Source organism: Thioalkalivibrio sp. ALE31, assembly GCF_000377405.1.
Classification (GTDB): Bacteria; Pseudomonadota; Gammaproteobacteria; order Ectothiorhodospirales; family Ectothiorhodospiraceae; genus Thioalkalivibrio.
Genome location: NZ_KB905023.1, coordinates 166013 through 222613, shown reverse-complemented (window position 1 = coordinate 222613; position 56601 = coordinate 166013). Strand labels below are relative to the sequence as shown.

At 67.5% G+C, this 56601-nt stretch carries 52 protein-coding genes, 1 tRNA gene and 1 pseudogene (2 of these 54 only partly in view); 18 read left to right on the top strand and 36 right to left on the bottom strand.

Features of this window, described 5'->3' with window-relative positions:
• The 6 genes from D103_RS0108945 to D103_RS0108920 all read right to left on the bottom strand — a co-directional run.
• Nucleotides 1–168, bottom strand: partial view of an SPOR domain-containing protein gene (locus tag D103_RS0108945; RefSeq protein ID WP_018876546.1) — the 5' end (the start) only. It extends 423 nt beyond the left edge of the window; only the first 168 of its 591 coding nucleotides appear in the window; the start codon lies at nt 166–168; its stop codon lies off the left edge, out of view.
• Between the two features lie 3 nt (nt 169–171).
• The gene (gene argS / locus D103_RS0108940; RefSeq protein WP_018865544.1) at nt 172–1935 is read right to left on the bottom strand and encodes an arginine--tRNA ligase; all 1764 of its coding nucleotides are present in this window, start codon (nt 1933–1935) and stop codon (nt 172–174) included.
• Nucleotides 1936–2022: 87 nt separating this feature from the next.
• A complete protein-coding gene (locus D103_RS0108935) occupies nt 2023–4227 on the bottom strand; it encodes a primosomal protein N' (RefSeq protein WP_018876545.1) in 2205 nt (734 codons plus the stop codon).
• Between the two features lie 480 nt (nt 4228–4707).
• Nucleotides 4708–6096, bottom strand: coding sequence for an NAD(P)(+) transhydrogenase (Re/Si-specific) subunit beta (locus D103_RS0108930; RefSeq protein WP_018865546.1), 1389 nt, complete (start codon nt 6094–6096; stop codon nt 4708–4710).
• The gene (locus D103_RS0108925; RefSeq protein WP_017942675.1) at nt 6093–6404 is read right to left on the bottom strand and encodes an NAD(P) transhydrogenase subunit alpha; all 312 of its coding nucleotides are present in this window, start codon (nt 6402–6404) and stop codon (nt 6093–6095) included. The genes D103_RS0108930 and D103_RS0108925 overlap by 4 nt, the downstream gene beginning before the upstream one ends.
• On the bottom strand, nt 6401–7534 hold the full coding sequence (locus tag D103_RS0108920) for an NAD(P) transhydrogenase subunit alpha (RefSeq protein ID WP_038028584.1): 1134 nt from the start codon (nt 7532–7534) through the stop codon (nt 6401–6403). The genes D103_RS0108925 and D103_RS0108920 overlap by 4 nt, the downstream gene beginning before the upstream one ends.
• A 377-nt stretch (nt 7535–7911) precedes the next feature.
• Here D103_RS0108920 and D103_RS0108915 point away from each other — a divergent pair, with 377 nt between their 5' ends.
• From D103_RS0108915 to D103_RS0108885, 7 genes are all read left to right on the top strand, one after another.
• Nucleotides 7912–8493, top strand: coding sequence for an HNH endonuclease (locus D103_RS0108915; protein ID WP_018876543.1), 582 nt, complete (start codon nt 7912–7914; stop codon nt 8491–8493).
• A gap of 113 nt (nt 8494–8606) precedes the next feature.
• On the top strand, nt 8607–9701 hold the full coding sequence (hemH, locus tag D103_RS0108910) for a ferrochelatase (protein WP_018876542.1): 1095 nt from the start codon (nt 8607–8609) through the stop codon (nt 9699–9701).
• A 34-nt stretch (nt 9702–9735) separates the two neighbouring features.
• The gene (locus tag D103_RS0108905) at nt 9736–10494 is read left to right on the top strand and encodes a molybdopterin-binding protein (RefSeq protein ID WP_019583672.1); all 759 of its coding nucleotides are present in this window, start codon (nt 9736–9738) and stop codon (nt 10492–10494) included.
• Between the two features lie 118 nt (nt 10495–10612).
• Nucleotides 10613–11332 (top strand): 2OG-Fe(II) oxygenase, encoded by a 720-nt coding sequence (locus D103_RS0108900; protein WP_018876540.1) that lies wholly within the window; start codon nt 10613–10615, stop codon nt 11330–11332.
• Between the two features lie 98 nt (nt 11333–11430).
• Nucleotides 11431–13572, top strand: coding sequence for an adenosylcobalamin-dependent ribonucleoside-diphosphate reductase (locus tag D103_RS0108895; protein WP_038028581.1), 2142 nt, complete (start codon nt 11431–11433; stop codon nt 13570–13572).
• 19 nt (nt 13573–13591) lie between these two features.
• A complete protein-coding gene (locus D103_RS0108890) occupies nt 13592–14293 on the top strand; it encodes a hypothetical protein (protein WP_018876538.1) in 702 nt (233 codons plus the stop codon).
• Nucleotides 14294–14504: 211 nt separating this feature from the next.
• Complete coding sequence (locus D103_RS0108885) at nt 14505–14933, top strand: hypothetical protein (protein ID WP_018876537.1); 429 nt, start codon at nt 14505–14507, stop codon at nt 14931–14933.
• A 333-nt stretch (nt 14934–15266) separates the two neighbouring features.
• On the opposite strand, the gene D103_RS0108880 is transcribed toward D103_RS0108885, so the two are convergent.
• The 11 genes from D103_RS0108880 to aroB all read right to left on the bottom strand — a co-directional run bounded on the left by D103_RS0108880 (nt 15267) and on the right by aroB (nt 31124).
• Nucleotides 15267–15950, bottom strand: a complete 684-nt coding sequence (locus tag D103_RS0108880) for a hypothetical protein (protein ID WP_018876536.1) — start codon at nt 15948–15950, stop codon at nt 15267–15269.
• A 3-nt stretch (nt 15951–15953) separates the two neighbouring features.
• A complete protein-coding gene (locus tag D103_RS0108875) occupies nt 15954–16820 on the bottom strand; it encodes a hypothetical protein (RefSeq protein ID WP_155984780.1) in 867 nt (288 codons plus the stop codon).
• A gap of 179 nt (nt 16821–16999) precedes the next feature.
• Nucleotides 17000–17076, bottom strand: a tRNA-Ile gene (locus D103_RS0108870).
• 104 nt (nt 17077–17180) lie between these two features.
• Nucleotides 17181–19091, bottom strand: coding sequence for an RNA polymerase sigma factor RpoD (rpoD, locus tag D103_RS0108865; RefSeq protein ID WP_018876534.1), 1911 nt, complete (start codon nt 19089–19091; stop codon nt 17181–17183).
• Between the two features lie 215 nt (nt 19092–19306).
• Nucleotides 19307–21088 carry a DNA primase gene (gene dnaG, locus D103_RS0108860; RefSeq protein WP_018876533.1) on the bottom strand — a complete coding sequence of 594 codons (1782 nt, stop codon included), beginning with the start codon at nt 21086–21088 and terminating at the stop codon, nt 19307–19309.
• A gap of 66 nt (nt 21089–21154) precedes the next feature.
• Entirely contained in the window at nt 21155–21565 is a 411-nt protein-coding gene (locus tag D103_RS0108855) for a DUF86 domain-containing protein (RefSeq protein ID WP_018876532.1), read from the bottom strand.
• Complete coding sequence (locus D103_RS0108850) at nt 21550–21948, bottom strand: nucleotidyltransferase family protein (RefSeq protein ID WP_018876531.1); 399 nt, start codon at nt 21946–21948, stop codon at nt 21550–21552. Before D103_RS0108850 ends, D103_RS0108855 begins: the two co-directional genes overlap by 16 nt.
• Nucleotides 21949–22076: 128 nt before the next feature.
• Nucleotides 22077–26540: a glutamate synthase large subunit gene (gene gltB, locus D103_RS0108845; RefSeq protein ID WP_018876530.1), complete on the bottom strand. Its 4464-nt coding sequence runs from the start codon at nt 26538–26540 to the stop codon at nt 22077–22079.
• Between the two features lie 426 nt (nt 26541–26966).
• Nucleotides 26967–28829 (bottom strand): SPOR domain-containing protein, encoded by a 1863-nt coding sequence (locus D103_RS0108840; protein WP_026280322.1) that lies wholly within the window; start codon nt 28827–28829, stop codon nt 26967–26969.
• An 11-nt stretch (nt 28830–28840) separates the two neighbouring features.
• Complete coding sequence (locus D103_RS0108835) at nt 28841–30010, bottom strand: deoxyguanosinetriphosphate triphosphohydrolase (RefSeq protein WP_018876529.1); 1170 nt, start codon at nt 30008–30010, stop codon at nt 28841–28843.
• Between the two features lie 4 nt (nt 30011–30014).
• The gene (gene aroB, locus D103_RS0108830) at nt 30015–31124 is read right to left on the bottom strand and encodes a 3-dehydroquinate synthase (protein WP_018876528.1); all 1110 of its coding nucleotides are present in this window, start codon (nt 31122–31124) and stop codon (nt 30015–30017) included.
• 179 nt (nt 31125–31303) lie between these two features.
• On the opposite strand from aroB, the gene rpsU reads away from it, so the two are divergent.
• The 4 genes from rpsU to hemE all read left to right on the top strand — a co-directional run bounded on the left by rpsU (nt 31304) and on the right by hemE (nt 34578).
• Complete coding sequence (rpsU, locus tag D103_RS0108825) at nt 31304–31519, top strand: 30S ribosomal protein S21 (protein WP_012981683.1); 216 nt, start codon at nt 31304–31306, stop codon at nt 31517–31519.
• Between the two features lie 40 nt (nt 31520–31559).
• The gene (locus D103_RS0108820) at nt 31560–32009 is read left to right on the top strand and encodes a GatB/YqeY domain-containing protein (protein ID WP_018876527.1); all 450 of its coding nucleotides are present in this window, start codon (nt 31560–31562) and stop codon (nt 32007–32009) included.
• A 98-nt stretch (nt 32010–32107) separates the two neighbouring features.
• Nucleotides 32108–33514 (top strand): FAD-dependent oxidoreductase, encoded by a 1407-nt coding sequence (locus D103_RS0108815; protein ID WP_018865582.1) that lies wholly within the window; start codon nt 32108–32110, stop codon nt 33512–33514.
• Nucleotides 33515–33522: 8 nt separating this feature from the next.
• Nucleotides 33523–34578, top strand: coding sequence for a uroporphyrinogen decarboxylase (hemE, locus tag D103_RS0108810; protein ID WP_018876526.1), 1056 nt, complete (start codon nt 33523–33525; stop codon nt 34576–34578).
• Between the two features lie 278 nt (nt 34579–34856).
• Here the strand turns inward: hemE and D103_RS0108805 are convergent, their stop codons facing one another.
• Together D103_RS0108805 and D103_RS0108800 are read right to left on the bottom strand one after the other, a co-directional pair.
• Nucleotides 34857–35462: a hypothetical protein gene (locus tag D103_RS0108805; RefSeq protein WP_018865584.1), complete on the bottom strand. Its 606-nt coding sequence runs from the start codon at nt 35460–35462 to the stop codon at nt 34857–34859.
• Nucleotides 35462–37840: a penicillin-binding protein 1A gene (locus tag D103_RS0108800; protein ID WP_026280321.1), complete on the bottom strand. Its 2379-nt coding sequence runs from the start codon at nt 37838–37840 to the stop codon at nt 35462–35464. The genes D103_RS0108805 and D103_RS0108800 overlap by 1 nt, the downstream gene beginning before the upstream one ends.
• Before the next feature lie 143 nt (nt 37841–37983).
• On the opposite strand from D103_RS0108800, the gene D103_RS0108795 reads away from it, so the two are divergent.
• The 6 genes from D103_RS0108795 (at nt 37984) to D103_RS0108770 (ending at nt 43541) form a co-directional block, all read left to right on the top strand.
• Nucleotides 37984–39051 carry a pilus assembly protein PilM gene (locus D103_RS0108795; RefSeq protein WP_018876524.1) on the top strand — a complete coding sequence of 356 codons (1068 nt, stop codon included), beginning with the start codon at nt 37984–37986 and terminating at the stop codon, nt 39049–39051.
• Nucleotides 39048–39611 carry a PilN domain-containing protein gene (locus D103_RS0108790; protein ID WP_018865587.1) on the top strand — a complete coding sequence of 188 codons (564 nt, stop codon included), beginning with the start codon at nt 39048–39050 and terminating at the stop codon, nt 39609–39611. The genes D103_RS0108795 and D103_RS0108790 overlap by 4 nt, the downstream gene beginning before the upstream one ends.
• Nucleotides 39611–40192, top strand: a complete 582-nt coding sequence (locus tag D103_RS0108785; protein WP_018865588.1) for a type 4a pilus biogenesis protein PilO — start codon at nt 39611–39613, stop codon at nt 40190–40192. The genes D103_RS0108790 and D103_RS0108785 overlap by 1 nt, the downstream gene beginning before the upstream one ends.
• Nucleotides 40192–40734, top strand: coding sequence for a pilus assembly protein PilP (locus D103_RS0108780; protein WP_018865589.1), 543 nt, complete (start codon nt 40192–40194; stop codon nt 40732–40734). Before D103_RS0108785 ends, D103_RS0108780 begins: the two co-directional genes overlap by 1 nt.
• A gap of 18 nt (nt 40735–40752) precedes the next feature.
• Nucleotides 40753–42885 carry a type IV pilus secretin PilQ gene (gene pilQ, locus D103_RS0108775; protein ID WP_196800207.1) on the top strand — a complete coding sequence of 711 codons (2133 nt, stop codon included), beginning with the start codon at nt 40753–40755 and terminating at the stop codon, nt 42883–42885.
• A 104-nt stretch (nt 42886–42989) separates the two neighbouring features.
• Nucleotides 42990–43541: a shikimate kinase gene (locus D103_RS0108770; protein WP_026280320.1), complete on the top strand. Its 552-nt coding sequence runs from the start codon at nt 42990–42992 to the stop codon at nt 43539–43541.
• A 293-nt stretch (nt 43542–43834) separates the two neighbouring features.
• Here D103_RS0108770 and D103_RS0108765 read toward each other — a convergent pair whose 3' ends face one another.
• A complete protein-coding gene (locus D103_RS0108765; protein ID WP_018876521.1) occupies nt 43835–44296 on the bottom strand; it encodes a nuclear transport factor 2 family protein in 462 nt (153 codons plus the stop codon).
• Nucleotides 44272–44682, bottom strand: coding sequence for a nuclear transport factor 2 family protein (locus tag D103_RS0108760; protein WP_018865593.1), 411 nt, complete (start codon nt 44680–44682; stop codon nt 44272–44274). The genes D103_RS0108765 and D103_RS0108760 overlap by 25 nt, the downstream gene beginning before the upstream one ends.
• Before the next feature lie 137 nt (nt 44683–44819).
• On the opposite strand from D103_RS0108760, the gene D103_RS0108755 reads away from it, so the two are divergent.
• The gene (locus D103_RS0108755) at nt 44820–45710 is read left to right on the top strand and encodes a PfkB family carbohydrate kinase (protein WP_018876520.1); all 891 of its coding nucleotides are present in this window, start codon (nt 44820–44822) and stop codon (nt 45708–45710) included.
• 54 nt (nt 45711–45764) lie between these two features.
• Here D103_RS0108755 and D103_RS0108750 read toward each other — a convergent pair whose 3' ends face one another.
• The 15 genes and pseudogenes from D103_RS0108750 to D103_RS0108680 all read right to left on the bottom strand — a co-directional run.
• Nucleotides 45765–46034, bottom strand: a complete 270-nt coding sequence (locus tag D103_RS0108750; RefSeq protein WP_018865595.1) for an HPr family phosphocarrier protein — start codon at nt 46032–46034, stop codon at nt 45765–45767.
• Nucleotides 46006–46431: a PTS sugar transporter subunit IIA gene (locus D103_RS0108745; RefSeq protein ID WP_018865596.1), complete on the bottom strand. Its 426-nt coding sequence runs from the start codon at nt 46429–46431 to the stop codon at nt 46006–46008. Before D103_RS0108745 ends, D103_RS0108750 begins: the two co-directional genes overlap by 29 nt.
• A 51-nt stretch (nt 46432–46482) precedes the next feature.
• Nucleotides 46483–47355 carry an RNase adapter RapZ gene (rapZ, locus tag D103_RS0108740; RefSeq protein WP_018876519.1) on the bottom strand — a complete coding sequence of 291 codons (873 nt, stop codon included), beginning with the start codon at nt 47353–47355 and terminating at the stop codon, nt 46483–46485.
• A 7-nt stretch (nt 47356–47362) separates the two neighbouring features.
• Nucleotides 47363–48383: pseudogene (gene hprK, locus D103_RS13445) on the bottom strand (HPr(Ser) kinase/phosphatase).
• Between the two features lie 51 nt (nt 48384–48434).
• Nucleotides 48435–48902 (bottom strand): PTS sugar transporter subunit IIA, encoded by a 468-nt coding sequence (locus D103_RS0108730; RefSeq protein ID WP_018865599.1) that lies wholly within the window; start codon nt 48900–48902, stop codon nt 48435–48437.
• Between the two features lie 3 nt (nt 48903–48905).
• Nucleotides 48906–49244 (bottom strand): ribosome hibernation-promoting factor, HPF/YfiA family, encoded by a 339-nt coding sequence (gene hpf / locus D103_RS0108725; protein ID WP_018865600.1) that lies wholly within the window; start codon nt 49242–49244, stop codon nt 48906–48908.
• Between the two features lie 16 nt (nt 49245–49260).
• Nucleotides 49261–50742: an RNA polymerase factor sigma-54 gene (locus tag D103_RS0108720; RefSeq protein WP_018876518.1), complete on the bottom strand. Its 1482-nt coding sequence runs from the start codon at nt 50740–50742 to the stop codon at nt 49261–49263.
• Between the two features lie 89 nt (nt 50743–50831).
• Entirely contained in the window at nt 50832–51602 is a 771-nt protein-coding gene (lptB, locus tag D103_RS0108715; RefSeq protein WP_018865602.1) for an LPS export ABC transporter ATP-binding protein, read from the bottom strand.
• The gene (gene lptA, locus D103_RS0108710) at nt 51599–52126 is read right to left on the bottom strand and encodes a lipopolysaccharide transport periplasmic protein LptA (protein WP_018865603.1); all 528 of its coding nucleotides are present in this window, start codon (nt 52124–52126) and stop codon (nt 51599–51601) included. The genes lptB and lptA overlap by 4 nt, the downstream gene beginning before the upstream one ends.
• Entirely contained in the window at nt 52107–52652 is a 546-nt protein-coding gene (gene lptC, locus D103_RS0108705) for an LPS export ABC transporter periplasmic protein LptC (RefSeq protein ID WP_018876517.1), read from the bottom strand. Before lptC ends, lptA begins: the two co-directional genes overlap by 20 nt.
• Before the next feature lie 38 nt (nt 52653–52690).
• Nucleotides 52691–53230, bottom strand: a complete 540-nt coding sequence (locus D103_RS0108700) for an HAD family hydrolase (protein ID WP_018865605.1) — start codon at nt 53228–53230, stop codon at nt 52691–52693.
• Nucleotides 53230–54207: a KpsF/GutQ family sugar-phosphate isomerase gene (locus D103_RS0108695; protein WP_018865606.1), complete on the bottom strand. Its 978-nt coding sequence runs from the start codon at nt 54205–54207 to the stop codon at nt 53230–53232. Before D103_RS0108695 ends, D103_RS0108700 begins: the two co-directional genes overlap by 1 nt.
• Nucleotides 54204–55181: a calcium/sodium antiporter gene (locus tag D103_RS0108690; RefSeq protein WP_018876516.1), complete on the bottom strand. Its 978-nt coding sequence runs from the start codon at nt 55179–55181 to the stop codon at nt 54204–54206. Before D103_RS0108690 ends, D103_RS0108695 begins: the two co-directional genes overlap by 4 nt.
• A gap of 56 nt (nt 55182–55237) precedes the next feature.
• Entirely contained in the window at nt 55238–56164 is a 927-nt protein-coding gene (locus D103_RS0108685) for an NAD-dependent epimerase/dehydratase family protein (protein ID WP_018876515.1), read from the bottom strand.
• A 15-nt stretch (nt 56165–56179) separates the two neighbouring features.
• Nucleotides 56180–56601 carry the 3' end of an LLM class flavin-dependent oxidoreductase gene (locus D103_RS0108680; RefSeq protein ID WP_018865609.1) on the bottom strand. The gene runs 676 nt beyond the window's last position, so only the last 422 of its 1098 coding nucleotides appear in the window; the start codon falls outside the window, past its right edge; its stop codon occupies nt 56180–56182.

The following is a 56601-nucleotide window of genomic DNA, read 5'->3' as shown; positions in this document are numbered from 1 at the left end:
GCCGAACAGCGCGCCCAGATCCGGTGAGCGGTCGGCCCCCTGCAGGTACAGCACGGCGGCAATGCCCAGCCCGATCAGCAGGCCGATCAGCATCCACACCCAGCCGGGGATCGGGCGCGCGGCCTTGCGCGGGGTGGACTTGCGACGGGTCTTGCGGGCCTGGGCCATGGTCTACATCCGTTCCGGGGCGGTCACGCCCAGCAGGCGCAGGCCATTGTGCAGCACCTGCTTGGCCCCGGTCAGCAGGGCCAGGCGTGCGCCGATCACGGCGGCATCCTCCGCGTTCAGGAATGGCACCGCGTTGTAGTAGGCGTGAAAGCCGGCTGCCAGCTCGCGCAGGTACTGGGCGATCTGGTGCGGTTCGCAGGCCTCGGCGGCCGCCGCGATCACCTCGGGGAAGCGGTCCAGGCGATCCAGCAGGTCGTCTTCCTGCGGCTCGGTCAGGCGCTCGGACAGCCCGGTGTCGTCCAGCGCGCTGGCGGCATGGCCGCGCTCGGCCGCAGTGCGCAGCACGCTGGCGATGCGCGCGTGGGCGTACTGGATGTAGTACATTGGGTTGTCGTTGGACTGCGACTTGGCCAGGTCCAGGTCGAAGTCCAGGTGCTGGTCGCAGCGGCGCTGCACATAGAAGAAGCGCGCGGCATCCGACCCGACCTCGTCGCGCAGTTCGCGCAGGGTGACGAACTGCCCGGCGCGGGTGGACATCGGCAGGCGTTCGCCCCCGCGGTAGAGGATCGCGAACTGTACCAGTAGCACGTCCAGGCGATCGGCCTCCAGGCCCAGGGCCTGCAGGGCGGCACGCACGCGCGGGACGTAGCCATGGTGGTCGGCGCCCCAGATGTTGATCACGCGCTCGAAGCCGCGCTGGAACTTCTCGCGGTGGTAGGCGATGTCGGAGGCGAAGTAGGTGTAGTCGCCGTTTTCGCGGCGCACCACGCGGTCCTTGTCGTCGCCGTAGTCGGTGGAGCGGAACCACAGGGCCCCGTCCTTCTCGTACAGCGCGCCGTGCGCCTCGAGATCCTGCACCGCGGCATCGATCGCGCCGGAGTCGGCCAGGCTGCGCTCGGAGAACCAGCACTGATACTCGACCCCGAACTCGCGCAGGTCGTCGCGGATGTCTTCGAGGATGGCGTTCAGGCCGCAGTCGAACACCGTGCGGTACAGCTCCGGGCCCAGCAGCTCGCGGGCGCGGGCGATCACCGCGTCGATGTAGATCTCCTTGTCGCCACCGGCCGGCTCGTCCGGCGGGAGGTCGCGGGTGACGGCCTCGGTCGCGTGCACGGCCTGTTCGCCGATCTGTGCGGTCAGGGCCTCGGCGACCGGATAGATGTAGTCACCCTGATAGCCGTTGGCCGGGAACGGGACCTGCACCCCGTGCTGTTCCAGATAGCGCAGCCAGACGCTGGCGGCGAGGATGTTCATCTGCCGCCCGGCGTCGTTTACGTAGTACTCGCGGGTGACATCGAAGCCGCAGAAATCCAGCAGGTCGGCGACGGTGGCGCCGAACGCCGCGCCGCGGCCGTGGCCGACATGCAGCGGGCCGGTGGGGTTGGCGGAGACGAACTCCACCTGCACCGGGCGACCGCCGCCCACGCTGGAGCGGCCAAAGTCGGCGCCCTGGGTGGCGATGCGGCCGAGCACCAGCGTGCGGGCATCCGCGGCCAGGCGGAAGTTGATGAAGCCGGGGCCGGCGATCTCGGTGGCGGCGAGACCGGGTACCTCGGGCATTGCGGCGCTGAGGGCCTCGGCGAGGTCACGCGGTTTGCTCTTGGCCGGGCGCGCGAGCTGCATCGCGAGGTTGCTGGCAAAGTCGCCGTGTTCGCGGTCGCGGGCGCGCGTGACCTGCACCTCGACACCGTGATCGGCGGGTACACGGCCATCGGCCACCAGGGTCTCCAGGGCGGCCGCGAGGGCCTCGGTTAGGGTGTCTTTCAAGAGGGGCTCGATCCGTCGTGTAAAAAGGGCCGCATTCTAACCCGGAAGCGGCGCACGTGCCGCCCCGGCGCCTGCCGCGGGAACGGGTCAGGCGAGCGAGACGGGGTCGATGTCGATGGCGATGCGGGTGCCGCGCGGCAGGTCGTCGGCCTGCCAGGCGTGGCGCGCCCGTGCGAGGCCCTCGTGCAGGGGGTTGCGGCGCGTGGACTGCAGCAGGATCTGTTCGCGGAAGCGGCGGTTGACGCGATGACGCGGCGCGGGGGCCGGGCCCAGTACCCGCAGGCCCTCGGTCGCGGCGCTGCGCAGGTGGGTGGCGACGCGCTCGGCATGGCGGCGGGTGGTCTCGGCATCGCCGGCCTCGACCCGGACCAGGGCCAGGTGGCCGTGGGGCGGCAGCTCGGCGGCGGCGCGTTCCTCCAGCAGGGGCGCGACCATTGCCGGGTAGTCGGCGGCATCCAGTCCGCGAATCAGGGGGTGGTCGGGATGCCCGGTCTGGAGCAGCACGCGACCGCCGCCGGAACCACGCCCGGCGCGGCCGGCGGCCTGCACGATGAGCTGGAGGGTGTTTTCCGTGGCGCGCAGGTCGACGCTGAACAGGCCCTGGTCCACGTCGATCACACCGACCAGTCCGACCTGGGGGAAGTCGTGGCCCTTCGCCAGCATCTGGGTGCCGACCACGATCGCGGCATCCAGCTGGCGGATACGGTCCAGTGCCGCCTCCAGCGCGCCCTTGTGACGGATGCTGTCGCGGTCCAGGCGGATCAGGGGGGTGGTCGGGAAGTGCCGCGCCAGGGCCTGTTCCAGCCGCTGGGTGCCGAGGCCGCGCTGCGCCAGCGGCTCGCCGCATTCCGGGCAGCGCTGGGGGCGGGGTTCCTGGTGGCCGCAGAGGTGACAGACAGCGCGCGGGTTGTGCGCGTGAATGGTCAGTCGCGCATCGCAATCCGGGCACTCGGCCACCCAGCCGCAGGCGTCGCAGGCCAGTACGCGGGCGAAGCCGCGGCGGTTGAGCAGGAGAAAACACTGGTGGCCGGCCGCCAGGGTCTGCTGCATGGCCTCGAGCAGCGGGGCGGTCAGACCCTCGTCCGGGAGATGTACGCGCGTGTCCACGGTCTCGACGGTGGGTGGGCGGGTCCCGTCCGGGCGTGTGGTCAGCCGGGCGTGGGCGTAACGGCCCGTGGTGGCCGCGTGCAGGCTTTCCAGGGTCGGGGTGGCGGAGCCCAGAACCACCGCGGCCTGCTCCAGCTGGCCGCGCTTGATCGCCAGGTCGCGCGCGTTGTAGCGGAACCCGTCCTGCTGTTTGAAGGCGCTGTCGTGTTCCTCGTCGACGATGATCAGGCCGAGGTCGGGCAGCGGGGTGAAGAGGGCCGAGCGGGTGCCGACGACGATGCGGCGCTGACCCTGGCGGGCGGCCTCCCAGGCGCGCAGGCGTTCGCCCTCGGCCAGGCCGGAGTGGAGCAGGGCGATCTGCCCGGGAAACCGCTGCTGGATGCGCGCGCTCAATTGCGGGGTCAGGGCGATCTCGGGGATGAGGAACAGCGCGGCGTGCCCGCCTGCCAGCACGCGTTCGGCCATCTGCAGGTAGACCTCGGTCTTGCCGCTCCCGGTCACGCCCTCCAGCAGCAGCGGTGCGCCGGTCCCGGGTGTCAGGGCCTCAACGGCGGTGCGCTGGTCGGGGGTCAGATCGTGGTCGCTGGTGGTCGGCGGTGGCGGCTGTGTCGGGTCGGGCGTGATCGTCTCCAGCCAGCCACGCGCCTCATAGTCGCGCAGTTCTCGCGGGGCCAGCTGCAGGCCGGTCGCGGCGGCCAGGGTGGCGCGATCCAGGGCCGTGGCCGCGTGTCCCGGCTCCAGGGCGCGGAGGACCGCCTGCTGGCGCCGACCGCGCGCGAGGCCGTCGGCCAGGGCGCGGGTGCCCTCGGGGGTGATCCGCCACAGGGTTTCGGGGGTGAGGGCCGGCAACGGGTCGCCGTGGCGCAGGGCCGGTGGAAGTGCCCCCAGCAGGGCCTCGCCCAGCGGGTGATGGTAGTAGCGGGCCCCGAATCGCAGGAGCTCCAGCAGGCGGGGCGAGAGGAGCGGTTCGCTCTCCGGGGCCTCGTTCACCGCCCGCAGGCGTGCGGGCGGCACGTCACTGGTGGTCGCCAGCTCGACCACCAGGCCGACCGTGGAGCCTCGGCCGAAGGGCACGCGAACCCGCTGTCCGGGCGTGAGCGACAGGCCTTCGGGGATGCGGTAGTCAAACAGCCGATCCAGGGGGCGATCCAGCGCGATGCGGGCGATTCGGGGCGCGACGGGCATGGGCCCAGTTTACTGCGTCGGGGCCCGGGAAGGGGGAGTCGGTTGCCTCAGGGCGGGTCGGGTTGTTATCCACAAAAGCTGTGGATAACTCCGTGGGTGAAACGGGGGGAAGGGCCCTAAATGCTTGTTACTGCTGGGGGCGTCTTGGATTGGCCAAAAATCGACCAGAAGCCAAAAGAACCGAATAAACAGTTCGTTATGAGCTTTATGTGAAACGGAGTGCGCGCTCTGTGTGCTAAGCGGCCGTTGGTTTCACCGCTTGTGGGTAGTCTGTACAGGGTGTGTACAATTGTGACGCCGTTCCGGGTGTTCATCGAGCCTTGGGGAAGCACTGATTCATTCGCCCGCAAAAGCAACTCGAGCGCGAGTGTGTACATTGAGCAGTGTTTTCCTGGCCAACAAAAAACCCGGCACCGCGAGGCGGTTGGCCGGGTTTCGGTGGCGGGACCCGTATCCGGGTCCCGCATTTGGGGCGGGCTATTAGCCGAGGGCCTTGACCGATGCCACGAGTTCGGCGGCCACCTTCTGGCCGTCGCCGTAGAGCATCTGGTTGTTGTCGGCATAGAACAGGTGGTTCTCGATGCCCGAGAAACCGGAGCCCTTGCCGCGCTTCACGCAGATGACGTTGTGGGCCTGGTCGGCGTTCAGGATCGGCATGCCGTAGATCGGCGATTCCGGATTGGTCCGGGCCACCGGGTTCACGACGTCATTCGCGCCGATCACCATCGCGACATCCGCGGTCTTGAACTCCTCGTTGATCTCGTCGAGATCGAAGATGATGTCGTAGGGCACGCCGGCCTCGGCCAGCAGTACGTTCATGTGCCCGGGCATGCGGCCCGCGACCGGGTGGATCGCGAACTTCACGTCCACGCCGCGCTTCTGCAGCAGCTGGGTGAATTCCCAGATCTTGTGCTGCGCCTGCGCGACGGCCATGCCGTAGCCCGGCACGATGATGACCTTCTCGGCGTAGGCCATCATGATCCCGGCATCGTTGGCCTGGATCTCCTTCATCGTGCCTTCGATCTCTTCCTCGGCGCCGCCGGCGGAGCCGCCGAACTGGCTGAAGAGGATGTTCTTGATTGGGCGGTTCATCGCCTTGGCCATCAGCTGCGTGAGCAGCGTACCGGCCGCGCCGACCACGATACCGGCGATCATCAGCGCCGGATTGTCGAGCACGATCCCCTTCAGGCCGACCGCCAGGCCGGTCAGGGCGTTGTACAGCGAGATGACCACCGGCATGTCGGCGCCGCCGATCGGCAGCGTCATCAGGATGCCGAAGGCCAGCGCCAGAACGAAGAACAGCAGCAGCGTCGCCGAACCGATCTCGCCGCCGCCGGTGGCCATCAGGAAGCCGAGGATCACGGTGATGGCAAAGATCGCGATGTTCACGACCTGCTGGCCAGCGAAGGTGAAGGTCTTCTTCATCAGGCCCTGCAGCTTGGCGTAGGCCACCAGCGAGCCGGAGAAGGCCACCGAGCCGATCAGCGAGCCGGTCACGGCGATCGCCAGGCCGGTGTTGCTGACGGTTTCCGGGGTCGCCTGCAGCAGGTAGATCGCGCCGATGCCGGCCGCGGCGCCGCCGCCCATGCCGTTGTACAGCGCGATCATCTGCGGCATGTCGGTCATCGCGACCTTCTTGCCGCTCCACCAGGCCAGCGCGCCGCCGATGGCGATACCCAGGATGATCAGGGTGTAGTTCACGCCGCCGGAGATCTCCGGATGCACGAAGGTCACGAGCGTGGCGATCACCATGCCCACGCCGGCCCAGATGATGCCCGGCCGCGCGGTGGTCGGCGAGGACATCTGCTTGAGGCCGACGATGAACAGTACCGCCGCCGCAAAATAGGCGAGGTTGATGATCATGCTCATGCGTTATCTCCCTTCTTGTCGTCCTTCTTGCTGGTCTTGAACATCTCCAGCATGCGTTCGGTGACGACGTAGCCACCCACGGCGTTGCCCGCGGCCAGGATCACGGCGACAAAGCCGATGGCCTGTTCCAGCGGGGTCGTGGCGTGGCCCAGCGCGACCATGGTCCCGACCAGCACGATGCCGTGGACGAAGTTGGAACCGGACATCAGTGGGGTGTGCAGGATGACCGGCACCTTGGAGATGATCTCGTAGCCGGTGAAGGCCGCGAGCATGAAGATGTACAGCGCGATAAAGCCTTCGATGATCATGAGTTCGCTCCCTTCAGGGCCTCGCGGGTGGCCTCGTGCACGATCTCGCCGTCGCGGGTCAGCACGCTCTTGGCGATGACCTCGTCATCCCAGTCCGGCTGGAACTCGCCGCCCTCGGCGATCATCGGCGTGAGGAAATTGAGCAGGTTCTTGGCGTACATCTCGGAGGCATGCAGCGGCACCTGCGAGGGCACGTTCAGCGGGGCATGAATGGTCACGCCCTTGTGCTTGCTGGTCTTGCCCGGCTTGGACAGCTCGCAGTTGCCACCGCCCTCGGCCGCCAGGTCGATGATGACCGCGCCCGGCTTCATGCCCTCGACCATGTCCTTCGGGACCAGTTTCGGCGCGTCGCGACCCGGGATCGCGGCGGTGGTGATCAGCACGTCGGCCTTGGAGATGAACTCGCCCAGGGCATCCTGCTGCTGTTGCTTCTCTTCCGCGGTCAGTTCGCGGGCGTAGCCGCCTTCGCCCTCGGCGGAGACGCCCAGATCGAGGAACTTCGCACCCAGCGACTCGACCTGCTCCTTGGTGGCGGAGCGCACGTCATAGGCCTCGACCATCGCGCCCAGGCGCTTGGCCGTGGCGATCGCCTGCAGCCCGGCCACGCCGGCGCCGATCACGATGACTTTGGCCGGGCGGATGGTGCCGGCCGCGGTGGTCAGCATCGGGAAGAAGCGGCAGGACAGATCCGAGCCCATGATCGCGCCCTTGTAGCCGACCACGGCCGCCTGCGAGGACAGCACGTCCATGCTCTGGGCGCGCGAGATGCGCGGGATCAGCTCCATCGCGAAGCTCAGGATCTTGCGCTCCTGCATCGCCTTGACCACGTCCGGATTGCGGTGGGCATGGAACAGGCTGACGACGGTGGAGCCCTCCGGCAGCTGGTTGACCTCTTCCACCGTCGGTGGGGCCACGCGGACCATCAGGTCCGACTGGCCGTAGGCCGTCTCGGTATCGACCACGGTGGCCTTCTCGTAGGCCGTGTCCGGGAAATGGGCATTGGAGCCGGCCCCCTTCTCCAGCTGCACGGTGACGCCCAGATCGCTGAACTTGGCCGCTACCGACGGATCCAGGGCCACGCGGCGCTCGCCGCTGGCGGACTCCTTGGGAACGGATAATTTGATTGCCATGCGCTCTCTCCCCGGGCCAAACGTCCCGTACTCCCCTGGGACGATCAGCCGCGCTCGCGGGTGGTGAAATCGGATGCGGCACGCCTGAAGCGGGCATGCCGCACAAAAAACGACCCGCGAGTGTAGCGGAATCGCCCCCGTGCTTAAACCGTGTCCTGCGCTTGCAGGGTCTTGTTCCGGGCCGCGGAGCGTACGATACCTCGGGTCATGGCGTTGTAATTGCTTTGTTCCCGAAGGCTGTTTATTGTTTTTCCGGTCAGTGTTGCCCTGAGGGAGACGCGGGCGTGCGATTCAATCAGCGTCTCCCAAAGGGGGCATGGATTTGTTCACTCTACCCCGCGTGAGCAAATCCGTGTTTCCTTGAGACGGGACGGGTCATGTTGCCGAACGAGCATCAGGTCCTGCGCACGGACGCCGCGGGCATGCCGCTGGAGTGGATCGGCCTGGAGCAGGCCGTGCGCCTCTACTACACCGAGCAGGTGGCCTACACCTGTGGCAGCCCGCTTTATCGCATGCGCGGCGGCATCAACGCCCGCACCGGGCTGCAGTCGCGGGTCGAGGTCAACTCGATCATCGCGACCCATGGCACCCGCCAGTCCCGTTTCAACAACTACATCCCTCCGCTCAACAACACCACCCTGTTCCGCCGCGATGCCCATCTTTGTCTGTACTGCGGCCAGCATTTCTACGAACGCGACCTGTCGCGCGACCATGTGACCCCCATCAGCCAGAACGGCGAGGACACGTGGACCAACGTGGTCACCGCCTGCAAGCGCTGCAACAACCACAAGGCCGGGTTCACGCCGGAAGAGGCCGGGATGCAACTGCTGGCCATCCCGTTCACGCCGACCCATGCGGAATACATCTTCCTCAAGGGCAAGCGCGTGCTGGCCGACCAGATGGAATTCCTGCAGGCGCACTTCCCGCGCACCAGCCCCCTGCGCGGCCGTCTGGGCTGAACCGGCGCTGGCTGCCCCCGGGTCGCCGGCGCGCTATCCTTCACCGCTGAACCAAATGGCGCTGCGCCACTCCGACAGGGAGTCAGCGTCCCCTCATGTCGGCAAGGAGCACCATGAAGTATTTCGGAGAAGCGGATTATCGTCACGGCCAGGCGCGCGACGTCGGCGTATTGCTGACCAACCTCGGCACGCCGGACGAACCCACCGCGCCCGCCCTGCGCCGCTACCTGAAGGAGTTTCTCTGGGATCCGCGCGTGGTCGAGGTTCCGCGCCCGATCTGGTGGCTGATCCTTAACGGCGTCATCCTCAACATCCGTCCGAAGCGCTCGGCCGCCAAGTACGCCACCGTGTGGACCGACGAAGGTTCGCCGCTGCTGGCGATCTCGAAGCGCCAGGCCGAGGGTGTGCGCCGCCGCCTGGCCGAGCAGGCAGGGGAGGAGATCCCGGTTGCGCTGGGCATGCGCTATGGCAACCCGTCGATCGCCGCGGGGCTGGACGAGCTGCGCCGCCAAGGTGTGCGCCGCGTGGTCGTGCTGCCGCTGTACCCGCAGTACTCGGCCAGCACCAGCGGCTCCACCTTCGATGCCGTCGCCGATGTGCTCAAGGGCTGGCGCTGGGTGCCGGACCTGCAGTTCATCGCCGCCTACGACGCCCAGCCCGGCTACATCGAGGCCCTGGCCAGCAGTGTGCGCGAGCACTGGCAGGAGCACGGCCAGGCCGACCGCCTGGTGATGTCCTTCCACGGCATCCCCAAGCGCTACCTGCTGCAGGGCGACCCCTACCACTGCCTGTGCCATGCCACCGGGCACAAGCTGGCGCAGGCGCTGGGGCTGAACGACGACCAGTGGCAGGTGACCTTCCAGTCGCGTTTCGGGCGCGAGGAGTGGCTGCAGCCCTACACCGACAAGACCATGGAGGCCCTGCCGGGGCAGGGCGTGCGCTCGGTGGACGTAATCTGCCCCGGCTTCTCCGCCGACTGCCTGGAGACGATCGAGGAGATCGGCGACGAGAATCGCGAGATCTTCCAGGAGGCCGGTGGCGAACGCTTCCACTACATCCCGGCCCTCAACGACCGCGCCGACCACCTCGACTTCCTGGCCGGGCTGCTGCACCAGCATCTGGCGCCGTGGCTCAACGATCCGGACAACGCCCCCGAGGCGCGTGCCGCGGCCCGCGAGCGCGCGCTCGCGCTGGGCGCCAAACAGTAACGTGGCGAAGGCCGGGGCGATGGACGGACCCGTGATGGCTGAACGGGAGCCGGGCGAGATCGAGATCGGCGCCGTGATCATTGGCGACGAACTCCTCAGCGGCAAGCGCCGGGACCGGCACCAGGCGCACCTGACCGAGGCGCTCGCCGAGAAGGGCCTGGAGCTATCATGGATTCGGATCGTGGGTGACAACGCTCGCCTGTTGGTGCAGACGTTCCGCGAAACCCTGGCAAGCGGAGCCGAGGTGTTCAGCTTCGGCGGTATCGGAGCGACCCCGGATGATCGCACCCGCGCCTGCCTGGCCGAGGCGCTGGGTCGCCCGCTGGTGCCACACCCCGAGTTCATGGCGATCCTCGAGGAGCGCTTCGGCGTCGAGGCCTGGCCGCACCGCGTGCGCATGGCCGAGCTACCGGAGGGCGCTAGCCTGATCCCGAACCCGGTCAACGGCATCCCCGGGTTCAGCTGCGAACGCCACCACTGTGTGCCCGGCTTCCCGGTGATGGCCGAGCCGATGGTGCGCTGGGTGCTGGATCAGCGTTTCCCCGACCGTAACGCCGAGGCGGGCGCGGTAGAGGAGGTGCTGCGGCTGGAGAACGTGACCGAGAGCCGACTGGTCCCGATCCTCGAAGCGATGGAGGCGGCCTTCCCCGATCTGCGCATCTCCTGCCTGCCGCGTATGGACCGCAATGCCCCGCAGGTCGAACTGGGCCTGCGCGGCCCGCGCACCCGTGTGACCGAGGGTCAGGCCGCACTGCGGCAGCACCTGATCGCCGGCGGTTTCCTGAGCCACTGACGCCGTTCGAGCAGACTCCGTCGAAAGTGCTTGCGCGCCGGGCCGGGCGCGGTATATTGCTGCCTTGCAGGCACCCGCCTGTGTGCCGCTTTGGCGGCCCGAATGGAAGACCCCGCCCGTGAATCTGCCCGTTCCCGGCCCCGAGTGGTCGGACCTTGCCGACACGCTCCCGTCCCGCGCGCCAGCGGTCATCGAATCCCCGGTTCCCGAGGGCCGTGAGCCGGCAGGCTGGCTGGATGCGCTGATGCGCGATCAGCGGTGTGTCTGGCCCGACTTCCTGCCCGAGGACACGGTCGATGCGCTGCATGACGAGATCTACGCCCTGCGTGATGCCGCGCAGCTGGCGCAGGCGCGGATCGGTCGGGGTGGCGAGTGCCATCGCGATCGGGCCACCCGCGGTGACTGGATCCACTGGCTGGATGGTGCCAGCCCGGCCCAGCAGGCGTTCATGGAGCGCCTGGATGCGATACGGCTGGAGGTGGGCCGGTCGCTGATCCCGGGCCTGTTCGAGACCGAATCGCACTTTGCCCTGTACCCGCCCGGGACCCACTACGAGCGCCATGTGGATGCTTTTCAGGCCGGCAACTGCCGCCGGCTGTCGCTGGTGTTCTATCTGAACCGCGACTGGCACGAGCAGGACGGCGGCCAGCTCGCCATCTATGACGATGCGGGCCGCGAATGCCAGCGCATCCAGCCGACGGCTGGCACGCTGGTGATGTTCCTGAGCCAGACCGTGCCGCACGCGGTCCTGCCCACGCGGCGCTGGCGCGCCAGCATCGCCTCCTGGATGCGCGTGCGCGAGCTTGCCAACCCGCTCGCGGGTCTCGACCGCTTCTGACACCGGCCCCTGCTCGTTCTTGCAGCCTGCGGCGCCGGCGCCCATGATCGGAGAAGGGCCTCAGCGCCCTTCGGTCGAGCGCAACGCGGCGGGCCAATATGGGCAAGAGCCGGCAAAGGCAGGGCAACAATCGCCTCCCCCGAGACACGTCGCCCGACGTGCCCCTGCAGCCCTCTTCGGCTTCGATCTGGGCCGAGCGCTATCAGTTGCGTGACGCCCGGGGCGAGCCGGTGGATGCCTCGGTCGAGGCGATGTTCGACCGTGTCGCCCTGGCCCTGGCCCTGGCCGCGGTCGAGGCGCCGGAGAAGCGCGCGCCGATCGAGCGCGAGTTCCGCTGGGCGCTGGATAACGGCGCCATCCCGGCCGGGCGGATCCTGGCCAATGCCGGGGCCGAGGCCCACAAGCCGCAGACGACCCTGATCAACTGCACTGTCTCGCGCACGATCCGCGATTCGCTGCAGGCCATCCTCGATGCCAATACCGCCGCCGGACTGACGCTCAAGGCCGGGGCCGGGATCGGCTACGACTTCAGCACCCTGCGCCCGAAGGGTGCGCTGGTCGCGGGTGCCGGCGCGCCGACCAACGGCCCGGTCGCGTTCATGCAGATCTTCGACCAGACCTGCCGCACCATCGGCGCGGCCGGTGGCCGCCGCGGGGCGCAGATGGCGACGCTGGATATCGGCCACCCGGATATCGAGCGCTTCATCCTCGCCAAGCGCCGCAAAGGGCGGCTGACCCAGTTCAATCTCTCGGTGCTGGTGCGCGATGCCTTTCTGGAGGCCGTGGAGCGCGACGACGAATGGGCGCTCGCCTTCCCGCTGCTGCCCGTCGAACAGGACGCGGTGTCCGCATCCGAGCTTGTCTATCGCGACTGGCCGGTAGTCGAGGACGGTTACCGCGTCGACGACCAGGGCCGGGTCGCCTGCCGTGTCTACCGCCGCGTGCGCGCCCGCGAGCTGTGGGACACGCTGATGCGCAGCACCTATGACGTCGGCGAACCCGGCGTCATCCTGATCGATCAGGTCAACCGCCAGAACAACGCCTGGTTCGACGAGGTGATCCGCGCCACCAACCCCTGCGGCGAGGAGCCGCTGCCGCCGGACGGGGCCTGTCTGCTGGGGTCGGTGAACCTGACCCGGTTCGTGTCCGCGCCGTTCAGCGCCGACGCCGCCTTCGACTGGGTGCGCTTCGAGCGGGTGGTGCGCGTGTTCACGCGCATGCTGGACAATGTCGCGGACATCTCCGGGCTGCCGCTTCCGGAGCAGCGCGCCGAGATGCTGCGCAAGCGCCGCCACGGCATGGGCATCCTCGGGCTCGGGTCGGCGCTGGCAATGCTGGGGGAGACCTACGGCTCGGATTCGGCCGCCGACTTCACCGCGGAGGTCTGTCGTCGCATGGCGCTGGAGAGCTGGCGCGCCGGGCTGGAGCTCGCGCGCGAGAAGGGCCCGGCGCCGATCATGGACGAGGACTTCACGCTGACCGCGGACATGCTCCGGCGTCAGCCGGCGCTGGCCGAGGCCGGCTATCAGGTCGATGACGTGCTGAAGGGTCGGGAGCTGCATGCGCGCTTCAGTCCCTACATGCAGCGCATCGCCGAGGAGGACCCGGCGCTGGTCGCGGCGCTGGCCGATGAGGGCGCGCGCTTTACCCACGCGACCTCCATCGCGCCCACCGGCACCATCAGCTTCTCGGTCGCCAACAACGCGAGCAACGGCATCGAGCCGACCTTTCTGCACCACACCACGCGCAACATCCGTCGCCCCGGGCGGCGCACCCGCGAGGCCGTGGACTGCTACTCGTTTGAGCTGCTGGCCTACCGCGCCTGGGTCGATGCCGAGGCGGGACCGGGGGATCTGCCCGCCCACGCGATCACTGCGGACCAGGTCAGTGTGGACGCCCACATCCGCATGCAGGCCGCCGCGCAGCCGTGGGTGGACGCGGCCATCTCCAAGACGCTCAACGTCCCGATCGATATCCCGTTCGAGGACTTCCAGCAGGTCTATCTGCAGGCCTGGCGCGCCGGGCTCAAGGGCTGCACCACCTACCGGCCCAACCCGCAGGCCCAGATGGGCGTGCTGGTGGACCCGGAACGCCTGCGCAGTACCTGGTACACCTTCACCCTGGCGGACGGCAGGGAGCTGACCCTGCGCGGCGACGAAGAGGTCGAATACGAAGGCCAGATCCACACCGCTGCCAATCTCTTCGCCGCGCTGGACGAGGGCTATTACGACGACGTCTGACGCCGTCGGGGAGGACACGATGCACCGGATCGACCAGCCCATCATCGCCTTTCGCCGCTCGGATGCCCCGCAGGGCGAGGGCGCGTCCGGCAGCGACGATCACCCGCTGGGCAAGCGCATTCCGTCGCGCCCCGAGGGCGAACTCGAGTCGGTCACTGAGAAGGTGCGCTACTGGACCCAGGACGGGCCGCAGACCGTCTACCTGGTGGTCAGCTTCGTGGCCGTCTCCGGCACGGTCAGCGGCGAGCGCGTGACCATCGAGCGCCCGATCGAGTTCTTCCTGCCCACCGGGCAGCACTCCGAGTCCTACCAGTGGATCTCCGCGACCATGCGCAGCCTGTCGCTGGCGGCCCGCGGGGGCTACGCCGCCCGCGCCCTGCGCGACCTGCGCAAGGTCACCTGGGACCGCGGCCCGGTCCGCTGCGGCGAGAACGAATACGGCAAACCGCTGTACCACCCCTCCGAGGTCGCCGCGATCGCCCACGCCCTGCAACGCATCCTCCAGCGCCGCGGCTTCCTCGACCCCGACGGCCACCCCCGCCCGCTACGCGAACTGGTCGCCAACTACCGCGACCGGGACCGGACCCCGGAAGTCTCCGCCAACCTGGAAGCCCCGCATCGGGTGGCCACCCCCGCCGCCTCCTGCCCGCAGTGCGATGGCCACCTCGAAATCATCGACGGCTGCCCGACCTGCCGTGACTGCGGCTATTCGAAGTGCTAGTGCCTTCGGGCGAAGGCGGGCGGGACCCGAACGGCTGGCGACTCTGAAACGAAGAAAACGAACCGGGTACCAGGCGCCGACACGCGATCGACCAAAGTCTCACCCGGCCCTGAAGCCGCATGGATAACCCCTTGGCTTGCGGGGCCGCCGTAGAAATCTCGAAGGGGGTCTCGTAGTCTCCTCGGCCCGTCCATTCCGCTTTGGAGACATCGTGGCCCACATCCTGAACCCGTACGCCGACGATCAGCCCGAGCCGAAGCACATCGTGCTGCGCGCCCGCAGTGGCCAGGCGGTTTCGGCCAATTTCACCTTGCAGGATCGGCGGGGGCGCCAGAGCGCGGCGGAATATCTGTTTCATCTCTATTCCACCATCAAGCAGAAGCTGGACGAGCCGGTCCTGGATACCGCTGCGCCCTCGCCGGACGACCAGACCGCCATGCAGCGACTGATCCTCTACTCGGCGGGTGCCCATGACACCATGTTCGGCACTTTCAATGGTTCCAATACCTCCTCGGAGATGCCGGAGGAGGAGCGCAACGAGTTCGTCGAGATCTTCCTGCTGGCCTGCGCCACGGTCATCGAAGGCCAGCGAATCACCGTCGACCTCCAGCGCGGTCTCATCACCACCGAGACTGCCTGATCGTGAGTCGGGACAGGCCTTGCCTTTCGACCCGCCTTCACCAGAGAGGCAAAAAGCAAGGTCTGACCCTCCGGGCTGCGTTTCGTAGAGGAACTGCGCCGTTGTCCACTCACCTTAATGAAGGCCTGGAGTGACGAGCTCGGCGCGTATGGAGAAGAAAAGGGTAATCAGGTGCTGGGCGTCGAAGCGCCGGGTTCAGATGTCTTCGTCGAAACGCGAACCCACACCTGGGAGCTTCGGAGCACAGCGGGGCGCCCGTAGGGCGTCCCGCCTTGGAGTTCTGTCAATAACTGTACGTTTGAAACAATGAATGAGGATTTATTGGGGGTGGTGTTATGGGAAGATATCTTCGTCACCGAGCTTGATTTTTTGCCCCTTCCCAGCCCTAACGGCCACTAGCGGCGGCGTGACACTGGAAATATAAAAATAAAGGCCTCGCGCGAAAAGCGTGCTTGCCAGGATGAGCGCCCCAAATGCGGTGATAGTATTCAATACAGGGGCGCCCTCGACAAAGATAATAGTAGTGTGAAATAGGGTGACGATGAAGAAGAACTCTGCCCATCCATTAATCGCTCTAAAGCGCTTAAGCTTCGCTTTTAGCTGCTCTTCCAGTGAGACTAAGTATGTGCTCCTGTCGCCGGGGATTGTCGCCCAAAACTCTCGCGCACTTTCATATTCTTCCTTGATGTAGGAGCGGATTTCGACGACTTTTGGAAGCGCTTTTTTGTCAAGAAGGTCGTAAAGGAATGCGTTTAGCCTGTGAAAAAGCGTAGAAGCGACTCCGGTTGCTACCAATATAATAATCAAAAGCAGTGGGCTGAGTGTGGTAGCTATTCCTTCGGTTGCGGAAAAGATTTCAGACAGCGGTTCAAGCCATAAAAACAACAACGCGGGCTCGCCCTCCGACTTTATTATGGCGTGAGAGGCAAGGGCGAGATAGAGAACCGCGACTGCCCGAGGCAGAGGGTAGATGGCGGCGACCTCAGCCAGGTATTGTTCGCGTATCACGTCTACCAAGGGTTACTGCCCAACTAAGTCTATAAAAAGAACATCCCCAGCGTTGGGGTCAAAAGAGCCAAACTCGATTACCGGACAGCCAATGAAGGCGAATGGGTTTTGGCCAAGCAGGTTTCTCACCTTATCTACATCGTCATCGCTAGAGAATAGTAGGCTTGTGGTTTTGTTGTTTGCGGTATTGTCGAACTTCCCTTTCTTATTTCTATGGTCGAGCTGATGGAGCTGGCCCTCGTAGATAACTGGATCTCCAACTTGCCGCGTGCTGATTGCCTGGTGGAGCAGCTCGCTAGTGTTTCGATCGAAGGGGATGGTCCTCGTCTGAGTCCCGGATAGCGTCAGGTCTAGCTGGCTCTCACCTGAAGAGGGCGATCTGATAGGGCGCAGAGCGTTATCAAACTCTTTTGCGATCGATTTGTCGCCGTAAGCGCGTACCGTTCTTGGGTCGGGATTGTCACGTAGATCGGTGTAGTCTCGGGGTGTCACGGTGCCCTGGGTGATCTGTTGCCTGCGCGAGAGGACTTCGTCACGCCAGGAGCGGTGCTCCTGTTCGGCCTGACGGGTGGCTTGATCTAGTGCGGTCTGTAGGGCGGCCGATGCGCGGTCAATAATGACGCGCCCAAGTTCGCTAGCGGAGATAAAGCGTTGGAGGTAGCTGCCGGGTTCGGGCAGCTCAATAAGGAACTGAACTGCTTCTCGTTCGGTAGTTTTTAGGCGGGCGTGCTTCCAGACGCCCCCTGGCCGCTGGATGTCCAAATACGCCCGCTCTAGCGCGTTCTGCGTATAGAACAGTGTATTGCCAAGTGTCCGCATGGAGACTCGGTTGTCTACGACAAGGTCGCCATCAAACCTAATCTGAACAATATCAGGCATTTGCTGTTGCCCCCTCGGGAGATCTAACAGGAAGTGCTCGGGCATCTGTTAGCTGTATTTCTGTCCTGAGGGTATCAGGTTAGGTGGCTGCGCCTAGGAGGGAGGGCGAATAAGCCGCCTACAAGGTGCCTACAAATACTAAGCGTGAATCAACGCGAGCGTATAAGGTGTTGAAAATATGGTGGGCCCGGTCGGACTCGAACCGACGACCAAGGGATTATGAGTCCCCTGCTCTAACCAACTGAGCTACAGGCCCGTATTCGGGGAGGGTACAAACGACTGCGGCGCCATTCTACCCGGAAAGGCAGGGATGGCGCCGCAGCGGCAGGGCAGGTTCCGGCCGTCCGGCCGGGACGCCGGTTACTCGGCGTCGGTGTAGGTGCGCAGCAGTTCGGCGCGGGTCGGGTGGCGCAGCTTGCGGAGGGCCTTGGCCTCGATCTGGCGGATGCGTTCGCGGGTGACGTCGAACTGCTTGCCGACCTCTTCGAGGGTGTGGTCGGTGTTCATGTCGATGCCGAAGCGCATGCGCAGGACCTTGGCCTCGCGCGGGGTCAGCGTGGACAGGATCTCGCGGGTGGCCTCGGTGAGGCTTTCCTGCGCGGCGGAGTCCGACGGCGAGGCGACCTTTTCGTCCTCGATGAAGTCGCCCAGGTGGGAGTCTTCATCGTCGCCGATCGGGGTCTCCATGGAGATCGGTTCCTTGGAGATCTTCAGCACCTTGCGGATCTTGTCCTCGGGCATCTCCATGCGCTCGGCCAGCTCTTCCGGCGTGGCCTCGCGGCCCATCTCCTGCAGCATCTGGCGGGAGACGCGGTTGAGCTTGTTGATGGTCTCGATCATGTGCACCGGGATGCGGATGGTCCGGGCCTGGTCCGCGATGGAGCGGGTGATGGCCTGGCGAATCCACCAGGTGGCGTAGGTCGAGAACTTGTAGCCGCGGCGGTATTCGAACTTGTCCACCGCCTTCATCAGGCCGATGTTGCCTTCCTGGATGAGGTCGAGGAACTGCAGGCCGCGGTTGGTGTACTTCTTGGCGATGGAGATCACCAGGCGCAGGTTGGCCTCGACCATCTCCTTCTTGGCGCGGCGGGCCTTGGCCTCGCCGATGGACATGCGGCGGTTGATCTCCTTGATCTCGGAGATGTTCAGGCTGGCCTCGTGCTCGATCTCGGCGAGCTTCTTCTGCAGGCGCACGATCTCGTCCTCGTGCTCGGCGAGGGCGGTGGTGTACTTGCCCTTGGCCTTGCAGGCTTCCTTGATCCAGTCGAGGTTGGTCTCGTTCTTGGGGAAGCTGTCGATGAAGGTCTTGCGCGGCATCTGCGCCTGTTCCACGGCCAGCGCCATGATACGGCGCTCGTGGCGGCGGATCTGGTCGATGCTGCCGTGCAGCTGGGTGGTCAGCTGGTCGACCATGCGCGGGACCAGCTTGAACTCCATGAAGTACTTGGCGGTGGCCTCGCGCGCGACGGCGTAGGCCTCGCGGTTGCCCTTCTCGAAGGCCTTGTGGGCCTTGGCGTGCAGCTTGCGCAGCTTCTCGAAGCGTTCGCGGGCCTCTTCCGGGTCCGGACCGGTGTCGACCGGTTCGGCGGCTTCTTCGTCTTCCTCGGCGTCCTCCACCTCGTCGACGATGGCATCCAGCTCGGCGCTGGCCTGCTGCTCGGCAGCCGCCGCGGCGGCTGCCTTCTGCTCGTCCTGGGCCTTCTGCGCCTGTTCCGGCGTCACCAGGCCGCGGGCCACGGCCTCGCCGTTGGCGTGGTCGTGCGGGTCGATGAAGGAGACCACCAGATCGGTCAGGCGACCGTTGTTTTCGACGATCTGGTCGTACTCGTGGATCAGTCGTTCGATCGCGCCCGGGTGGTGAGCCAGCGCGAACAGGACCTGCATCAGGCCTTCCTCGATGCGCTTGGCAATGCGGATCTCGCCCTCGCGGGTCAGCAGCTCGACCGTGCCCATCTCGCGCATGTACATGCGCACGGGGTCGGTGGTGCGACCGAAATCGGAATCGGCCGAGGCGAGCGCGGCCACGGCATCCTCGGCGTCCTCGTCGGCGGAGACGGAGCCGTCGGACAGCAGCAGGCTGTCGGCGTCCGGGGCCTGCTCGTGCACCGCGATGCCCATGTCGTTGATCATCGCGATGATGTCCTCGACCTGGTCGGAGTCGATGATCGAGTCGGGCAGGTGGTCGTTCACCTCGGTATACGTGAGGTATCCCTGCTCCTTGCCCTTGGCAATCAGTTCCTTGAGCTGGGATTGCTGCTCTTCACGATTCATTGCGGTCGTACTCCGAGGTGCTTGGTCGAGCCGCTACAGGACGGCTCTAGGAAATTGGGGCGCAGAAAAATCAATCCTGTATTGTAGCAGAAGATTCTTATATTGCCGGTTGCCGGACGCTGATTGCGGTCAAGGCCCTGCGCGGCGCGTCGCGTGGCGCCCTCCAGCTGTCTGAACAATGCGGGCAATCGCGTCCGCTTCAAGGCCCGGGCTGGCTATTGCGGCCGGTCGAATCGCTGCAACTGCTCGGTAAGACGGGCGAGCTCGGCGCGTTGTTCCGTCCCCAGTTCGGTGCCGGGGCGAGTCAGTTCACGAATTCGCGAGCGGTAGTGCTGGCGCAGGAGCTGGCGGGCGCAGTCCAGCGCCGTCTGCCGGGTGACGGCCACCTCGCCGTCGTCCAGGGCCTGGTGGGCCAGGGCCATCAGGCGCTGGAAGTGGCGTTCCTCGCGGAAGCGTTCCAGCAGCCCGGCGGTATGCCGTTCGGGGTTTTCGTCCAGGGCGGCGAGGAGCTCGCGCAGGGTGGCCGCGGCCACGCCGGGCAGTTCGACGAGCTGGCGGATTTCCGGTTGCGACCAGTCGAGTTCCGGGTGTTGCAGGACGCGCGCCAGGAGGGCGCCCCACAGGGCCGGCGGGCTTTCGCCGCCGGGTGCCCGGCTGGCGGTGGGGTTGGCCGGAAGATCGCCCCCCGAACCCGAGGCCGTCGCGCGGGCGGGTTCGGGGGGCTGCTCGGACAAGACCTGTTCCAGGCGCTCGTGGCTCAGATGGGTCTCCTCGGCGATGCGTTCGACCAACTGGTCGCGGAACAGGGGATCGCGCGTGGTGGCGACCAGCTTCATCGCGGCATGCGCGAAGCGGGTGCGGCCTTCGGCGGTGTCGGTCGGGTGCTCCTCGCGCAGCAGCCGGACCAGCGTCTCGGACAGGGGCAGGGCACCGGCCAGCCGTTCCTCCCAGCCGGCGAGGCCGTCACGCCGCACCAGGCTGTCGGGGTCGTCCCCCTCGGGCAGAAACAACACGCGCACCTCGCGCAGGCCCTGGATCGCGGGCAGGGCCTCGGCCAGCGAGCGCCAGGCCGCGCGGCGCCCGGCGGCGTCGCCGTCGAAGCACAGGGTGATGCGCGAGACCTGGCGGAACAGGCTGTCCAGGTGGGCGCGGGTCAGGGCGGTGCCCATGCAGGCCACCGCTCGGCGAAAACCGGCGCGGGCCAGCCCGACCACGTCCATGTAGCCCTCAACCACCACGATGTCATCCAGCCGGGTGCCGGCCTTGCGGGCCTCGAACAGGCCGTAGATGGTCTGTCCCTTGTGGAAGACCTCGCTCTCCGGGCTGTTCAGGTACTTCGGCTCGCCGTCTTCAATCAGGCGCCCGCCGAAGCCGGTAATGCGCCCGCGCCGGTCGCGGATCGGGAACATGATGCGCCCGCGGAAGCGCTCGCGGATGCCGCCGTCGTCGCGGCGCGCGGCCAGCCCGGCATCCACCAGTTGCTGCGGGGTGAAGCGGGGCTTGAGGGCCTCAAGCAGGCCCGAGGGCGGGGCCCAGCCGATCTGGTAGTCGCGGGCCGTGGTGCCGTCGATGCCACGGTTTTTCAGGTATTCGACTGCCTTCGGCGTCTGGCGCAGCTGCTGCACGTAGTAGTCGGCGGCCGCGTTGAGGGCCTCGTACAGCGGGGCGTGGGCCTCGCGTTTGTCGTCCCCTCCGGCCTCGCGCGGGACCTCCAGTCCGGCCTGTTCGGCCAGCTGCTCCACCGCCTCGGGGAAGCTCAGGTTCTCGTACTCCATCAGGAAGCTGATGGCCGTGCCGTGCGCCCCGCAGCCGAAGCAGTGATAGAACTGTTTTTGCGGCGAGACATAGAACGACGGCGTCTTCTCGCCGTGGAACGGACAGCAGGCGGCGAACTCGCGCCCGGCCTTCTTCAGGCTCACGCGGCGCTGGATCACCTCGACGATGTCGCTGCGCTCGAGCAGCTCGTCGATAAATGCCTGTGGAATGAGGCCTGCCATGGGGGTCTGCTGGGGTGCCTGAGCCGTGGGGGTATCCGGATGATACCGGCTGCCGCGGCTTGTGGGTCAGATGCGGTCGGAAACCACGCGTGCGAAGGCCCGAAAATCATCCAGATGCCGGGAGCAGACCGAGTGGGTGATGTCCCAGTTGATGCGTTCGTAGTTGTGCACGGCGATGTTGCGGAAGCCGACCGCCTTCTTGAGTCGCTCGGCCAGGGTCTGCTCGATCACGCCGCCTTCGACGAGGCGGTCGAACGTCTCGCCCATGGTGTTGGGCGGCGGGAGGTCGAGCGAGGTGACCAGGTGTGCCCCGATGTCTACGCATTGCTGCACGGCGCGCGACAAGTTCAGGGCAATGATGTCCTGAGTGTCCGGGTCCCGGGCCAGTTCCTCGGCCGTGGCGGGGCAACGCTGGCTGACCCGGTTAACGCAGTACCGTAGGGTCTCGAGTTTCTGCTCGACTACGCGCGGTTCCACGCGTCTCTCCGCTCGGCCAGGATGCGATTACGGTAGGGCAGGAAATCGGCCTGCTCGATCAGGTGACGGGTCAGGTAGCGCGCGTGGGTCTCGTCGCTGCCAAGCACGCGGATGCCCCGAGTCATGATCTCGCCCAGCAGGGGTTCGCCCGCCTGAGTCAGGTCCACGAGGTCCACCGGACGCCCGGTGGCCGCGGCCAGGGCATCGATCAGCTCGATGCGTGCCTGGGTATCCAGAGGCGATCCGGCGCTGACGGCGAGGTCGAGGTCGCTGTCGAACCGTGCGCCGCTGCGAGCCAGCGATCCGAACAGGATGGCCAGCTCCAGTTCCGGATGTTGTTCCAGCGTGCGCCGGATATCCGCAATTTCGGCTCTCGTTTCCATGGCCTCGAGTCTAGCAGGAGTATCGGCTTGCCCGACGGTTCTCCAAACGCCTCGGTTCCGCACTGAGACGGGCCAAAACAAAACGGGCCCCGTGAGGGGCCCGCGTCGTCGTGCCGCCGGGTGGCGGGTCAGGCGGCCTGGCGCAGGTTGGCCAGCAGGCCCCGGAGTTCGGAGGCCTTGGGCTTCACCAGCCAGAACGAGCCCTGGTAGTCGTCGAAACGTTCCAGGATCTCGCGGCCCCAGGCGCTGTCCGTCTCGTGCACGAACTCGGTGATGAGTTCCTCGAGATAGTTGCGGTGCGCCTCCATGTCCTCGGTGTCGAGGCGGTGCAGGTCGATCAGCTCGTTGTTGATGCGGTCCGGGAAGTCGTTCTCCCGGTCCAGCACGAACGCGAAGCCGCCGGTCATGCCCGCGCCGAAGTTGATGCCGGTGTTGCCCAGCACCACCATCACGCCGCCGGTCATGTACTCGCAGCCGTGGTCGCCGATGCCTTCCACCACGGCGATCGCGCCGGAGTTGCGCACCCCGAAGCGTTCGCCGCACTGGCCGGCGGCGAACAGCTTGCCGCCGGTCGCGCCATACAGGCAGGTGTTGCCCATGATGGTGGTGTCCTGGCTGGCGAAGCCCGAGCCTTCCGGCGGGCGGATCACCAGCTTGCCGCCGGTCATGCCCTTGCCGACGTAGTCGTTGGCATCGCCTTCCAGGTACAGGTGCAGGCCGCCGGCGTTCCAGACGCCGAAGCTCTGCCCGGCCGTGCCCTTCATACGCACGGTGATCGGGGCATCGGACATGCCCTGGTTGCCGTGGCGCTTGGCGATCTCGCCGGACAGGCGCGCGCCGATCGAGCGGTCGGTGTTGGCAACGTCGAAACGGTACTCGCCACCGGCCTTGTTCTCGATCGCCTCGAGCATCTCGGCGACCATCTTCTCGGCCAGCTCGCCCTTGTCGAACGGCTCGTTCTTCGGCTCCTTGCAGAAGCGTGGCTTGTCGGCGAGGTCGCCGCTGGCCAGCAGGCCGTTCAGGTCCAGGTGCTGCTGCTTCGGCGTCTCGCCCGGCAGGATCTCCAGCAGATCGGTACGGCCGATCAGATCCGTCAGGCTGCGCACGCCCAGCTTCGCCATCCACTCGCGGGTCTCGCGGGCGACAAACTGGAAGTAGTGCATGACCATCTCGGGCAGGCCGATGAAGTGGTTCATGCGCAGCACCTTGTCCTGCGTGGCGACACCCGTTGCGCAGTTGTTCAGGTGGCAGATCCGCAGGTACTTGCAGCCCAGCGCGACCATCGGGCCGGTGCCGAAGCCGAAGCTCTCCGCACCCAGGATCGCCGCCTTGATCACGTCGAGGCCGGTCTTCAGGCCGCCGTCGGTCTGCAGCCGCACCTTGTCGCGCAGGTCGTTGCCGCGCAGGGTCGCGTGGGTCTCGGTCAGGCCCAGCTCCCACGGGGTGCCGGCGTACTTCACCGAGGTCAGCGGGCTGGCGCCGGTGCCGCCGTCGTAACCGGAGATGGTGATCAGGTCGGCGTAGGCCTTGGCCACGCCGGCGGCGATCGTGCCAACCCCGGCCTCGGAGACCAGCTTCACCGAGACCAGCGCATCCGGATTGACCTGCTTGAGGTCGAAGATCAGCTGCGCCAGGTCCTCGATGGAGTAAATGTCGTGGTGCGGCGGCGGCGAGATCAGGGCCACGCCCGGATTCGAGTAGCGCAGCTCCGCGATCATCTTGTTGACCTTGTGGCCCGGCAGCTGGCCGCCCTCGCCGGGCTTCGCGCCCTGGGCAACCTTGATCTGCAGCACCTCGGCGTTGACCAGGTAGTGCGGGGTCACGCCGAAGCGGCCGGAGGCCACCTGCTTGATCTTGGACATGCGCTCGGTGCCGTAGCGGGAGACGGCCTCGCCGCCCTCGCCGGAGTTGGAGCGCCCGCCGAGGCGGTTCATCGCGGTGGCCAGGGCCTCGTGGGCCTCCGGCGACAGCGCGCCCAGGCTCATGCCAGCGGAGTCGAAGCGCGGCAGGATCTCGGCCTCGGGCTCGACCTCGTCCAGCGCGATCGGCTCGATGTCGTCGCGGACCTTCAGCAGGTCGCGCAGCACGGTCACCGGGCGTTCGTTCACCAGGTCCGCGTATTCCTGGTACACGCCGTAGTCGCCGGACTGCACGGCGCGGTGCAGGGTCTGGATCACGTCCGGGTTGTAGGCGTGGTACTCGCCACCGTGGACGTACTTCAGCAGGCCGCCCTGGCCGGCGCTCTTGCGCGGGTTCCAGGCGCGCTTTGACAGCGTCTCCAGGTCCGCCTCGATATCGGCGAAGCGGGTGCCCTTGATGCGGCTGGTGGTGCCGGTGAAGCAGGTGTCCACGACCTCGTCGGCCAGGCCGACGATCTCGAACAGCTGCGCGCCGCGGTAGCTGGCGATGGTGGAGATGCCCATCTTCGACAGGATCTTGAACAGGCCCTTGTTGATGCCGCGGCGGTAGTTCTGCGCCAGGGTCAGTGGGTCCGCGTTCGGGATCTCGCCGGACTCGCACATGCCGTGCAGCGCGGAGTAGGCCAGGTACGGGTAGATCGCAGTGGCGCCATAGCCGAGCAGGACCGCGAAGTGGTGCGGGTCGCGCACGGTGGCGGTCTCGGCGACGATGTTCGCGTCGGTGCGCAGCTTGGCGCGGATCAGGGCGTGATGCACCGCGCCCACGGCCAGCGCGGCCGGGATCGGCCGGCGTTCCGGATCGATGCCGCGGTCCGACAGCACCAATACGACGGCACCGTTGCGAACGGCCTGTACCGCGTTGTCGGTCAGGGCCTTGACGGCGTCTTCCAGCGAACCGGCATGGACGTCGTAGTTCAGGTCCATGCGCTCGACGCGGAAGGCGTCTTCGGTCTGGTTGCACAGTTCGCGGAACTTGGCCTCGGACAGCACCGGGGAGTCGGATACCAGGCGGTGGGCGTGGTCCGGGGTCTCCTCGAACAGGTTCTGCTCACGGCCGAAGCAGGTCTCCAGCGACATCACGATGCTCTCGCGCAGTGGGTCGATCGCCGGGTTGGTGACCTGGGCGAACTGCTGGCGGAAGTAGTCGAACAGCGAGCGGGTGTGGCTGGAGAGCACGGCGAACGGGGTGTCATCCCCCATCGAACCCACGGCCTCCTGACCGGCCTCGGCCAGCACGCGCAGGATCTGGTCGCGCTCCTCGAAGGTCACGTCGAACAGCTTTTCGTAGGTCTCCAGGCGCTCGGCCGGCATCGGCTCGCCGGAGAACAGCTGGTTGTCGTCCAGCTGGCTCTTCAAGTGTTTCTCGTGGGCGCGCAGCCACTGGCGGTAGGGCTGGCGCGTGCGGTTGATGCGGTCGACGTCCTCGGGATGGAGCAGCTCGCCGGATTCGGTATCCACGGCCAGCATCTGCCCGGGCTTCAGGCGGCCCTTGGCGACCACATCCTCCGGGGCGTAGTCGTACACGCCGATCTCGGAGGCCAGGGTGATGTGGCGGTCCTTCGTGATCACGTAGCGCGCCGGGCGCAGGCCGTTGCGGTCCAGGGTGCAGGCGGCATAGCGGCCGTCGGTCAGCACGATCCCGGCCGGGCCGTCCCAGGGCTCCATGTGCATGGAGTTGTATTCGTAGAAGGCGCGCAGGTCGGAGTCCATGTGCGCGACGTTCTGCCACGCCGGCGGGACCAGCAGGCGCATCGCGCGGAACAGGTCCATGCCGCCGGCCAGCAGGACCTCGAGCATGTTGTCCAGGCTCTGCGAGTCGGAGCCCTCCAGGTTCACCAGCGGCTCCAGCTCGGCCAGTTCCGGCAGCTTCTCGGTGGCGAACTTGTGCTGGCGTGCGACCGCCCAGTTGCGGTTGCCCTGCACGGTGTTGATCTCGCCGTTGTGGGCGAGGAAGCGGAACGGCTGCGCCAGGCCCCACTGCGGGAAGGTGTTGGTGGAGAAGCGCTGGTGGAACACGCAGATCGCGGTCTCCAGCTCCGGGCGCTGCAGGTCGCGGTAGAACACCGGCAGGTTTTCCGGCATCACCAGGCCCTTGTAGGAGACCACGCGCGCGGACAGGCTCGGCACGTAGAACACCGGGTCGTCGCCCATCGCGATCTCGGCGCGGCGGCGCACCACAAACAGGGCGCGCTCGAAGTCATCGCCGTCCATGTCGGCCGGGGCGTTGATGAACACCTGCAGGATGTGCGGCTGGCTCTTCAGGGCCTCGGCACCACAGGCGTCTTCCGGGTTGACCGGGACCTCGCGCCAGCCGGCAAGCGTAAGCGGGCCGCGCTCGATCGCGTTCTCCACGGCGGCACGCGTCTCGGCGATCCGGTCCGGGTTGATGAACACGATACCGGCGGCGAAGCGCTCGGCCAGCTCGATGTTCGACTCCGAGGCCAGGGTGCGCAGGAAGGCCTCGGGGGCCTTCATCAGCAGCCCGCAACCATCGCCGGTCTTGCCGTCCGCGGCGATCGCGCCGCGGTGGGTCATGCGTTCCAGTGCCTTGATTGCCGTGTCCACCACCCAGTGGCTGGCGACGCCGTCCATGTGCGCAATGAGGCCGAAGCCGCAGTTGTCGCGCTCGAATTCGGGGCGGTAGAGGGTGCCGTTCAGTTGGTTCTGTCGCATCGGTGAACTCCGGTCGCAGCGCGCAGGGCCTTGCGCGGGCGCGGTACGTGGGTCAGGGCCGTCCCTGGGAACAAGAACACGAAAAAAGGCGCAGGAATATAGCGAACCGTCATTCTCCCGGCAAACCGGGCCCGGTCAAAAAGACACGACACCCGCGCAGGTAAAGCCCGGCGAGGCTATTCACCACGAAGCACACGAAGGCACGAAGTAGGTCAACTTCAAAAGCGTTTTGCACCACAGAGGACACGGAGTGCTCGGAGCAATTCAAGGTGGAAGGGCAAAACACATCGCCCCCGCTTTGGCCCACCGACCATGAAAAGACTTTGCATTTCTCTGTGTGCCCTGTGCCCTCTGCCCTCTGTGGTGAAAAGCTCTTGACCTTCTTCGTGCCTTCGTGTGCTTCGTGGTGCACAAACAGAGCGGGAGCTAGTCGCGGACGGCGTTCTGGACGGAGCCGATGGAGCGGATCCAGGGCTCGTCGTTGCGCACTGCGGCCGGCAGGTCCTCGGCGGCGCGCTGGGCGGCCGCCCGGTCGGAGAAGACTCCGGCCAGGATGACCACGAAGTCGCGGTTGTTGACCCGGGTCGGGATGTAGCGGATGGCACCCAGATCGTGCTGGTCCGCGTATGCGCGTGCGGCCTCCATGTTCGGCGCGGCCAGCAGCTGGATGGTCGTGGCGCTGCCGTCCTGGTTGTTCAGCCAGTCGCGGTCACTGGCCAGACGCGCGGCGTCGGCGTCGTCCACGGCCGGTGCTTCGGCGGCGGGTTCCGGCTCGGGTTCCGGTTCTGGCTCTGGCGCCGGTTCCGGTGCGGGCTCGGGGGTTGGCTCCGGCTCGGGTGCTGGCTCCGGCTCCGGAGCGGGTTCTGCGTCACCGGCTTCTGCGGTGGCTTCAGGTTCGGGTTCGGGTGCTTCTGCGGCCGGTTCCGGGGAGTCGGTCCCGGGCGCGGACGGTTCGGCCGCGGCCGGCGGGGGCAGATCCAGCGGGTCGGCCACGGCGATCTCGTCATCGTGCGCGGGCGCCGGCTCGGGCCTGGGTTCGGGCTCGGCCTCGGTGACGCGCGGTTCGGGCAGGGGTAGCTCGATGATCTCGCTGTCGGCGGGCGCGGGCTCGCCCTCCAGCAGTTGCCAGGCGACCGGTGCGGCGATCCCCAGTGCCACGGTGATGGCGACGGCGGGTACGAACCAGCGCTGGTTCCAGAACGCGGCGTTTTCCGGTGCCGGGGGCTCGGGGATACGGTCGTCGGCCGCAATGCTGCCCGGCTCGCTCGCGGAGCTCTCCGGGGCGGGAGGCTCGGCGGTGGAGGCGGACAGGGCTTCGGCCGCGGGCGTGAAGTCCTCGTCGTCGCGGCTCGCCCGGAGGCTCGGTTCCGGTTCCGGGGCGGGCTCGGGGGTCGGCTCGGGCTCCCTGCGAGCGGCGTGAAAGGCCGGTTCTTCTGTGTCCGGTTCCGGGTCGGGGGTATCGACCTCGGCGGCGTCCCCTGCGGCCACGCCGGGCGCGGCACTGCCGGTGGTCGCCGCGGCGCCGGCCCGGCGCTCGCTGCGGCACTGGCGTTCGAGAAAGCTGTTGGCCTCGCGGTTGAGGTTGCCCGGCAGGCCCTGGCTGGTGGTCTGCAGGTGGGCAATGGCGTCCGCGTCCAGCAGGCGGTCGGGGTCGGTCAGGCCCGCCGCCTGCAGGCGATGGCGCAGGTAGGCCGCGGTCTGTTCCAGGTTGAAGGCGCGCAGGCTGACCCGGGTGACCTGATCCTCGTCGGAGGGGTCGGGCAGGTACAGGCGGCGGCGCAGCAGGCCGCCGGACCCCACCAGGATGATGCGCGGGGCGCGGCCGTGTTTGGCGAGGACCTCGCTGCGCATCCGCATCAGATTGTTGACGATGTCGGTCCCCACCAGGTGGGCGTCGTCCATAGCAATGACAGGGTCGACGCCGTCGGCGACGCGGTCGGCCAGCAGTTCGGTCAGGGGGCGGTCGGGGTCGTCCGCGTTCTGCGAGCGCAGGTAGTTGCGAATGGTGTTGTCCACCGATTCGAACTGGGTATTGATCCGCGCGCGGAAGGCAATCAGCTCGAACGGGTCGGGCAGCATGGCCAGCAGCCGCATCAGCTGCAGGCTGCGTCCGGAGCCGTTCTCCCCGGTCATCAGGACGACCGCCCCGGGGCCGTTCAGGGCAGCCCGTGCCGATTCCAGCTGGCCGTCCAGCAGCGGATCGCTGTAGATGAAGGTCTCGTCGGGGGCGTCGTCAAACGGCGGCGCGTGCAGGCCGAGTTGTTCCAGGCATTGTTCGGAAAGCGCCATCGGATTCGGTCTCAGGTCAGCGTGCCCAGGTCGAACAGGCGGTGGTGTTCGCGGATGGCGTGGCGGTCGGTCATGCCGGCGATGTAGTCGGCGATGGCGCGTTGCAGGGCGTGCGGATCATGCGCGGCGATTGCGTCCGCGTGGCGCTGGTAGTTCTCGGGCATCAGGCGGGGCTCGGACTCGAACGCGGCGAACAGATCGTGGATCAGTTGACGTGCCTTGTGCATGACCCCGTGGACCTGATGGTGATGGTAGAGGTTCTCGCGCAGGAAGCCCTTGAGTTCACGCGCCTGCTCGGCCACCTCCGGGCTGAAGCGGATCAGGGCCTCCCCGGCGCGGCGGACGTCATCGGCGGACTGCGGGCGGTGGCGGTCGATGGCCGCCTGGCTGCTCCCGATCAGGTCGCTGACCAGGGTGTCGATCATGCGGCGCACGGTCTCGTGCTGGGTTCGCCGTGGATCCAGATCCGGATAGCGGGCCTGGACCTTCTCGCGGCAGTCGCGGAACAGGGTGACCTCGGCGAGGCGGTCCATGGTGAGCAGACCCGAGCGAAGGCCGTCGTCGACGTCGTGATTGTTGTAGGCGATCTCGTCGGCCACGTTGGCGAGCTGGGCCTCCAGGCTCGGCTGTTCCTTCTGCAGGAAGCGCACCCCGACCTCGCCCAGCTGGCGGGCCTTTTCGGGCGAGCAGTGCTTGAGGATGCCCTCGCGCGTCTCGAAGGTCAGGTTGAGGCCGTCGAACTCGGCGTAGTGGCGCTCCAGCAGATCGACGATGCGCAGGGACTGCAGGTTGTGCTCGAAGCCGCCGTGCTCGCGCATGCAGGCATTCAGGGCGTGCTGCCCGGCGTGCCCGAACGGCGTGTGGCCGAGGTCATGCGCCAGGGCGATGGCTTCGACCAGGTCCTCGTTGAGTTGCAGGGCGCGCGCGATCGAGCGCCCGATCTGCGCGACCTCCAGCGAGTGGGTCAGACGGTTGCGGAACAGGTCGCCCTCGTGGCTGATGAAGACCTGGGTCTTGTACTCCAGGCGGCGAAAGGCGCTGGAGTGCACGATGCGATCGCGATCGCGCTGGAAGTCGCTGCGGTGGCGGGGGGCGGGCTCCGCCTGGGCGCGCCCGCGCGAGTGCGCGGGATCGCAGGCCCAGGGTGCCAGTCCCAGTGTGAGGCTGCCGGGCGTGGTCATGGCCTCAGGCGACACGGGCATGCTCGCGCAGGGTATGGTCCAGGGCCGCCGGATCGAATGCGTCGGTCAGCACGGCCTCGCCAATGCCGCGCAGCAGGACCAGCCGCAGGCGGCCACTGGCGACCTTCTTGTCGATGGCCATCAATTCGCGGAAGCGCTCCGGGGTGACCTCGGCCGGGGGCTCCAGGGCCAGGCCGGCGCGTCGGATCAGGGCCTCCGCGCGTTCGCGGCCGGCGCGGTCCAGCCAGCCCATGCGCTCCGACATGCGTGCGGCCATGGCCATGCCGGTGCCGACGGCCTCCCCGTGCAGCCAGGCGCCATAGCCCATGCCGGCCTCGATCGCGTGGCCGAAGGTATGGCCCAGGTTCAGCAGGGCGCGGATGCCGCCCTCGCGCTCGTCGGCGGCGACGATCTCGGCCTTGCAGGCGCAGGAACGGCGAATGGCGTGGGCCAGCGCCTCCGGATCCAGCGCGCCGAGGGCGTCGATGTGCTCCTCCAGCCAGGCGAAGAAGTCGGCGTCGCGGATCAGGCCGTACTTGATGACCTCGGCCAGGCCGGCCTGCAGCTCGCGCCGGGGCAGGGTCTTCAGGGTGTCGGTGTCGATCACGACCGCGCGCGGCTGGTGGAAGGCGCCGATCATGTTCTTGCCCAGCGGGTGGTTGACCCCGGTCTTGCCGCCCACGGAGGAATCGACCTGGGCGAGCAGGGTGGTCGGCACCTGCACAAAGTCGATGCCGCGCTGATAGATGGCGGCGGCAAACCCGGCGATGTCGCCGACCACGCCGCCGCCGAGGGCGACAATCCGGCTGCCCCGGTCCAGGCGAGCCTCCAGCAGCCGGGTCAGGATGCTTTCCACCGTGGCCAGCGTCTTGTGCTGTTCGCCGTCGGGCAGTTCGATCCACAACGGCTCGCCGTCAAGGTCGCAGGCCGCGAGGCTGCGTCGCAGGGCGTCGCCGTACAGGGGGGCCACGGTGGTGTTGGTCACCACCGCGACGCGCCGGCCCGCCAGGGCCGGGCGCAGGTGTTCCGGGACGGCCAGCATGCCCGGTCCGATGTGGATCGGGTAGGCGCGCTCGCCCAGTTCGACATTGAGGCTTTCCATGTGCGCCATCATAGCGTGCGGGCCGATGGTGGCGTAAGCCGGGCATGCGCCGTGCTGCGGATCGCTTCACGGACTTTTGCAATTGGTGCGGGTTGGATTACCATAGGGAGTTCTGCATGGTCGCCCGGAGTGTTGGCGGCCGGTTTTGTTGTTTTTGATCGAAAAGATCCAGCATCCGTTTCGGAGATTGTATGCCGCACGTACGAGTTCGTGAGAATGAGCCCTTCGAGGTCGCCCTGCGCCGTTTCAAGCGCACCTGCGAGAAGGCCGGTGTGGTCGCGGAAGTCCGCCGCCGCGAGTACTACGAAAAGCCGACCACCGAACGCAAGCGGAAGGCCGCGGCCGCGGTGAAGCGCCAGTTGAAGAAGAACTCCCGCGACATGACCCGCCGGGTGCGCCTGTACTGAACCCCTGTCCGGGTAGCTGCCCGGACCCGAGGACCCGACCATGTCGCTCAAGGCCCGGTTGCAGGATGACGTGAAGCAGGCCATGCGGGCCCGGGAGAAGGACCGCCTGGCGGCATTGCGCATGATTCAGGCCGAGGTGTCGCAGTTCGAGGTCGACGAGCGGCGCGAGGCCGACGACGACACCGTTCTGGCAATCCTCAATCGCATGCTCAAGCAGCGGCGCGACTCCATCGATCAGTACCAGAAGGGTGGTCGCGAGGATCTCGCCGAGCGCGAGGCCGCCGAGATCGCCATCATCGAGGAATACATGCCGGAGCCGCTGGATGCGGCGGCCCTCGATCAGCTGGTGCAGGAGGCGATCGCCGAGACCGGCGCCGCGGCCCCCGGCGACATGGGCAAGGTGATGGGCGTACTCAAGCCCCGGGTCTTCGGTCGTGCCGACATGGGTCAGGTGAGCCAGAAGGTCCGGTCCGCACTGGGGCATTCTTGACCGTTACGCTCGTTTGAGCGAAACGGACCATTCCTGAACGCATGAACGGTTGAACCCCGTGGCGTCATGCCGCCGGTTCCCGTCGGAGCGAGTGATCCATGGCTTCCAATCCGATGCAGTTCCTGGACCTGCCGCGCCAGGACCCCCAGAAGACCCCTGCCGAGATTCGTATCCACGAGTTCGGCGAGATCATTGGTCAGTTCGACCCGGCGACCGCGGGGCAGCAGGCGGGCCGCTGTCTGGCTTGCGGCAATCCCTATTGCGAATGGAAATGCCCGGTCCACAACTTCATCCCCAACTGGCTGAAGCTGGTGGAGGAAGGCAACCTGTTTGCCGCGGCCGAGCTCTCGCACAAGACTAACTCCCTGCCCGAGGTCTGCGGCCGTGTGTGCCCGCAGGACCGTCTTTGCGAGGGCGCCTGCACCCTGAATGACGGCTTCGGCGCGGTCACCATCGGCTCGGTCGAGAAGTACATCACCGACGAGGCATTGAAGGCCGGCTGGCGCCCGGATCTCTCCGACGTCACCGCGACCGGCAAGCGGGTCGCGGTGATTGGCGCCGGCCCCGCGGGGCTGGGCTGCGCCGATATCCTGGCGCGCAACGGCGTGCAGGCAGTGGTGTTCGATCGCTATCCGGAAATCGGTGGCCTGCTGACCTTCGGCATCCCGCCGTTCAAGCTGGAAAAGCACGTCATCCGCACCCGCCGCGAGATCCTCGAGGGCATGGGGGTCGAGTTCCGTCTGAATACCGAGATCGGCCGCGACATCGCGATGGACGCCCTGCTGGAGGAATACGATGCCGTGTTCCTCGGCATGGGCACCTACACGGCGATGCAGGGCGGCTTTCCTGGCGAGGACCTGCCGGGCGTGTATCCGGCCCTGCCGTTCCTGATCTCCAACATCCGCCAGGTGATGAACTGGCCGCAGGAAGAGGGCGGCGAGTTCATCGACATGGCCGGGCAGCGCGTGGTCGTGCTGGGCGGCGGCGATACCGCGATGGACTGCAACCGCACCTCGATTCGCCAGGGCGCCGCCTCGGTGACCTGCGCCTACCGGCGTGACGAAGAGAACATGCCCGGCTCGCGCAAGGAAGTGGTGCATGCGCGCGAAGAGGGTGTGCACTTCGAATTCAACGTGCAGCCGGTGGAGATCGTCGGCGACGGCAAGGTGGAGGGCGTGAAGGTCGTGCGCACCCAGATGGGTGCCCCGGACGAACGTGGCCGCCGCCGTCCCGAACCGGTCCCCGGCTCCGAACACGTGATCCCGGCCGACCGGGTGCTGATCGCCTTCGGCTTCCGCCCCTCGCCCTCCGACTGGTTTGCCGACTACAAGATCGGTATCGATGAGGGCGGGCGCGTGCAGACCGCGGGCGAGCATGCCTTCCAGACCGGCAACCCGAAGGTGTTTGCCGGCGGCGACATGGTGCGCGGCTCCGACCTGGTGGTCACCGCCGTCTTCGAGGGCCGCGAGGCCGCCGAAGGCATCCTCGAATACCTCGGCGTCTGAGCCTTTCGATGTCCAATAGCCTGAAAAACGATCGTCTCCTGCGGGCCCAGTTGCGCGAGCCGGTGGACCGTCCGCCGATCTGGATCATGCGCCAGGCCGGTCGCTATCTGCCGGAATACCGCGAGACCCGCGCGCAGGCCGGCAGCTTCATGAGCCTTTGCCAGAACCCGGAGCTGGCCTGCGAAGTCACCATGCAGCCGCTGCGCCGGTTCCCGCTGGACGCCGCGATCCTGTTCTCCGACATCCTGACTATCCCGGATGCGATGGGGCTGGGGCTGTACTTCGAGACCGGCGAGGGCCCGAGGTTCCGCGAGCCGGTCCGCACGCTGGAGGCGATCGAGAACCTCCCGGTGCCCGACCCGGAGCAGGAACTGCGCTACGTGATGGATGCGGTGCGCCTGATCCGCCGCGAACTGGACGGTCAGGTGCCGCTGATCGGCTTCGCCGGCAGCCCGTGGACCCTGGCGACCTATATGGTTGAGGGCCAGGGCTCGCGCGACTTCGCCGAGACCAAGCGCCTGATGTACGGCGAGCCGCAGGCGATGCATGCCCTGCTGCAGAAGGTGGCCACTGCGGTCACCGACTACCTCAACGCCCAGATCCGCGCCGGCGCCCAGTCGGTGATGATCTTCGACACCTGGGGCGGTTCCCTGACCCCGCGCGCCTATCGCGAGTTTTCGCTGGCCTACATGCAGCGCATCGTCGATGGCCTGATCCGCGAGAACGACGGTCGCCGCGTGCCGGTGACGCTGTTCACCAAGGGCGGCGGTGCCTGGCTGGAGACGATGGCCGATACCGGGGCGGATGCCCTGGGCCTGGACTGGACCATCGAGATCGGCGAGGCCAGCCGGCGGGTCGGCGACCGCGTCGCGTTGCAGGGCAATCTGGACCCGTCGGTGCTCTACGCGCCGGAGGCCGTGGTGCGCGAGGAGACGCGGCGGGTGCTGGACGGCTTCGATCGCGATACCGGCCATGTCTTCAACCTGGGCCATGGCGTTCACCCGGGCATCGATCCCGAGCGCGTCGCGGCGATGGTGGATACGGTCACGAACTACCGCCGATAGCGGCATGCGGTTCGCCGCCGCCCGGGCTGGCCGCCGGGGTGTTACTAGGAGCCTGTCGGATTTGGGAGTGATCTGCTGCGCGTATGGGAGAGCGGCCCCTGTTCCGCTCTCTCTCGTTACATAGTCCCCACTATGCGCCTCGAGAGACCGAAAAAAGGGTCTCACTCTCCCATCACGCTCGCGACGACCACCCAAGCCCGATAGGCTCCTGGGCGATCGCAGCGCGCCGGCGGCGCTTGATCTCGATCCCCTGGTTAGTCCGCTGCTGCCGGCGCTTCTTAGGCGTCGGCCTCTGCCAGCAGCCTTTCTACCTCCGCGCGCGTGGCCCGGGGCATCGGTCGCCCGTCCACCGGGGAGGGGGGCGACTGGCGCAACCCGTCCAGCGGGAAGACCGTGAGTTCCACGTCGGTGTCGTCGGGGCCGCGAAAGGCGAGGAAGGGAATACGCTGCTCGCGGCCCTGACGGCTGCGATAGCGGCGTTCCCCGGTCTCGCACTGGATACCCCGTTCACCCAGTTCCAGGATTACCTCCTCCACGGTCTCGGCAAAACCATGCAGATTGAGCAGGGGCTGGGATTCGACCAGGCCCTGGAGCAGGGGGCCGACCAGGCGCGGCTCGAGATGGCGCAGGCGCTCCATCACGATCAGGGCCGCCGCCAGTCGTTCACGATAGGCGGCGCGGCTGGCCGGGCTGGCGAACAGCCGACTGCGCTCGATGGCGGCATCCTGGATCTCCAGATTGCCGGGCATCTCGTGACGGTTGTCCACTCCCAGGTGCTCGGCGGCCTTGCGCTTGGCGAGCGCAAAGTCGCGGATGCCGTCGTCAAGCATGATGCGCGCGGCCTCCTGCGCCAGTTCCTGGCGGATACGCGAAGGGGCGCCCATCAAAACACCAGTTCGGGTTGCTGACTGCCGCTGTCGCCGTCTCCGTTGCTCCCCGGGATCACGTGGCCGCGCTCCGGGATCTGATGGGGCAGTAGCCACTGGTTGCGCGCGCCCGGCGTGTCGTCACTGGGCGCGCGCTGGCCATTCGGCAGGATGGCGACGCGCACGAGGTCGTCGGGGCGCTCCAGCGGGCGTTCCGGCTCATCCGCCAGAACGCTCCCCATGAAGCGCGTCCAGATCGGCAGTGCCGCACGTCCGCCGCTCTCGCGCCGGCCCAGTTCGCGATTGTCGTCAAACCCGATCCAGGCGGTCGCGACCAGGTCCGCGTTGAACCCGGCGAACCATGCGTCGCGGTAATCGTTGGTGGTGCCGGTCTTGCCGGCCAGGTCGGAGCGCCCGAGCTCCAGGGCGCGCCGGCCCGTGCCCGAGGTGATGACGCCGCGCAGCATCTCGCCCATCTGCCAGGCGACCCCGGGCTGCAGGACCGGAGTGGGGTCGGTGTACTGCAGGGGCCCGCTGCTCGCGACCAGCGGCAGGTCCTGCCCCTTGGGGCTGGAGCAGGGGGCCGGGCAGGCGCGTTCGGTGGGGGCCTCGTAGAGCACTTCGCCATCCACGGTCTCGATGCGGGTGATGATCCAGGGGCTGTTCAGGCGGCCGCCGCTGGCGAATACCCCATAGGCGTTGTTGAGCTGCAGCGGGGTCAGGGTCCCCGTGCCCAGGACCATGGACAGGTTGTTTGGCTGGGTTTCCAGGTCCAGGCCGAAGCGGGTCAGTTCCAGGTGGACGTTCCCGGTACCCAGGCGGTCCAGCAGCCGGATGGACGCGAGGTTGCGGGAGTTGGCCAGTGCCTCGCGCAGGGTAGTCTCGCCATGGAAACGCCGGGTGTAGTTCTGGGGCCGCCATTCCGCCCCGAGCGCCGGGTCGTTGAAGACCATCGGGGCGTCGATGACGGTCCCTTCGGGGCGGTAGCCCTCGCGCAGGGCGAGGGCGTACACCAGTGGCTTGAAGGCCGAGCCGGGCTGGCGCTGGGCCTGGGTCGTCCGGTCGTAGCGGTTCTCGAAGAAATCGAACCCGCCGGCCAGGGCTGTGATGGCACCGTCCTCCGGGGCCTGCGCGATCACGGCCCCGGTAACCTCCGGCTTCTGCGCCAGGCGCCAGCGCCCGTCGGTGTAGGGGCGGATGCGGATGACGTCGCCGCGGGCGAAATCGGGCGATCCGGCCCATTCGCGGTCCTCCGGCAGGATTGTCTGCTCGCCGATGCGGCCACCGTCGACCCGCAGGGTCCCGTCCTCGTCCAGGCCCAGCACCACGGCGGGAAAAAGCAGGCGTCCGTGGATGCCGATGGCCTTCAGTGCCCGTTCGCGGGCATCGGAATCGTCCAGGGTGGCCTCCGGAATGCGCATCTCCGGACCGCGAAAACCGTGACGCTCGTCATATTCCAGCAATCCTTCCCGGAGGGCCTGATTGGCCGCTTCCTGCTGGCGGGAATCAATCGTGGTGTGCACCTGGAGCCCGCGGCGATAGGCCTCGTCACCCCACAGGTTCACAACCATCTGGCGTGCCATCTCCGCGACCCAGTGGGCGTCGATTTCGGTCGCGGCGGTGTGGCGTTCCGACAGGACCGGGCGCGACACCGCCGTTTCGAAGGCGGCCTCGTCGATTGCGCCGGTCTCCAACATCCGTCGCAGCACATAGTTGCGGCGGATCTCGGCGCGTTCGGGGCTGGCGACCGGGTTGGTCGTGGAGGGGGCCTTGGGCAGGGCCGCGAGGGTGGCGATCTCGTCCAGTTCCAGATCCTCCAGCGACCGGCCGAAGTAGACCCGCGAGGCAGCCTCGATACCGTAGGCCCGCTGGCCCAGATAGATCTTGTTCAGATACAGCTCGAGGATCTCGTCCTTGGACATTTCCTGTTCCAGACGGATGGCCAGGAAGATCTCGCGGAGCTTGCGTTCATACGTACGGTCGCGCGTAAGAAAGATGTTGCGCGCCAGCTGCATGGTGATCGTGCTGCCGCCCTGGGTGCGCTGGCCGCCGGTGGAGACGAGGTTCAGCGCGGCCCGGGCCAGGCCCATCACGTCCACGCCGGGATGATCGTAGAAGCGCTCGTCCTCGGCTGCGATAAAGGCGTCGCGAACCTGCTGCGGGATGGCGTCGATCGGCACCGGGATGCGCCGTTCTTCCGCGAACTCGCCCATCAGGCGTCCATCCGCACTGCGTACCTGCAGGGGTGTCTGCAGGCGTACGTCCCGCACGGCGTCCGCCTCGGGGAGGGTGGGCGCATAGTAGATGTACAGGGCCGCCAGGGCGACGGACAGGCCGATACCGGCTGCCAGAATCAGGGCCAGCAGCGCCGAAATAATCTTCAAGACCGGATTCATGACAGCAAAAAAAGTGAGGCCAAGGTGAGAAGTCGCATTCAATGCGACTTGCAACCTCGAAGTCGCGGTGTATATTGTGAACGAGCTAGCATACGTGATTGTAACGCTACCAGTTACTTTCGTTGGGGTATACAGGGGGATGTGTGCTGAGTCTCGGAAAATCCAAACATGGGGTCCTGGGCGTGGACATCAGCTCGGCAGCCGTCAAGGTGCTGGAGCTGGCGCGACAGGGTAAGGGGTACCGGGTCGAGGCCTTCGCGGTCGAGCCGTTGCCGGACGGGGTGATGGTCGACAAGGTCTGTCAGGACACCGAGGCCGTGGGCAATGCCCTGGCCCGGGCGGTCAAGCGGTCCGGGACTCGACTCAAGCACTGTGCGATGGCCGTCCCCTCCTCCGCTGTCATCACCAAGACCATTCAAATGTCGGCCGCGCTGGGCGATGCGGAACTCGAAGGCCAGGTCTTCGTGGAGGCCGATCAGTACATCCCCTACACCCTCGAAGAGGTCAACCTGGACTTCCAGGTCCTGGGCAAGAACGAGAAGAACCCGCAGATGGTGGATGTCCTCGTGGTGGCCTCGCGCCGCGAGAACGTCGATTCGCGCGTGGCCATTGCCGAGGCCGCCAAGCTGACCCCCGAGCTGGTGGACGTCGAGGCCTACGCGATCGAGCACACCGCCGAGCGCCTGATGGAGCAGATCCCCGATCGCGAAAGCAAGCCTATCGTGGCGGTGGTGGACGTCGGCTCCTCGGTCACCGCGGTGTACGTCGTCAGCCAGGACGAGGGCGTGGTCTACACCCGCGAGCAGAATTTCGGCGGTCGCATGCTTACCGAGGAGATTATGCGCCGCTACAGCATGAACTATCAGGAAGCCGGGTCCGCCAAGATGAGCGGTGACCTGCCGGCCGACTACGGCAGCTCCATCCTCGAGCCCTTCAAGCAGACCATGGTCGACCAGATCCAGCGGCTGCTGCAGTACTTCTACGTCACGCGCCCGCAGGACACCATCGACCACATCCTCCTGGGCGGCGGGTGTGCGGCCATCCCGGGTGTGGACGAACTGCTGGAGGAGGCTGCCGGCACGCCGGTCTCCATCGCCAATCCGTTCCGCGGCATGGCGCTGGCCAAGCGGGTCAACCAGGAACGCTTCGCCAATGATGCCCCGGCGCTGATGACCGCCTGTGGCCTGGCCATGCGGGGGTATGCGTCATGATCTACATCAACCTCCTTCCCTGGCGCGAGAAGGCCCGCGAGCAACGGCGCAAGCAGTTCTTCGGTGCGGCCGGCGGCGCCGCCGTGGTCGGCGTCCTGCTGGCCTTCGCCGGCTACAGCTTCATGGGCGCGCTGATTGACCATCAGCAGTCGCGCAACCAGATGCTGGAGAGCGAGATCCGCGAGCTGGACCGCCAGATTGCCCGGATCCGAGATCTGGACGAGCAGCGCGAGGCGCTTATCGCCCGCATGGAAGTGATCCAGACCCTGCAGGCCCGCCGTCCCGAGGCGGTCCACCTGTTTGACCAGCTGGTCGAGACGCTGCCCGATGGCACATTCCTCAGCGAGGTTCGTCAGGAGGGCGAGAATGTCCGGCTGGTCGGGCGTTCCGAGTCCAACACGCGGATCTCCGCGCTGATGCGCCGGATCGACGCGTCGCCCTGGCTGGGCAGTTCCAACCTGCAGATCATCGAGACCCGGGAAGAGGGCCGTCTCCAGGTGCGTGACTTCCGTCTGGATGCCACGCAGACCCGGCCGGATGCCGAAGAGGGGGATTCCTGATGGATCTCAAGGAACTCAACCAGATCGACTTCAACAACATCGGGGAGGCCTCCTGGGGCGTCAAGGGCCTGATCCTGGTCGTGATTGTCCTGGCCATCCTCGGCCTGTCCTACTACCTGTTCATCGGTGATCAGCGCACGGATCTCGAGCGCGCGGAGAGCCGTGAACTGCAGCTGCGCGACGAGTTCGAGGACAAGCAGCAGCGCGCCGCCAACCTTCAGGCCTACGAGGACCAGCTGGAGGAGATGGAGCGCATGTTCGCCTCCCTGCTCGAGCTGCTGCCCAGCAGCGCGGAGATCCCCAGTCTGCTGGTGGACATCTCGCAGACCGGATTGCAGGCGGGGCTGGAAATCGAGCTGTTCGAGCCGCGCGGCGAGAACCGCCGTGACTTCTACGCCGAGGTCCCGATCCGGCTGCGGGTCCGCGGCGGATACGAGGACCTTGCCGAGTTCGTCAGCGGGGTGTCGGCCCTGCCTCGGGTGGTGACCATGCACAACATGCATATCCGTCCCGGTGATTCCGACAATGACCTGCTGATGGATGCAGTCGCCCGCACCTACCGCTACCTGGAGGAGAACTGATGAAGCATTCTTCCATGCAGGTGGTGTGGCCCGGGTTGGCCCTGGTGCTGGCGGGTGGCTTCCTGCTTTCCGGCTGTACCCAGGATAACCGCGACCTCGAGCGCTATATCGCCGAGGTAAAGGAGCGCCCGGGGAGCGGGATCGAGCCGATCCCGACCCTGGACCCGCACGAACCGTACCTCTATCCCGGACATACGCGGTCGCCGTTTGACTCGTCGGTAATCGCGCAGCCGGAGCTGGCGGCGGCCGAGGGGCAGCCGGGTGATGCCGAGGTCGATCCCGATCGCCCGCGCGAGTTCCTCGAGGGCTTCCCGCTGGATTCCCTGCGCATGGTCGGGTCGCTGGAGCAGCATGGCGTTCGCTATGCCCTGGTCCGAACCCCGGACCGCGGGGTCCAGCGGGTAACCGAAGGCAACTACATGGGACAGAACCACGGCGAAATCGTCGAAATCACGCCCACCCAGATCCGGCTGATCGAGGTGGTGCCGGATGCCTTCGGGGGCCATGTGGAACGCGAGAATTCGGTAGCGCTGACCGAATAGCGGTTGGGGGAGAAGAACATGATGACGAGCATTCGCCGCAAGGTCGGCATAACCAACAGGGGATTCAACATGGGTTCTTCCATGCGCGCTTTCGCAGGGACGGTCGTGGCCGGCCTGCTGTTCATGGTGTCCCAGGGGGTGGCTGCCACCGAACTGGAAGAGATCCGGGCCGGCAGCCTGAGCGGGGACCGGGTGCAGGTGAACCTGCGCTTCTCCGAAGCACCGCCTTCCGACATCCGTGCCTTCGCGATTGATTCGCCGCCGCGTATTGCGCTGGATCTGCCCAACGTGGGCAACTCGTTGCCACAGCGCGAGACCGACCTGAACGTGGGGCCCATCCTGCGCGCAAGCTCCGTAGAGGCGGGCAACCGCACGCGCGTGGTCCTCAATCTGACCCAGGCCTCCGAGTACCAGACCCGGGTGGAGGGCAATAACCTGATCCTGACCCTGGGTCGCGGGGTCTCCGAGGCGGATGCCCGAACCCAGCAGGTCGTGGACCGCGCGGGTGAACCGACCCCGGTCACCCGCAGTGCGCGCCCGGTCGAGATTACCGGAATCGACTTCCGTCGCGGCAGCGAGGGCGAGGGTCGCGTCGAGGTCGATCTCTCGCGCTCCGGCGCCGAGATCAACGTCCGTGAGCAGGCGGGGCGCATCGAGATGACCTTCCCCCGCGCGATGATCGACGAAGCCCTCGAGCGCCGCCTCGACGTCGTCGACTTTGCCACCCCGGTGCATATGATCGACACCGTCGCGGAACGTGACCGCGTGCGTATGGAGGTCGAGGCGCGCGGGGAATACGAGATCCTGTCCTACCAGAGCGACCGCCAGTTTGTCCTCGAGGTCGCCCCGATCTCCGAGGCGGAGCGCCAGGCCCGTGCGCGTGAGGAAGAGGAATTCGAGGGTGAACGCCTGTCGCTGAATTTCCAGGACATCGAGGTGCGCTCCGTCCTGCAGCTGCTGGCGGACTTCACCGATCTGAACATCGTGGTCAGCGATACCGTGGGGGGCAACATCACGCTGCGGTTGAACAACGTCCCCTGGGACCAGGCGCTGGACATCATTCTGCGCGCCCGCGGCCTCGACAAGCGCATGGACGGCAACGTCCTGTACGTCGCCCCCAGCCAGGAGATCGCCGCGCGCGAGCGCCAGGAGATGGAGACACAGCGTGACCGCCAGGAGCTGGAGCCCCTGCGCACCGAGTTCGTGCAGATCAACTTCGCCCAGGCGGAACAGATTGCCTCGCTGATCCGGGGTGGTGATGGCGGCCAGTTCCTGTCCGAGCGTGGCAGCATCACCATCGATACGCGTACCAATACCCTGCTGGTGCAGGACACTCAGAGCCGGATCGAGGACGTGCGTCGTCTGGTCTCGACGCTGGACGTCCCGGTCCAGCAGGTCCTGATCGAGACCCGCATTGTGATTGCGGAAGACACCTTCAACCGCGAACTGGGCGCTCGATTTGGCATTAGCGCGACTCGGGGGAGCGATCGACGTACGCCTGCGGGCCTGTCCGGATCGCTGGAAGGCTCCGACAGTGCCCTTGGCACCAGCCCCGGGAATATGGGCGGCCTTGCAATTGGTGATCGCCTGAACAGTTCGTTGCCTGCAGGCGGGAATGCCGGGAGTGCCGGGCTCAGCATCCTGCGCAGCGGCATTTTGCTGGATCTCGAACTGTCGGCCCTGCAAGTCGAGGGTCGCGGCGAGATCATCTCCAGCCCGCGTGTCATCACCGCCAACGGCCAGACCGCCACGATCAAGCAGGGTGAGGAGATCCCCTATCAGGAGGCGACCGCCTCCGGGGCGACGTCCACCCAGTTCATCGAGGCGGTGCTTTCCACCGAGGTGACGCCGCAGATCACACCGAACGGAAACGTGATCCTCGACATCAACGTCAAGAAGGATGAGCCCAGCCAGCGCGTTATCCTCGGCGTGCCGGGGATCAACAAGCGCGAGGTGGAGACCCAGGTCTTTGTCGGCAATGGCGAGACCGTGGTGCTGGGCGGCGTGTACGAGATCGACAGCCGCACCAACCTGGAGAAGGTGCCTTTCTTCGGGGACATCCCGTTCCTCGGCAACCTGTTCCGCAACCGCTCCACGGAGAACACCAAGGCCGAATTGCTGATCTTCGTGACCCCGCGCGTACTCGACTGAGTCCGCGTGATACCCCGGCTGCCGAAGGCACCGGGAGTTGATCCGAAAAGCCGGGGCCAGTCCCCGGCTTTTCTTTGTCGGACCCAGCCAGTAGCCTTGCCCCCATGCAGAACATCGTACTGGTAGGCCCTATGGGGGCCGGCAAGAGCACAATCGGGCGCGGCCTGGCCGGGCTGCTGCGGCGTCCCTTCTTCGACACGGATCAGGAGATCCAGCGGCGTACCGGTGTGGATATCCCGACCATCTTCGAGTTCGAGGGCGAGGCGGGGTTTCGCAAGCGCGAGACGGCGATGCTGGAGTCCCTGCTGGAACAGGAAGGGGCCGTGATCGCCACGGGTGGCGGGATCGTGGAACGCCCGGAGAATCGCGAGCTGCTGCGCGACCAGTTCGTGATCTACCTGCGCGTCCCGGTGGAGGAGCAGTACCGCCGCACTCGGCGCAACCGCAAGCGCCCGCTGATCGCGGAGGCGGCGGATCCGAAGGCGCGGCTGCAGGAGCTGTTCGAGGCCCGTGATCCGCTCTACCAGGAGATCGCCAGTCTGACACTGGAGGGCAAGGGTCGACGTGTGCGCGACGCCGTCAAGGGCGTGTGCTCGGCCCTCCAGGTGCAGCGCCCCGACCTCTGCCAACCCCGCTCCGACGCTGGGTCGAATTGACCACGAAGCTCACGAAGACACGAAGTAGGTCAAAAGCGTTTTGACCACAGCGGTCACGGAGGACACAGAGAAGGGAAAGGATTTGTGTGCCACTTAGCCCACAAAGATACGAGACCGTCCCGATTCTTTGGTTTTCGAACCCTTGAACCACAGTGGTTGTGAAGGTCCCCGGCAGACGTGACATCCCCGTACCGGCCGCCCAAGAATTCAGCCCTTCTTCGTGTTCTTCGTGCCCCCTGTGGTGCAACCGCCCTTGACCTTGAATTCCGCGTGGGCCTGCGTGGTGCAGGCGGCTAGTGGCGGGTGTTGCCGCCGCCGTCGGGGACGAACATGCCTTCCTGGGAGGGGGGCGAGCGGCGGCCGTGCGAGGCGTGATGGAACAGGAGCCGCCAGCGCGAATCCACCCGTCGCCAGGTCTGGCTGATCAGGATGGTCCCGGTCGGCGCCACGTCGCCCGGGCGGGTGATCGCCTCCTCGATGACCAGGCTGATGACTTCGCCGCTGTCGTGGCGTCCCGCGATCTTTGGCTCGATACCGATGTTCAGTTCGCGCGCGAAGACCAGCAGCCAGCTCTCCATCACCTCCGCCACGCCGCGGTGCGCGCGCGGGCTGCCCGGGTGGATGCAGACGATGTCCGGGCGTTCGGCCCACAGGCGCATCATCTGCTCGATGTCGGCGGCGCGGAACGCGGTGTAGTACGCCTCGACGCAGCGGTCGGCATCGGTCTCCATCAGTGCATGCCCCCGGTCGGCCATTCCGGGGCCGGTTCCGGGTCCGGGCTGGCGTGGTGGAGCACCATGCGCCAGCTGTCGCCCACCTGGCGGTACCCGTTGGTCGCCAGCATCACGCCTCGGCGCTCCCCGTGGACGTAGAGGTTTTCCCGCAGGACGTGCAGGACGAGGTCATCGCCCGGGATCGCCGTCACCTGGGTGCGGTGGACCACGACGCCGCGCATGCCGGGCAGAATGTCGTCCCAGCTCTCCAGGATCACGTCCGTGCCCTGCAGGCGTTCGCCCCCGGGGTGGATGCAGACGCACTCGTCGCTGTCGTGCCAGACCTCGCGCATGCCCTGCGGGTCGCCCGCCTGAAAGGCTTCGTAGAACGCGGCTTCCGCGGACTGGGGAGAGGGGAACGTGGCCATACGCGTCGGGGGAGCTCCAGAAACGGAATGCTTATTGTCGCAGGAGCGCTTCCCGATGACGAATGCGGGTCGGGCCCGGGAGATGACGTAGTCGGCTCGAGCCGCCAGAATGGCGCCCCCGGACCTCTGGAGCCCGCATGGCACGCATCCTCGCCACCGGCATTGTGACCCTCGACCATACCCTCGACGTCGCCGCATTTCCCGCCGAGGACGCGGAGATCCGCGCGCTCGCCAGCACGACCCAGCCCGGCGGCAACGCTACCAATACCGCGGCGATCCTGGCCCAGTTCGGGCATCGCCCGGGACTGGCCGCGGTGATTGCCCGGGGCGCGGGCGGGGATGCCCTGGTCGAGCAGTTGCAGGCGCGCGGGCTGGACGTGCGGCACTGCGTGCGGAAGCCCGGAGCGACGCCGACCTCGCATATCCTGCGTTCCCGGGCCACCGGCAGCCGTACCATCGTCCACCACCGCGATCTCCCCGAACTGGAGGAAGCGGATGTCTCCGGCGTGCCCTGGTCGGAATACGACTGGCTGCACTTCGAGGGCCGTAACCCCGAAGCCCTGGTCGCGATCCTGGCAGCCGCGCGCGCGAGTATCTTCGACCAGCCCGTATCGCTGGAGCTGGAGAAACCCCGTCCCGGCCTGGAGGCCTGCCTGGAGTATGCCGACGTCCTGATGCTTTCGCGGGACTGGGCTGCCACTGTGGCGGACACACCGGAGGACGCGCTGCGGCAGATGGCGAGCCGCTTCCCCGACCGCATCCTGACCGTGACGGCCGGAAGCGCCGGGGCCTGGCTGGCTGCCCGTGGCGCGATCCACCCCTGTGCACCCACGCCCGGTCTGCAGGTGGTGGACAGCGTGGGTGCGGGAGATGCCTTCAATGCCGGCCTGATCGATGCGCTGGTCTCCGGCACCCCCCCCGAGCAGGCCTTGTACGCGGCCGTGCGCCTGGCCGAGCGCAAGCTCGCGCAGCTCGGGTTCGAGGGGCTGGCGGCGGAGGTGTCCGACCTCGGCGTCGGGCCGGGTTAGGGCCGGGATAAGGGGGATAGCCGCCTGTTCAGCGGCACACAGGCGTCAGGGGGGTCAGGCCTCTTCGCCGAAACGGTCGGCCACCAGTTCGGTCAGCGCGTCCAGCGCCTCGGGGGCATCCTCGCCTTCGGTCTCGATGGTGATCTCGCTGCCCTGGGCCGCGGCCAGCATCATGACCCCCATGATGCTCTTGCCGTTGACCTCCTGCTGGTTGCGGGAGACGGTGACATCGGCGGCGTACTGGCTGGCCAGGCTGACAAACTTGGCCGCAGCACGCGCGTGCATCCCCAGGCGGTTAACGATGGGGACTACGCGCTGCGGCATCGCTGCACTCCTGGTCGCAGAGAAGGATTCCGTCATGCCCGCCGGACAGGGCCTTGTTGACCAGCTCGGTCAGCGGGAGATGCTGGTAGTTGAGGACGCGGATCAGCATCGGCAGGTTGATCCCGGCGATCACGCGCGCGTTGGCCCCGCGAGCCACTCGGCTGGCGACGTTGGAGGGGGTGGAACCGAACATGTCGGTCAGGATCAGTACCCCGGCGCCGCTGTCCAGAGTGGTCAGGCGCTCGCGGGCGCGGGCCAGGACCTCGTCGGGGTCGTCGTTCTGGGACATCGCCATGGACTCGCAGTCATCGGGCAGGCCGCCAAGCATGCTTTGTGCGGTCTGCAAGAGGGTGTCGCCCAGGTTTTGATGCGTGATCAGAATGAGACCAACGCCCATGGATCTGCTCCAATTGCGGGTTCCGTAGGGGCCTGCCCCCGCGCTTCGTGGTTACTGCTTGCCCAGCTCGCGGTGACGGGTGCTAACAGTAACATGTTCCCGGTCCCGCCACGCCCCCGCAAGGCGTTCGACCAGGTATACCGAGCGGTGTCGGCCACCGGTGCAGCCGATCGAGACCGTCACGTAACTGCGGTGGTCCTCCAGCAGCCGCGGGAGCCACTGCGAGAGAAAGCCCTGGATGCTGTCGAACATGGCCGCGATCTCCCCGTGCCCCTCGAGGAACTCGCATACGGCCGGGTCGCGGCCGGTCAGGCCGGCCAGCTCGCGTTCGTAGTAGGGGTTGGGCAGGCAGCGCACGTCGAACACGAAGTCCGAGTCCATCGGCGCGCCATGCTTGAAGCCGAAGGACTGGAACAGCAGGGACAGCTCGTGCTCTCCGCGCTCGCCCATGCGGTCGCGCAGTGTACGGGCCAGGTCGTGCATCGACAGCCGCGAGGTGTCCACCGTCAGGTCGGCCTCCGCCGCGACGTGGCCCAGCCACTCGCGTTCGCGGTCGATGGCCTCCACCAGGGGCACGCCATCGCGCGCCAGCGGGTGACGCCGCCGGGTCAGGTGGTAGCGCCGCAGCAGTACGTCGCTTGAGGCCTGCAGGAACAGGACCTCCACCTGCAGGCCCTCCGCCCGTAGCCCGGCCAGCAGGCTGGCAAACCCCTTCAGGGCCTCCAGCCCGCTGCGCACGTCGACGCCCACCGCCAGATGGCGATCGCCCTCGGTGTCGTAGTGGCCCTGGCGCACCTGGCGGATCAGGTCCGGCAGCAGCGGCAGGGGGAGGTTGTCGACGCAGAAGTAGCCGGCGTCCTCCAGGGTGTGCAGGGCCACGGTCTTGCCGGATCCGGACAGACCGCTGACGATCAGCAGGCGCATGGCGGGCTCAGCCCTCCGGGTCCGGGTTAGGGACGGTCGTGGCGGGCACGGCCCGGTGGTAGGGCGGCTCCTCGGCCTCGCCGCTCATCTGCCGGCGCTGGCGGGCGCGCAGGTCTGTAGCCCTGCATGTGCAGCATGTGGTTGCGCACGGCGGCCTCGATCATCACCGCGATGTTGCGACCCGGCGCCACCGGGAGGCTGATCAGCGGGATCCGCAGGCCAAGGATGTCGATCTCGCCGCGGCGGCCGTTCAGCCGGTCGTCGGGGACCGGCGAGGGCTCGCCGTGATCGCGCAGGTCGATGATCAGCCGCAGGTACTTGCCGCCCTTGATCGCGGAGTCGCCGTACATGGCGCGGATGTTCAGGACCCCCAGCCCGCGCACCTCGAGCAGGTCCTGGAGCAGGGCCGGGCAGTGACCGCGCACGATGTCGGGGGCAATACGCGCAAATTCGGGGGCATCGTCGGCGATCAGGCGGTGCCCGCGCGAGATCAGCTCCAGCGCCACCTCGCTCTTGCCGACGCTGGAGGCCCCGCTGATCAGGACACCGATGCCGAGGATCTCCATGAACACGCCATGGCGCACCTCGAAGTGCGCCAGACGCTGCTGCAGGAAGTAGCGCAGCAGCGCGATGATCTCGTGGCTGCTGGTGCTGGAACACAGGATCAGCGGCAGCGCCTCCTGCGGGGCATGGGGCATCTCCGAGAACGGGCAGGTGTCCTCGGCGAAGATCACCGCGGTGGTGCCGGTGCGGGCCATCTCCAGGATCAGGTCGTTGCGCTGGTCGTCGCTGAGGCCGGCGATGTAGCGGGCCTCGAAGTCCCCGATGACCTGGATGCGGTTGGGGCGGATCAGGTTGAGGTGGCCGGCCAGTGGCAGGTCATCCCCGTCCTCGCCGACCAGCTTGCGGTCGGGGGCGGCGTGCTCGCCATGCACGAAGCGCAGATCCAGGCGGTTGCCCATAGCCTGGATCAGGCTCTCCACGTTGATGTCGCGGGCAATCCCGCCTTCGCCCAGTGCCTCGTTCATGAGCAGGGCCGGCGGGGATCGGTGGCGTGGCAGGGTGCGGGGCGCACGGGATCAGCCCTCGCGGAAGCGGCGGACGAGTTCCTGTTCCAGGCTGGCGGCATCGCCGGCCCGGCGCAGGGCGGCAATGGTGTCCGGTTGCGAAAGCCCGCGCGCCAGCTGGGCCAGCAGGTCGAGGTGATCGCTGGTGGCGGCCTCCGGGACCAGCAGGGCGATCAGGATGTCGACCGGCTCGTGGTCCATGGCGTCAAAGTCGACGCCGCTCTCCAGGCGCAGGACGGCCACGCGCGGAGCCTCGAGATCGGCCAGGCGGCCATGGGGGATCGCAACCCCATGGCCCAGGCCGGTGGAGCCCAGCTTTTCGCGCGCGGACAGGGCCTCGAAGATCGCGGTGCTGCCCGGTCCGCCGGCATCACCGCCGCCGGCGAGGAGTTCCGACAGGGCCTCCAGGGCCCGCTTCTGACTGGAGCATTCCGGCTCCAGGCGGATGCGCTCGGCGGTGATCAGCTCGGCAATGGACATGGGTCAGGAGGCCTGCTCGCGGTTGCGCTGGGCGCCCTCGGCCCGGTGATGATCCTTGACCTTTTCCTTGTGCTTGATCAGCTGGCGGTCGACCTTGTCGATCAGCGCGTCGATGGCGGCGTACATGTCCTCGTGGGAGGCCTCGGCGTGGATGTGATTGCCGCTGACCTGGAGATTCGCCTCGGCCTTGTTGAACTGGTTCTGGGTCTTCTCGTGGGTCAGCACGACGTGCACGTCGATGACCTTGTCGAAGTGGCGCTCCAGCTTCGCGAACTTCTCGTTGACGTAGTCGCGCAGGGCGTCGGTGAGGTCCACATGGTGGCCGGTCAGGTTGATCTGCATGGTCGGGACTCCTTGGTTACTTGTGGCCGGTGGGCATCGAGGCCATCTGCCGGCGTTCGCTGGATGAAGGGATGTGCATCGCCTCGCGGTACTTGGCTACGGTGCGACGCGCCACATTGATGCCCCGGTCCGCCAGGATCTGGGCGAGCCGGGCATCGCTGAGCGGCTTGTTCGCGGGTTCGTCGTCGATCAATTCGCGAATCATGGCACGGATGGCGGTGGCGGAACACTCGCCACCGTCGTTGGTGCCGACGTGGCTGGAAAAGAAATACTTGAACTCGAAGACCCCGCGCGGGGTGTGCATGTATTTCTGGGTTGTGACCCGGGAGATGGTCGATTCGTGCATCTCCAGGATCTCGGCGATATCGCGCAGGATCAATGGCTGCATCGCGACCTCGCCGTGTTCCAGGAAGCCCTGCTGGCGATGGACGATCGCCTCGGCGACGCGCAGCAGGGTGTCGTTGCGGCTGTGCAGGCTCTTCAGGAACCAGCGCGCCTCCTGCAGCTGGTCGCGCATGAAGGCGCTGTCGCGGGCATCCGATACCTGGCGCACCATGCCGGCGTAGAGGTCGTTGATACGGATGCGTGGCGCGATCTCCGGGTTCAGCTCCACGCGCCAGCCCTCCGGGGTGTGGCGCACGTAGACATCGGGCACCACGTATTCGGAGGTGGCGGCACTGATCTGCGCGCCCGGCCGCGGGTTCAGGGTGCGGATCAGGTCCAGGGCGCGCGCCAGTTCGTCCGGGTCGCGCACACCCGACTGGCGTTGCAGGGCTTTGTAATCCCGCTTGCCCAGGCTGTCCATGCCGTGTTCCAGGATCGCCCGGGCGGCCTCGCGGGCGGGGGCGTCCGGGGCCAGTTCGCGCAGCTGGATCTCCAGGCATTCGCGCAGGTCGCGCGCGCCCACGCCCAGCGGGTCGCATTGCTGGATCCAGTGCAGGACCGCCTCGACCTCGTCCACGCCGACGGGTTCGTCCTCGCCGCGGCTGATGGTCTCGGCCAGGGTCTCGAGGTCGCCTTCGAGATAGCCATCGGGGCTGATCGCGTCGATCAGGGCCGCGCCGATGCGCTGGTCGCGCGGGGTCAGGTGGCTCAGGTGCAGCTGCCACAGCAGGTGGTCCTGCAGGCCCTCGCCGTCATCGTCACTGGTGTTCTCCAGTGGGTCGCGGTCATCCACGCCCTTGGGGGCGGGCGGCGGTTCGTAGATGTCGTCCCAGCGGCTGTCGGTGGTGAGCTCCTCGGGAATCACGTCATCGCTGGTGGTAGTGGCCTCCATGCGGTCGCCTTCCACCACCTCGCCCTCCGCGTCCAGGCGCTCGGTCGCGGCCATCTCGTCCTCGTCCTCCACCTGCTCCAGCATCGGGTTGCTCTCCAGCGCCTGCTGGATCTCCACCTGTAGTTCGAGCGTGGACAGCTGCAACAGGCGAATGGCCTGCTGCAGTTGCGGGGTCATGGTGAGCGTCTGACCCAGCTGAAGATTCAGGCCGGGTTTCAGCATTGGCTGTGCGGGGCGCGGGTGACCATAAGAGCGATCTTAAATCGTGCCTCGTGGTTTGTGCACCGGCGCGGGTTGTGCGCGTGCCGGCATCACAGGCGGAAATTCTCGCCGAGATAGACCCGGCGCACCTGGGGGTCGGCCAGTAGCTCGTCGGGTGTCCCGGCGGCCAGCAGGCGCCCCTCGCTCAGAATATAGGCCCTGTGGCAGATCCCGAGGGTCTCGCGCACGTTGTGATCGGAGATCAGAACCCCGATGCCGCGCGCTGCAAGGTGGCGAATTACATCCTGGATATCGCCCACCGAGATCGGGTCCACCCCGGCAAAGGGCTCGTCCAGGCAGATGAATTGCGGGTCACCGGCCAGGGCCCGCGCAATCTCGGCGCGCCGACGTTCGCCGCCGGACAGCGCGATCCCGGGGCTGTGGCGCACGGTCTCGAGCTGAAACTCCTCGATCAGCGCGTCGCCGATACGCCGGCGTTCGTGGCGGTCCAGTCCGGGACGCAGTTCCAGCACGGCCTGCAGGTTGTCCCACACGCTCAGGCGGCGAAAGATCGAGGCCTCCTGGGGCAGGTAGCCGAGACCGGCGCGGGCGCGCACGTGGATGGGCGCGCGGGTGATGTCGTGCCCGCCCAGGGTGATGCGCCCGGCGTTAGGGCGGATCAGCCCGACCAGGCTGTAGAAGCAGGTGGTCTTGCCGGCGCCGTTGGGACCCAGCAGGCCGACCACCTCGCCCGGTGCGAGGTCGACATCCACCTGGTCGAGCACGGTGCGCTGGCCGTAGCGCTTGGTCAGTTCGCGCCCGATCAGGCGATCACGGGCCTCGGCGGGTGCTGGCGCCGGGCTGGTGGCGGGTGCGTTCATTCGTCGTCGCGTGGCTGGATGGTGATGCGTACGCGTTCGCTGTCGTCCTCGCCGCGTTCGGCCTCGATCACGTCGGTGGTCAGGTCGTAGGTGATGCGCTTGCCGCGCGCCTCTTCGCTGGCGGTGATCACATGGGCCTGGTCGGTGAGGATCATGCGGTCATCGTTCAGCAGGTAGTCGATGCGCAGCGCGGTGGCGATGCGCATCTCGCCGGTCTCGGGGTCGGGGGATTCCAGGCGGGCCGGCTCGCCGTGGGCCTCCATCTCGTAGGGGCGACGATCCCGGGTGCGCACGTAGACCGTGTCGGCCTCCAGCGTCATGTCGCCGCGGATCACGATCACGTCCCCGGTGTAGGTGCCCAGGCCCTGGCGTTCGTCCATCTCCGCGTGGTCGGCGGTGATCTCCACCGGCAGCGAGGGTCCCGACCCCTGCTGGCCCAGGGCCGGCGTCGCCAGCAGGGCGGAGAGGAGGCCGGCCGCCGCAAGCAGGCCCGGCAGGCGGCGGCTATTCGGGATCGGGGTCATGCGCGGGGTCCTCCTCGCTCGCCTCGCTGTAGAGCGAGTACACGTCATGGAACAGCTCTATGGTATCCGCTCGCGAGTCCACGCGCAGGCCGGTGCCGCGCTGGAACAGCCCGGGCTGGTTCAGGGTGGAGAGGGCGTCCGAGGTGGCGATCATGGTGTCTGTGGCGATGCGTACATCCCGCGAGTCGATGACCGTCTGCACGCGTTCGCCGCGGGCTGGTTGTACGCCGTGGGTGGGGCCGACCAGGTCCAGGGTTTCGTCAGCCGGGCGGTGCAGGGCCGCCGGGGCGGTCCAGCGCCATTCGATACCGCCATCGGCGAACAGGTCGAGTTCCGGGTCATCCACCCACTGCGGCCCGTCGCGGCCGAATTCGCGCAGTCGGGTGCCCTGCAGCCGGTGGGTCCGCTCACCGTCGTCGCCGGTGGCGTGCAGCGTGAATCCGTCGATCTGCAGGGTCACCTCGCCCTCGGGCGGGGTGACCTCGGCGGTTGCGGGGCTTGCGCACGCCAGCGTGAACAGGACCAACGGCGGCGCCAGACCGTACCGGTTGCGTCTCCGCCGGCTCATCCGTTCAGGTAGGTCTCGAGTAGGGCGTCCAGCCGGTCCTGCGCGGCCAGCAGCCCCTCGCAGGCCTCGCGCACGGCGCCGCGCCCGCCGTGGGCCTCGGTGACCCACTGGGCGTGGCGGCATACCAGCGGGTGGGCGTCCCCGACCGCGATCCCGAGCCCGACCCGCTGCATGGCCGGCAGATCGACGATGTCGTCGCCCATGAAGGCGGCTTCCGCCGGGTCATGGCCGGTGCGCTGCAGCAACTCGTGCAGGGCCTCGCCCTTGTCGCGGCGACCCTGGATCAGGTGCTCCACGCCCAGGTCCCGCATGCGGTGTTCGACCACCCCGGAGGTGCGCCCGGTCAGGATGGCGATGTCGAGGCCGCCGTCCAGCGCCAGGCGGATCCCGTGGCCGTCGCGGCTGTTGAAGGCCTTGTACTGCTCGCCGCCATCGCCCAGGAACAGGCTGCCGTCGGTCAGCACGCCGTCCACGTCCAGGATAAGCAGGCGTACGGCCTGCTGGCGGGTGCGCAGGGTCGCGGCATCCAGGTTCATCAGGCCACCCCGGCGCGCAGCAGGTCGTGCATGTTGATCACGCCGACCAGGCGCTGGTCGGCGTCGGTGACCGGCAGGGCGTTGATGCGCCGGCTCTCCATGGTCTCGAGTGCTGTGACCGCCAGCCAGTCGGGCTGCGCGGTGTGGCCGCCGGTGGTCATCGCCTCGCCGATGGTCAGGCCGTCCAGGCTGTGCCCGGCATCCAGGGTGCGGCGCAGGTCGCCATCGGTGAACACGCCCTGGATGCGGTCGTCGGCGCCGGCCACGATCACCAGCCCGAGGCCCTTGCGGGTGATCTCGAACAGGGCGTCCTTCAGCGGGGCCTCCGGCGTGATGCGCGGGATCGCGTCGCCGGTGTGCATGATGTCGGCGACATGCACCAGCAGCCGCCGGCCCAGCCGGCCGCCAGGGTGCGAGCGGGCGAAGTCGTTGGCGGTGAAGCCGCGTGCATCCAGTACCGCGACCGCCAGGGCGTCGCCCATCGCCAGCGCCGCGGTGGTGCTGGAGGTGGGGGCCAGGCCCAGCGGGCAGGCCTCGCGCTCGACACTGACGTCGAGGTGCACGGTGGCGTCGGCGCCCAGACGCGAGCCGGGGTTGCCGGTCATCGCGATCAGCGGCACGCCCAGGCGCCGGATCAGCGGCAGGATGGTGAGGATTTCGTCGGTCTCGCCGGAGTTCGACAGCGCGATGACCACATCCTCGCGGGTGATCATCCCGAGATCACCATGGCTGGCCTCGCCCGGGTGCACGAAGAACGCGGGGGTGCCGGTGGAGGCCAGGGTCGCGGCCAGCTTGCTGCCGATGTGCCCGGACTTGCCCATGCCGGTGACGATCACGCGGCCCTTGCACTCGAGGATGCAGCGGCAGGCCTCGAGGAAGCTGTCGTCGATGCGCCGGGCGAGGTTGTGCACGGCCTCGGCCTCGTCGTTGAGGACGGCCAGGGCCAGGTTGCGGGTGGTTTCGGGGTTGAAGTTCATGCAGTTGCCGTAATTCCCAAATAGACAAGGTAGCTTGCGAAGGCGACGAGGAGAAGGGCGCCCTGCCAGCGCAGGATCTGTCCCCGGCGGCCCAGCGCGATCAGGAACAGGGCCACCGTCAGTGCCAGCATCACGGGATAGTCGCGTGCGAGGACGTCGGCGTCGATTGCCAGCGGCGCGATCAGGGCCGGAACCGCCAGCACCGCGAGCAGGTTGAACAGGTTGGAGCCGACCACGTTGCCGATCGCCAGCCCCGCCTCGCGGCGGAAGGCGGCGACCACCGATGTGGCCAGCTCGGGCAGGCTGGTGCCGATCGCGACGATGGTCAGGCCGATGACGAGATCGCTGACTCCCAGTTGTTCGGCGATTTCCACCGCGCCCCAGACCAGGGCCTGGCTGCTGGCCAGCAGGAGCAGCAGCCCGAACACCAGCCACGCAATCGCGGGACCGAGGCGATCGCTGTCCGGGATGGTCTCCACCATGCCGCGCACGACTTCGGGGGCATCCTCGCCCGAGGCCTGTTGCGCGCGGCGGGCGGTCAACGCCATCCAGGCGGTGAATGCGGTCAGTCCCGCGAGCAGGGCGATGCCTTCCATCCGGCCCAGCTCGCCGCCGACCAGCAGGAGCAGTACGCCGAAGCTGACCAGCAACAGGATCGGCAGTTCGCGGCGAACCATGCCGCGGCCAATCGCCAGTGGTGCGACCACCGCGGCGGCCCCCAGCACCAGTGCGATGTTAGCGATGTTCGAGCCGATCGCGTTGCCTACCGCCACGCCCGGGTTGCCCTGCAGGCTCGCGAGGACCGAGACCACGAGTTCCGGGGCCGAGGTGCCGAAGGCGACAATGGTCAGGCCGATGACCAGCGGGCTCACGCCGACCCCGCGGGCAAAGGCGGAGGCGCCGAACACGAAGCGGTCGGCACTCCAGGTCAGCAGGATCAGGCCGACGATGACGGCGGCGATGGGTAGGGCCATGGGGCAGACGGGTCCCGAACGGTCAGGCCGCGATTGTAGCGGATTGGGGCGCTGTGTCAGTGGCGCAGGCGCTCCAGGCACGCGGCGGTACTGACCCGCGGGGCCCAGCCCAGCTGCTCGCGGGCGCGGGCGCAGTCCAGCACCAGCGGGCCGTCCAGCCCGCGCACCCACCCGGGGTCGCCCGCGCGGGCGCTCAGGCGCCAGGCCAGCGGGTGCAGGGCGCGGATCAGTCCCAGGGGGACCGGTACCCCCCAGCGCCGCTGGTGGCGAGCCATGGCCCGCAGTGACCAGGCGGGTTCGGCCCCCAGATTGAAGGTGCCCTGTGTGCGGGTGGTCACGCTGCGGGCGATCGCCGCCGCGGCGTCGTCCTCCCACAGGATCTGCACCGGCTGCTCGCCCGCGGCGGGATAGAAACGTCCGCGGGCGATCTGCAGCAGCAGCGGGTGCGCATGCGGCCCGACGATCGCGGGTGGGCGCAGGATGGTCACGCGGCATTCAGGGCGTTCGCGGGCGAGGGCGCGCAGGGCCTGCTCCACGGCCACCTTGTCCTCTGCATAGGGGAAGCGCGGCCGGGTCGGGTGGTCTTCGGTCAGGGGCTGCGGGCTGTCCGGCCAGGGGCCGTAGACCGCGGCGCTGGACAGGAACACGAGGTGGCGCACGCCGGCGGCGATCGCGGTCCGAAAGACCTGATCACTGAGGGCGACATTCTGCTGCCGGACCCAGGCACGGTCGTGGCGGCGGCCGTGGCCCCCCATCAACTGGAAGGCGAGGTGCACCAGGGTGTCGACCCCGGCCAGATCCTCCGGCCGGAGCCGCGTCAGGTCGCCCACCCGGGCCTCGCAGACGGCGGCGCCTCCCGGCGGGGGGAGTGCCGGCGGGGTCCGGTCCAGCGCGAGGATGCGCAGGATCGCCGGCTCGCGCGCCAGGGCGGGCAGCAGGGCCTGTCCCACGCATCCGGCCGCGCCGGTCACGGCGATATGCATGGGTCCGTGTGGCCCTCAGGTCGCGCTACGGGCGACGGCTGGAGCGGGATCGGCGAACGCGGGCATGACCTCCTCCGCGAAGCAGTCCATGGACTCCTCGGCCAGGGCCTGCGGGACGGCGCCGGCGCCGAAGGCGAGCAGGACCTGGTCGACCCCCGCCTCGCGCAGTCCCTCGATGCGCTCGCGACACTCGGCGGGCGTGCCGACCAGCGTCATGCCCAGCATATCGAGGATCTTCAGGTTGATCCCGGCCTTGACCAGATGGCGGAAGCGGCCCAGCGAACGGTAGTAGTCGTAGCCGTCGATCAGGCGTTCCAGCACCGGCAGGGTCTGCTGGAACATGTGGCGATAGAACCACTCGAACGCGGGCTTGGCCTCGCGCCGGGCGCGTTTGCCGTCCGGCAGGCACAGGACTCCAAGCGTCATGCCGACGCGCG

Coding starts and splice junctions, on each gene's coding strand:
- D103_RS0108935 (WP_018876545.1), bottom strand. CDS start 4,227: ATGCCCGTCGCGCCCCGAATCGCCCGCATCGCGCTGGATCGCCCCCTG.
- D103_RS0108930 (WP_018865546.1), bottom strand. CDS start 6,096: ATGAGCATGATCATCAACCTCGCCTATTTTGCGGCGGCGGTACTGTTC.
- D103_RS0108925 (WP_017942675.1), bottom strand. CDS start 6,404: ATGATCATCGAAGGCTTTATCGCGCTGTACATCTTCATGCTCGCGGCC.
- D103_RS0108920 (WP_038028584.1), bottom strand. CDS start 7,534: ATGGCAATCAAATTATCCGTTCCCAAGGAGTCCGCCAGCGGCGAGCGC.
- D103_RS0108915 (WP_018876543.1), top strand. CDS start 7,912: ATGTTGCCGAACGAGCATCAGGTCCTGCGCACGGACGCCGCGGGCATG.
- hemH (WP_018876542.1), top strand. CDS start 8,607: ATGAAGTATTTCGGAGAAGCGGATTATCGTCACGGCCAGGCGCGCGAC.
- D103_RS0108905 (WP_019583672.1), top strand. CDS start 9,736: ATGGCTGAACGGGAGCCGGGCGAGATCGAGATCGGCGCCGTGATCATT.
- D103_RS0108895 (WP_038028581.1), top strand. CDS start 11,431: ATGGGCAAGAGCCGGCAAAGGCAGGGCAACAATCGCCTCCCCCGAGAC.
- D103_RS0108890 (WP_018876538.1), top strand. CDS start 13,592: ATGCACCGGATCGACCAGCCCATCATCGCCTTTCGCCGCTCGGATGCC.
- D103_RS0108875 (WP_155984780.1), bottom strand. CDS start 16,820: ATGCCTGATATTGTTCAGATTAGGTTTGATGGCGACCTTGTCGTAGAC.
- rpoD (WP_018876534.1), bottom strand. CDS start 19,091: ATGAATCGTGAAGAGCAGCAATCCCAGCTCAAGGAACTGATTGCCAAG.
- dnaG (WP_018876533.1), bottom strand. CDS start 21,088: ATGGCAGGCCTCATTCCACAGGCATTTATCGACGAGCTGCTCGAGCGC.
- D103_RS0108850 (WP_018876531.1), bottom strand. CDS start 21,948: ATGGAAACGAGAGCCGAAATTGCGGATATCCGGCGCACGCTGGAACAA.
- gltB (WP_018876530.1), bottom strand. CDS start 26,540: ATGCGACAGAACCAACTGAACGGCACCCTCTACCGCCCCGAATTCGAG.
- D103_RS0108840 (WP_026280322.1), bottom strand. CDS start 28,829: ATGGCGCTTTCCGAACAATGCCTGGAACAACTCGGCCTGCACGCGCCG.
- D103_RS0108835 (WP_018876529.1), bottom strand. CDS start 30,010: ATGACCACGCCCGGCAGCCTCACACTGGGACTGGCACCCTGGGCCTGC.
- aroB (WP_018876528.1), bottom strand. CDS start 31,124: ATGATGGCGCACATGGAAAGCCTCAATGTCGAACTGGGCGAGCGCGCC.
- rpsU (WP_012981683.1), top strand. CDS start 31,304: ATGCCGCACGTACGAGTTCGTGAGAATGAGCCCTTCGAGGTCGCCCTG.
- D103_RS0108820 (WP_018876527.1), top strand. CDS start 31,560: ATGTCGCTCAAGGCCCGGTTGCAGGATGACGTGAAGCAGGCCATGCGG.
- D103_RS0108815 (WP_018865582.1), top strand. CDS start 32,108: ATGGCTTCCAATCCGATGCAGTTCCTGGACCTGCCGCGCCAGGACCCC.
- hemE (WP_018876526.1), top strand. CDS start 33,523: ATGTCCAATAGCCTGAAAAACGATCGTCTCCTGCGGGCCCAGTTGCGC.
- D103_RS0108805 (WP_018865584.1), bottom strand. CDS start 35,462: ATGGGCGCCCCTTCGCGTATCCGCCAGGAACTGGCGCAGGAGGCCGCG.
- D103_RS0108800 (WP_026280321.1), bottom strand. CDS start 37,840: ATGAATCCGGTCTTGAAGATTATTTCGGCGCTGCTGGCCCTGATTCTG.
- D103_RS0108790 (WP_018865587.1), top strand. CDS start 39,048: ATGATCTACATCAACCTCCTTCCCTGGCGCGAGAAGGCCCGCGAGCAA.
- D103_RS0108785 (WP_018865588.1), top strand. CDS start 39,611: ATGGATCTCAAGGAACTCAACCAGATCGACTTCAACAACATCGGGGAG.
- D103_RS0108780 (WP_018865589.1), top strand. CDS start 40,192: ATGAAGCATTCTTCCATGCAGGTGGTGTGGCCCGGGTTGGCCCTGGTG.
- pilQ (WP_196800207.1), top strand. CDS start 40,753: ATGATGACGAGCATTCGCCGCAAGGTCGGCATAACCAACAGGGGATTC.
- D103_RS0108770 (WP_026280320.1), top strand. CDS start 42,990: ATGCAGAACATCGTACTGGTAGGCCCTATGGGGGCCGGCAAGAGCACA.
- D103_RS0108765 (WP_018876521.1), bottom strand. CDS start 44,296: ATGGCCGACCGGGGGCATGCACTGATGGAGACCGATGCCGACCGCTGC.
- D103_RS0108760 (WP_018865593.1), bottom strand. CDS start 44,682: ATGGCCACGTTCCCCTCTCCCCAGTCCGCGGAAGCCGCGTTCTACGAA.
- D103_RS0108755 (WP_018876520.1), top strand. CDS start 44,820: ATGGCACGCATCCTCGCCACCGGCATTGTGACCCTCGACCATACCCTC.
- D103_RS0108750 (WP_018865595.1), bottom strand. CDS start 46,034: ATGCCGCAGCGCGTAGTCCCCATCGTTAACCGCCTGGGGATGCACGCG.
- D103_RS0108745 (WP_018865596.1), bottom strand. CDS start 46,431: ATGGGCGTTGGTCTCATTCTGATCACGCATCAAAACCTGGGCGACACC.
- rapZ (WP_018876519.1), bottom strand. CDS start 47,355: ATGCGCCTGCTGATCGTCAGCGGTCTGTCCGGATCCGGCAAGACCGTG.
- D103_RS0108730 (WP_018865599.1), bottom strand. CDS start 48,902: ATGTCCATTGCCGAGCTGATCACCGCCGAGCGCATCCGCCTGGAGCCG.
- hpf (WP_018865600.1), bottom strand. CDS start 49,244: ATGCAGATCAACCTGACCGGCCACCATGTGGACCTCACCGACGCCCTG.
- D103_RS0108720 (WP_018876518.1), bottom strand. CDS start 50,742: ATGCTGAAACCCGGCCTGAATCTTCAGCTGGGTCAGACGCTCACCATG.
- lptB (WP_018865602.1), bottom strand. CDS start 51,602: ATGAACGCACCCGCCACCAGCCCGGCGCCAGCACCCGCCGAGGCCCGT.
- lptA (WP_018865603.1), bottom strand. CDS start 52,126: ATGACCCCGATCCCGAATAGCCGCCGCCTGCCGGGCCTGCTTGCGGCG.
- D103_RS0108700 (WP_018865605.1), bottom strand. CDS start 53,230: ATGAACCTGGATGCCGCGACCCTGCGCACCCGCCAGCAGGCCGTACGC.
- D103_RS0108695 (WP_018865606.1), bottom strand. CDS start 54,207: ATGAACTTCAACCCCGAAACCACCCGCAACCTGGCCCTGGCCGTCCTC.
- D103_RS0108690 (WP_018876516.1), bottom strand. CDS start 55,181: ATGGCCCTACCCATCGCCGCCGTCATCGTCGGCCTGATCCTGCTGACC.
- D103_RS0108685 (WP_018876515.1), bottom strand. CDS start 56,164: ATGCATATCGCCGTGACCGGCGCGGCCGGATGCGTGGGACAGGCCCTG.